The sequence below is a fragment of the Umezawaea sp. genome, assembly GCF_057122925.1.
In genome coordinates, this window is the sequence record NZ_DBNGPQ010000148.1 from 1 (window position 1) to 57,671 (window position 57,671).

General features: G+C 72.4%; 43 protein-coding genes (1 of these 43 running past the window's edge). 12 read left to right on the top strand and 31 right to left on the bottom strand.

Annotation, left to right across the window (positions count from 1 at the left end):
* Positions 1-251 precede the first annotated feature (251 nt).
* Both AC156L_RS33605 and AC156L_RS33610 read right to left on the bottom strand, forming a co-directional pair.
* Positions 252-905, bottom strand: coding sequence for a response regulator transcription factor (locus AC156L_RS33605; protein ID WP_330879264.1), 654 nt, complete (start codon positions 903-905; stop codon positions 252-254).
* Positions 902-2,161 carry a sensor histidine kinase gene (locus AC156L_RS33610; protein WP_330879265.1) on the bottom strand — a complete coding sequence of 420 codons (1,260 nt, stop codon included), beginning with the start codon at positions 2,159-2,161 and terminating at the stop codon, positions 902-904. The genes AC156L_RS33605 and AC156L_RS33610 overlap by 4 nt, the downstream gene beginning before the upstream one ends.
* 145 nt (positions 2,162-2,306) lie before the next feature.
* Between AC156L_RS33610 and AC156L_RS33615 the strand changes: the two genes are divergently transcribed.
* Complete coding sequence (locus AC156L_RS33615; protein WP_330879266.1) at positions 2,307-3,908, top strand: alpha/beta fold hydrolase; 1,602 nt, start codon at positions 2,307-2,309, stop codon at positions 3,906-3,908.
* 211 nt (positions 3,909-4,119) lie between these two features.
* Here the strand turns inward: AC156L_RS33615 and AC156L_RS33620 are convergent, their stop codons facing one another.
* From AC156L_RS33620 to AC156L_RS33635, 4 genes are all read right to left on the bottom strand, one after another.
* A complete protein-coding gene (locus tag AC156L_RS33620; RefSeq protein ID WP_330879267.1) occupies positions 4,120-4,545 on the bottom strand; it encodes a hypothetical protein in 426 nt (141 codons plus the stop codon).
* A gap of 98 nt (positions 4,546-4,643) precedes the next feature.
* Positions 4,644-5,069, bottom strand: a complete 426-nt coding sequence (locus AC156L_RS33625; protein WP_484407601.1) for a hypothetical protein — start codon at positions 5,067-5,069, stop codon at positions 4,644-4,646.
* Positions 5,070-5,158: 89 nt separating this feature from the next.
* Positions 5,159-5,584, bottom strand: a complete 426-nt coding sequence (locus AC156L_RS33630) for a hypothetical protein (RefSeq protein WP_330879269.1) — start codon at positions 5,582-5,584, stop codon at positions 5,159-5,161.
* Between the two features lie 30 nt (positions 5,585-5,614).
* Positions 5,615-6,889, bottom strand: a complete 1,275-nt coding sequence (locus tag AC156L_RS33635; RefSeq protein WP_484407602.1) for a hypothetical protein — start codon at positions 6,887-6,889, stop codon at positions 5,615-5,617.
* A 109-nt stretch (positions 6,890-6,998) separates the two neighbouring features.
* Between AC156L_RS33635 and AC156L_RS33640 the strand changes: the two genes are divergently transcribed.
* Positions 6,999-10,430, top strand: coding sequence for an nSTAND1 domain-containing NTPase (locus AC156L_RS33640; RefSeq protein ID WP_330879271.1), 3,432 nt, complete (start codon positions 6,999-7,001; stop codon positions 10,428-10,430).
* Here the strand turns inward: AC156L_RS33640 and AC156L_RS33645 are convergent.
* Genes AC156L_RS33645 through AC156L_RS33655 form a run of 3 tightly spaced genes read right to left on the bottom strand, consistent with a single transcriptional unit; the run spans position 10,427 to position 13,161 of the window.
* Positions 10,427-11,302, bottom strand: coding sequence for an NAD(P)H-hydrate dehydratase (locus AC156L_RS33645; RefSeq protein ID WP_330879272.1), 876 nt, complete (start codon positions 11,300-11,302; stop codon positions 10,427-10,429). The genes AC156L_RS33640 and AC156L_RS33645 overlap by 4 nt on opposite strands.
* Positions 11,280-12,014, bottom strand: coding sequence for a histidine phosphatase family protein (locus AC156L_RS33650; RefSeq protein WP_330879273.1), 735 nt, complete (start codon positions 12,012-12,014; stop codon positions 11,280-11,282). The genes AC156L_RS33645 and AC156L_RS33650 overlap by 23 nt, the downstream gene beginning before the upstream one ends.
* A gap of 40 nt (positions 12,015-12,054) precedes the next feature.
* Positions 12,055-13,161, bottom strand: a complete 1,107-nt coding sequence (locus tag AC156L_RS33655) for a glycosyltransferase (RefSeq protein WP_330879274.1) — start codon at positions 13,159-13,161, stop codon at positions 12,055-12,057.
* 168 nt (positions 13,162-13,329) lie between these two features.
* Between AC156L_RS33655 and AC156L_RS33660 the strand changes: the two genes are divergently transcribed.
* The 4 genes from AC156L_RS33660 (at position 13,330) to AC156L_RS33675 (ending at position 22,119) form a co-directional block, all read left to right on the top strand.
* Entirely contained in the window at positions 13,330-13,959 is a 630-nt protein-coding gene (locus AC156L_RS33660) for a TetR/AcrR family transcriptional regulator (protein ID WP_330879275.1), read from the top strand.
* 116 nt (positions 13,960-14,075) lie between these two features.
* Positions 14,076-15,182 carry a phospholipase D-like domain-containing protein gene (locus AC156L_RS33665; protein ID WP_330879276.1) on the top strand — a complete coding sequence of 369 codons (1,107 nt, stop codon included), beginning with the start codon at positions 14,076-14,078 and terminating at the stop codon, positions 15,180-15,182.
* Positions 15,183-15,473: 291 nt separating this feature from the next.
* The gene (locus tag AC156L_RS33670) at positions 15,474-21,632 is read left to right on the top strand and encodes an RHS repeat domain-containing protein (RefSeq protein WP_330879277.1); all 6,159 of its coding nucleotides are present in this window, start codon (positions 15,474-15,476) and stop codon (positions 21,630-21,632) included.
* A 10-nt stretch (positions 21,633-21,642) separates the two neighbouring features.
* On the top strand, positions 21,643-22,119 hold the full coding sequence (locus AC156L_RS33675; RefSeq protein WP_330879278.1) for a hypothetical protein: 477 nt from the start codon (positions 21,643-21,645) through the stop codon (positions 22,117-22,119).
* A 55-nt stretch (positions 22,120-22,174) separates the two neighbouring features.
* Here the strand turns inward: AC156L_RS33675 and AC156L_RS33680 are convergent, their stop codons facing one another.
* The 3 genes from AC156L_RS33680 to AC156L_RS33690 form a co-directional block, all read right to left on the bottom strand.
* Complete coding sequence (locus AC156L_RS33680; RefSeq protein ID WP_330879279.1) at positions 22,175-25,702, bottom strand: RICIN domain-containing protein; 3,528 nt, start codon at positions 25,700-25,702, stop codon at positions 22,175-22,177.
* 297 nt (positions 25,703-25,999) lie between these two features.
* Positions 26,000-26,467 (bottom strand): SRPBCC family protein, encoded by a 468-nt coding sequence (locus AC156L_RS33685; protein ID WP_330879280.1) that lies wholly within the window; start codon positions 26,465-26,467, stop codon positions 26,000-26,002.
* Between the two features lie 52 nt (positions 26,468-26,519).
* Positions 26,520-27,383, bottom strand: a complete 864-nt coding sequence (locus AC156L_RS33690) for an alpha/beta fold hydrolase (RefSeq protein WP_330879281.1) — start codon at positions 27,381-27,383, stop codon at positions 26,520-26,522.
* A gap of 288 nt (positions 27,384-27,671) precedes the next feature.
* Between AC156L_RS33690 and AC156L_RS33695 the strand changes: the two genes are divergently transcribed.
* From AC156L_RS33695 to AC156L_RS33705, 3 genes are all read left to right on the top strand, one after another.
* Entirely contained in the window at positions 27,672-28,196 is a 525-nt protein-coding gene (locus tag AC156L_RS33695) for a hypothetical protein (RefSeq protein ID WP_330879282.1), read from the top strand.
* Positions 28,197-28,258: 62 nt separating this feature from the next.
* Positions 28,259-30,013, top strand: coding sequence for a transglycosylase domain-containing protein (locus tag AC156L_RS33700; protein ID WP_484407604.1), 1,755 nt, complete (start codon positions 28,259-28,261; stop codon positions 30,011-30,013).
* A 202-nt stretch (positions 30,014-30,215) separates the two neighbouring features.
* Positions 30,216-31,502 carry an acyltransferase family protein gene (locus AC156L_RS33705; protein WP_330879284.1) on the top strand — a complete coding sequence of 429 codons (1,287 nt, stop codon included), beginning with the start codon at positions 30,216-30,218 and terminating at the stop codon, positions 31,500-31,502.
* 267 nt (positions 31,503-31,769) lie between these two features.
* Here the strand turns inward: AC156L_RS33705 and AC156L_RS33710 are convergent, their stop codons facing one another.
* The 3 genes from AC156L_RS33710 to AC156L_RS33720 form a co-directional block, all read right to left on the bottom strand.
* Positions 31,770-34,769, bottom strand: a complete 3,000-nt coding sequence (locus AC156L_RS33710; RefSeq protein WP_330879285.1) for a 3-keto-alpha-glucoside-1,2-lyase-like domain-containing protein — start codon at positions 34,767-34,769, stop codon at positions 31,770-31,772.
* 644 nt (positions 34,770-35,413) lie between these two features.
* A complete protein-coding gene (locus AC156L_RS33715; protein ID WP_330879286.1) occupies positions 35,414-37,540 on the bottom strand; it encodes a putative bifunctional diguanylate cyclase/phosphodiesterase in 2,127 nt (708 codons plus the stop codon).
* A gap of 123 nt (positions 37,541-37,663) precedes the next feature.
* On the bottom strand, positions 37,664-38,482 hold the full coding sequence (locus tag AC156L_RS33720) for an SAM-dependent methyltransferase (RefSeq protein ID WP_330879287.1): 819 nt from the start codon (positions 38,480-38,482) through the stop codon (positions 37,664-37,666).
* 155 nt (positions 38,483-38,637) lie between these two features.
* Here AC156L_RS33720 and AC156L_RS33725 point away from each other — a divergent pair, with 155 nt between their 5' ends.
* Together AC156L_RS33725 and AC156L_RS33730 are read left to right on the top strand one after the other, a co-directional pair.
* Positions 38,638-39,960, top strand: a complete 1,323-nt coding sequence (locus tag AC156L_RS33725; protein WP_330879288.1) for a cytochrome P450 — start codon at positions 38,638-38,640, stop codon at positions 39,958-39,960.
* Between the two features lie 16 nt (positions 39,961-39,976).
* The gene (locus AC156L_RS33730; RefSeq protein WP_330879289.1) at positions 39,977-40,987 is read left to right on the top strand and encodes an alpha/beta hydrolase; all 1,011 of its coding nucleotides are present in this window, start codon (positions 39,977-39,979) and stop codon (positions 40,985-40,987) included.
* Between the two features lie 168 nt (positions 40,988-41,155).
* On the opposite strand, the gene AC156L_RS33735 is transcribed toward AC156L_RS33730, so the two are convergent.
* From AC156L_RS33735 to AC156L_RS33750, 4 genes are all read right to left on the bottom strand, one after another.
* A complete protein-coding gene (locus AC156L_RS33735; RefSeq protein WP_330879290.1) occupies positions 41,156-41,596 on the bottom strand; it encodes a GreA/GreB family elongation factor in 441 nt (146 codons plus the stop codon).
* A 135-nt stretch (positions 41,597-41,731) separates the two neighbouring features.
* Positions 41,732-41,911: a hypothetical protein gene (locus AC156L_RS33740; RefSeq protein ID WP_330879291.1), complete on the bottom strand. Its 180-nt coding sequence runs from the start codon at positions 41,909-41,911 to the stop codon at positions 41,732-41,734.
* An 8-nt stretch (positions 41,912-41,919) separates the two neighbouring features.
* Positions 41,920-43,179: an NAD(P)/FAD-dependent oxidoreductase gene (locus AC156L_RS33745; RefSeq protein WP_330879292.1), complete on the bottom strand. Its 1,260-nt coding sequence runs from the start codon at positions 43,177-43,179 to the stop codon at positions 41,920-41,922.
* A gap of 255 nt (positions 43,180-43,434) precedes the next feature.
* Entirely contained in the window at positions 43,435-44,982 is a 1,548-nt protein-coding gene (locus AC156L_RS33750; protein ID WP_330879293.1) for a PucR family transcriptional regulator, read from the bottom strand.
* 53 nt (positions 44,983-45,035) lie between these two features.
* On the opposite strand from AC156L_RS33750, the gene AC156L_RS33755 reads away from it, so the two are divergent.
* Positions 45,036-45,800 (top strand): arginase family protein, encoded by a 765-nt coding sequence (locus AC156L_RS33755; protein WP_330879294.1) that lies wholly within the window; start codon positions 45,036-45,038, stop codon positions 45,798-45,800.
* 54 nt (positions 45,801-45,854) lie between these two features.
* Here the strand turns inward: AC156L_RS33755 and AC156L_RS33760 are convergent, their stop codons facing one another.
* The 12 genes from AC156L_RS33760 to AC156L_RS33815 form a co-directional block, all read right to left on the bottom strand.
* Positions 45,855-46,589: a TetR/AcrR family transcriptional regulator gene (locus AC156L_RS33760; protein ID WP_330879295.1), complete on the bottom strand. Its 735-nt coding sequence runs from the start codon at positions 46,587-46,589 to the stop codon at positions 45,855-45,857.
* Positions 46,590-46,671: 82 nt separating this feature from the next.
* Positions 46,672-48,099, bottom strand: coding sequence for an NAD-dependent succinate-semialdehyde dehydrogenase (locus AC156L_RS33765; protein WP_330879296.1), 1,428 nt, complete (start codon positions 48,097-48,099; stop codon positions 46,672-46,674).
* Positions 48,096-49,328, bottom strand: a complete 1,233-nt coding sequence (locus tag AC156L_RS33770; RefSeq protein WP_330879297.1) for an iron-containing alcohol dehydrogenase — start codon at positions 49,326-49,328, stop codon at positions 48,096-48,098. The genes AC156L_RS33765 and AC156L_RS33770 overlap by 4 nt, the downstream gene beginning before the upstream one ends.
* A 12-nt stretch (positions 49,329-49,340) precedes the next feature.
* Positions 49,341-50,318, bottom strand: a complete 978-nt coding sequence (locus tag AC156L_RS33775; RefSeq protein ID WP_330879298.1) for a cyclase family protein — start codon at positions 50,316-50,318, stop codon at positions 49,341-49,343.
* Complete coding sequence (locus AC156L_RS33780) at positions 50,305-51,081, bottom strand: IclR family transcriptional regulator (RefSeq protein ID WP_330879299.1); 777 nt, start codon at positions 51,079-51,081, stop codon at positions 50,305-50,307. The genes AC156L_RS33775 and AC156L_RS33780 overlap by 14 nt, the downstream gene beginning before the upstream one ends.
* Positions 51,082-51,144: 63 nt before the next feature.
* Positions 51,145-52,209 (bottom strand): extracellular solute-binding protein, encoded by a 1,065-nt coding sequence (locus AC156L_RS33785; protein ID WP_330879300.1) that lies wholly within the window; start codon positions 52,207-52,209, stop codon positions 51,145-51,147.
* A 259-nt stretch (positions 52,210-52,468) separates the two neighbouring features.
* Positions 52,469-53,599, bottom strand: a complete 1,131-nt coding sequence (locus AC156L_RS33790) for an ABC transporter ATP-binding protein (RefSeq protein WP_330879301.1) — start codon at positions 53,597-53,599, stop codon at positions 52,469-52,471.
* On the bottom strand, positions 53,596-54,432 hold the full coding sequence (locus tag AC156L_RS33795; RefSeq protein ID WP_330879302.1) for an ABC transporter permease: 837 nt from the start codon (positions 54,430-54,432) through the stop codon (positions 53,596-53,598). Before AC156L_RS33795 ends, AC156L_RS33790 begins: the two co-directional genes overlap by 4 nt.
* Positions 54,432-55,289, bottom strand: coding sequence for an ABC transporter permease (locus tag AC156L_RS33800; RefSeq protein WP_330879303.1), 858 nt, complete (start codon positions 55,287-55,289; stop codon positions 54,432-54,434). Before AC156L_RS33800 ends, AC156L_RS33795 begins: the two co-directional genes overlap by 1 nt.
* 148 nt (positions 55,290-55,437) lie before the next feature.
* Positions 55,438-56,223 (bottom strand): SDR family NAD(P)-dependent oxidoreductase, encoded by a 786-nt coding sequence (locus tag AC156L_RS33805; protein ID WP_330879304.1) that lies wholly within the window; start codon positions 56,221-56,223, stop codon positions 55,438-55,440.
* 70 nt (positions 56,224-56,293) lie between these two features.
* The gene (locus tag AC156L_RS33810) at positions 56,294-57,097 is read right to left on the bottom strand and encodes an HpcH/HpaI aldolase family protein (RefSeq protein WP_330879305.1); all 804 of its coding nucleotides are present in this window, start codon (positions 57,095-57,097) and stop codon (positions 56,294-56,296) included.
* Positions 57,094-57,671, bottom strand: the 3' portion of a protein-coding gene (locus AC156L_RS33815) for a cupin domain-containing protein (protein WP_330879306.1). Its footprint extends 340 nt past the window's final position; only the last 578 of its 918 coding nucleotides appear in the window; its start codon lies off the right edge, out of view — the gene reads right to left on this strand; its stop codon occupies positions 57,094-57,096. The genes AC156L_RS33810 and AC156L_RS33815 overlap by 4 nt, the downstream gene beginning before the upstream one ends.

Sequence of the window (57,671 nt, forward strand, 5' to 3'; positions counted from 1 at the left end):
CTCTCTGGTGACTCGTCCTGTCGTGTGGCCGGGCCTCGCCACGTCCTGGTTCTCCGGAAGCGGCGTTCGACGGCGTTGCGTGGTGGGGAGAGCGCGGGATCGACCGAGACCGGCCGCCTTCGTGCGACCCTCACGGCGGCGCCGGAGGATCGGCACGCTCCCGACCGGCAGACGTGCCCGTGTCCTCCGGACCCTGCGTGGCCCGCGGCTGATCACCCGCAGCGGACCAGGGTCCGAACCTCACCCAGCCACTAGTGCGTCCCGGCGCGGACCAGGCCGCACTCGTAGGCGTGCACGACGGCCTGCACGCGGTCGCGCAGGCCGAGCTTGGCCAGCACCCGGCTCACGTGCGTCTTGACGGTGCCCTCCGCCAGGAACAGGTGGACCGCGATCTCGCTGTTGGACAGGCCGCGGGCGATGAGGCCGAGCACCTCGCGCTCGCGCTCGGTCAGCACGTCCAGGGCCGCGGCGGCGGGCGGGGAGGCCGTGCCGACGTGGCGTTCGAGGAGCCTGCGGGTCACGCTCGGCGCCACGCAGGCGTCGCCGCGGGCGACCACGCGGACGGCCGACAGCAGGTCGGCGGCGAGGGTGTCCTTGAGCAGGAACCCGCTCGCGCCCGCCTGGACGGCGGCGTAGACGTGCTCGTCGAGGTCGAACGTCGTGAGCATCAGCACCCGCGTGCCGGTGTCGCCCGAGCAGATGCGGCGGGTCGCGTCGACACCGTCGACCTCGGGCATCCGCACGTCCATGAGCACGACGTCCGGCCGCAGCGCCGACGCCAGCTCGGCGGCCTCGGCGCCGTCCGCGGCCTCGCCGACGACCCGCACGTCCCCGGCGTTCTCCAGGATCATCCGGAACCCGGTGCGCACCAGGGCCTGGTCGTCGGCGATCAGCACCCGGATCACGACCCGCTCCCCCGGATCGGCAGGGCGGCGCGCACCGCGAACCCGCCGCCGGGGCCGGGTTCGGCGACGAGGTGACCGCCGAGCAGCCGCACGCGCTCGCGCATCCCGCTCAGCCCGTGGCCGCCGCGGGCGCCCTCGCCCGCGCCGCGCCCGTCGTCGCTCACCCTGATCCCGATCTCCGCCCCCGTGTAGGACAGCACGACCTCCGCCTTCGCGCCCCTGCCCGCGTGCTTCATGGTGTTGGTCAACGCCTCCTGCACGATCCGGTACGCCGACAGGTCCACCGTGGACGGCAGCGGCACGGTCGTCCCCTCGACGCGGAGCGCCACCGGCGTGCCCGCCGTCCGCACCTGCTCGACCAGCGCGCCGAGCTGCGCCAGCCCCGGCCTCGGGTGCCGGGTGTCGTCGACCGCGCCCACCGCCGCCAGCGCCCGGCGCATGTCGGCCAGCGACTCTCGGCCCGTGCGGACGATGGCGTCGAGCGCGGAGCGGGTGTCGGCGGGGCGGTTGTCCAGCGCGGCGGCCCCGCCCTGCGCCTGGATCACCATCACCGACAGCCCGTGCGCCACCACGTCGTGCAGCTCGCGGCTGATCCGCCCCCGCTCGGCCGCCACCGCGAACGCCGCCTGGAGGTCGCGGTCCCGTTCGAGTTCCCGCGCCCGCGCCCGGAGTTCGTCGAGGTGCGCCCGCCTGCTGCGGGAGGCCGACCCGACGGCCCACGCCGCGACCAGAGCGGAGACGAACACGGTCAGCTCGTCGCGCGCGGTGTCCCAGGAGCCCTCCCCGGCGGACGGAGGCGGCTCCGGCAGGAGGACGGGCGGGACGGGACGGGGCTCGGCGGGCCCCGGTGCGGGCCCCGGTGCGGGCCGGGCGGACAGCGCGGCGGACCCGAACCACCCGGTGGCCACCAGCACCAGGCAGCCCAGCACCACGAGCGACACGGCGCGCCGGTGCCGCAGCGCGACCGTGCCCAGGAGGACGAGCACGCTCAGGTCGACCGGGGTGATCGGCGCACGCACCAGCAGGTGCGTCGTGACGGCCACCGCCGCGACCGCCGTCATGGCCACCGGCCACCGGCCGCGCACCGCGACCGCCGCCGCCGCCAACCCCGTCGCCGTCCACCACACCACCGGGTCGACGGGACCGTCCGCGACCTCGACGCCGTTCACCAGCAGGCTCGCCGCCAGCAGCACCACCGCGAGCGCCGCGTCCCGCACCGCGGACGACCGCGCCCACTCCCCCAGCCGCTGCGTCATGACCCGCGAGCGTAGGACCCGCTCGGGTCGGCCCGCGTCCGTCGCGAGAGGTATATCGGCCGCCCCGACCACCCCGCGCGGCAGACGCCACCGTGCGAACGCGGACGGACGCGGACCGGCCCACGTCGGTGCCAGCCTTGACCGCATGAGACGACAAGTGTTGACACGCAAGGGTTTCGCGGCGGTGGTGGCCGCCGCCGCGCTGACGTCGCTGGCCGTCGTCCCGGCCCACGCGTCCGGGACGACGCCGCAGGTCGCCTGGCGGACCTGTCCGGCGTACTCCGACGACGTGCTGCGCGGCCTCGGCGTCCCCGACGAGAGGCTGCCGGAGGTCCGGGCCCAGCTGGCCAGGCTGGAGTGCGGCACGGTCGGTGTCCCGCTCGACCACGGCTCGCCCCGCGGCAGGCGGATCGACGTGGCGATCACGCGGCTCAGGGCCACCGACCAGGAGCACAGGCTGGGCAGCCTCGCGCTCAACCCCGGCGGGCCGGGCGGCAGCGGGTACCTGATGGGCGTCCAGGTCGGCCTGGAGAACGACGAGACCAGGCGGCTCGGCGAGCGGTACGACCTGATCGGCTTCGACCCGCGCGGTGTCGGCAACAGCACCAAGGTGGACTGCGCGCCGCCCGGCCCCGGTGGGCAGGAGCCCGCGCCGGGGCCGATCACCAGGGAGGCGGCGAAGGCCGTGTTCGACCTCCAGGCGGCGGCCAACAAGGCCTGCGGTGACAGCGATCCCGCGTTCCTCGGGCAGCTCACCACGGAGAACGTGGCCCGCGACCTCGACGTGGTTCGAGCCGCCCTGCGCGAGCCGAGGCTGAACCTCCTCGGTGTGTCCTGGGGGACGTGGCTGGGCGCGGTCTACCGCAGCGCGTTCCCCGCCGCGGCGGGCCGGGTGTTCCTGGACAGCGTGGCACCGCCGCGCTTCCGGCTGGACACCTTCGAGGACGACCGCGCGATGGCCGCCGAACGCAGCTCCGCCCGGCAGTTCGCCTGGCTGGCCCAGCACGACGACGCCTACGGCCTGGGCTCCACACCCGAGCGGGTGCGCGCCACCGTCCTGGCCCTGATCGCGGACTTCGACGCCCACCCCCGGCGCTACACCGACGTCCCGATGCCGGTCGACGGCTCGATCATCGCCGTGAGCGCCGTGCAGCCCTCGGAGGTCTGGCCGCTGGTGGGCACCGTGCTCAAGGAGCTGCGCGAGTCGACCGGCCCGACCGCGCCGCCGACGTTCAAGGACGTCGTCGTGGGCCCGCCCAGCCAGCCGCCGCCACCGGGCGCGCCCGAGCTGAACAACCGCACGATGGGCCGTGCGACCCTCTGCAACGAGGACCCGAGCAGGCTCGACTTCGAGCGCGCCTGGGCGGCGTTCCAGGAGCGCCTGGCCGACAACCCGGTGACCGGACGCTCCCTCGACTTCTCGGCCGGGTGCGCCGGGTGGCCGCTGCCCGTGCGCGAGCACCGGCTGCGCCACGGCTCCGGTTCGCTGGTGCTGGCCGGGCACCGCCACGAGGTCGTGTCGGTCTTCGAGTGGACCGCGTGGATGCGGGCGGAGGTCGGCGGCAGGACCTACACCGTCGAGGACGACGTCCACGGCTCGGTGCTGCGCGTCCCCGAGTGCGCCGCCGACCTGGTCCGCTACTTCACCACCGGTCGGATCGACGACGGCTGCCCCGGCGCTCCGGGACCCGACGGCCCGACCACCGCGAAGACCTTCGACCCGACCGGAACGGCGCTGGCGGGCTGACCCGACGCGGAGGTCCCGGCCCGCCGCGTGCGAGCGGCGGGCCGGGACCGTCAGCGGAGCTCGCCCGTCGCGGTCGACGACGTCCCGGTCACGTACTCGGCGGCCACCGCCGTACCCGGTGCCGACGGCCCCTGACGGCCGCGACGGGCGTCGACGGGGCCGCCACGACCGTGCGCACGAGAACCTCCCGACGAACGCGCGGGGCATCCGGTCACATGAACGTGAACCAGTCCGTGTACTCCGGCTGGGCGCCGGAGCTGCGGTTCCAGGTGCCCGCGCGGCCGAACAGGGCGCTGTCCTCGTAGTAGTTCTTGTTGCACGACGCCCACACGCCGAGGCCGTGGCTGTTGATGCAGATGCCCTTGCGGTAGAGCGAGGCGTTGCGCACGTTCTCCCACTCCACGACGGCCGACGCGCCGTCGGACTTGTTGTCCAGCACCCACCACCGGTCGCCGCTCACCTCCAGGCAGACCGTGACCGCGAACAGGTCGTCGTCGCACCTCAACCGCTCGCCCGTGGGCGGTGTGCCCACGACGGCGTAGTCGGTCTCGTACTCGGCGGCCATCGCCGTACCCGGTGCCAACAGCCCCAGGACGGCCGCGACGGCCATCGACAGGGCCAACACGATCTTGCGCATGAGAACCTTCCCGTTGTGCAGAACCGCTCCTCAGCGAGGGCGGGACCGGTCCGCCGCGGGTGTGCGGCGGACCGGACGATCGGTGGTGGAGGACCCGCCTACATGAACCAGACCCAGTTGGCGTAGTCCGGGGAAGCGCCGGTGCTGCGGTTCCAGACGCCCGCGCGACCCCGCACGGTGCTGTCCTCGTAGTAGTTCTTGTTGCACGACGCCCACACGCCGAGGCCGTGGCTGTTGACGCAGCGGCCCTCGCGGTAGAGGGAGCCGCCGCGGTAGTTCTCCCAGTCCACGACGGCCGACTTGCCGTCGGAGTCGTTGTCGAGCACCCACCAGCGGTCGCCGCTCAGCTCAAGGCAGACCTGGACCCCCACCCGGAGGTCGTCGCACGCCAGCAGCTCGCCCAGCGGCAGGCTGCCCGCCACCGCGTAGTCGGTCTCGTACTCGGCGGCCATCGCCGTACCCGGTGCCAGAAGCCCCAGGACGGCCGCGACGGCCATCGACAGGGCCAACACGATCTTGCGCATGAGAACCTTCCCGTTGTGCTGACTTCGCCCCTCCGCGAGGGACGGGTCTGGGTGGCTCGCCCGGTGTCGGCGAGCGGGTGGGGCGGCGGTCACATGTACTTGAACCAGCCGTAGTAGTCCGGCCAGGAGCCGACGCTGCGGTTCCAGACGCCCTGGCGGCCGTTCAGGGTGCTGTCCTCGTAGTAGTTCTTGTTGCACGAGGCCCACGTGCCCGAGCCGTGGCTGTTGACGCAGCGGCCGTTGCGGTAGAGGGAACCGCCGCGGAAGTTCTCCCAGTCCACGATGGCCGACTTGCCGTCGGAGTCCGAGTCGAGCACCCACCAGCGGTCGCCGCTGGGCTCGAAGCAGACGTAGACCGCGGGCCTGGGGACGTCGCACTGCAACACCTCGTCCGACGGCGGTGTGCCGAGGACCCCGTCGTCGATCTCGTACTCGATGGCCAAAGCCGTGCCGGGCAACGCGATACCTGTGACGGCCGCGAACGCCAGGGACAGGGCCAGCACGATCTTGCGCATGGCTGCCTTCCGGTTGTGCTTGCCGGGGTTTCAGTCGACGTCGGTGAGCGGGACGGCGAAGATCGCGCGCTTGTCGACGAACGTGCCGCCGTCGGCGGACCACGCGTGCTCGGTGACGGTCCACAGCTTCCCGGCGGTGGTGCCGGGTCCGTGCTCGTGGTAGAGGTCCTCGCCGCCGACGGCCCAGCTGTTGGTGGTGGTCGCCCCGCCGGTCGTGCCGGAGTACATCCAGCTGTGCTGCCGGTTGGAGCTGCGGCCGAGGTGGTAGCGCCCGTTCCAGGTCTGCACGCCCTGCACGTTGCTGCGCGGCGAGGTCACCGCGTCCTGGGCGACGGCCTTGCCGTTGGTCAGCACCGGCAGCCGGGTGGTCGCGTCGACCCGGTAGCGGACCACGCGGCCACCGTCCACCGCGGCGTCCGTGCTGCGCTGGTCGCGGTACTCGCCGACGACGAGCGTGTCCGGCGTGGTGCTGCGGTCCAGCGACAGCGACGAGAAGCAGAGCTGCGTCGCGCTGGGCGTGCACGGGGTCTGGACGGCCTGCTTGTACGCGCCCACCTGGGGCAGCACGTACTTGTAGCCGTGGGCGTAGTAGGCGCTGCCGCTCCTGCCGATCACGTCCTGCGCGTCGGAGACCTCCAGGACGCGGTTGACGTCGAACACCCGCAGCCCGCCCGACGTGTCGGCGACGTACAGGTGGTGGCCGAGCCAGGCCAGTCCGCCCGCGTGGATCGGCACCGCCGTGTAGTTCGGCGTCGTCGTCCTCGTCGGCTCGACGAGCAGCACGTGCCGGTACCTGCGGTTCGCCACGTCGAGGAACGACACCCGCACGCCCTTGTCCGGCCCCGTCAGGTCGTAGTGCCAGCTGACGAGCATGACGCGGTTCTCGCCCCACAGGCCGTCGTCGTCGGCGTCGGACGAGCCGGTGATGCCCTGCGGCTGCCAGTAGGTGACCTCGCTGTCGCCGTCGTCCCAGCAGAACCGGTCGCTGCTGTGCAGGATCTGCCCCGAGGTCAGCGGGTGGTCCGTGCGGGCGTAGTGCTCCGGGAGCGCCTGCTGCTGCGTGCCCGAACAGGTCTCCAGCGGGCGGTTCGCGTCGCCGAGCACCGCCGCGACCGACCTGGTGGTGCCGAGCGCGGTCTCCAGGTTCTCCGCGTAGGCCTCCAGGCTCCAGTCCGGTGTCAGCGAGAAGGCCTCCACCGGCCTGCTGCGGATGAGGTCGTCCACCTCCTCGGCCCGCACCGGCAACGCCGCGGCCACCGCGTACGTGCAGACCAGTAGAACTAGCGTGCTCCAACGTTTGCCCATGATCACTCCCGCTCGTCCTTCGCCCCACAAGGTCTAGGGCGAACGGGATTGATCAGCAGCCCGCGCGGGAGCTGGTCAATCAAAAGAGTTCAAAGCGACGAGGAGTCCTGTGGGCAGACGAGAGCGTTCCATCGACCCCGACAGCGGTCCCGTGCAGCGGTTCGCGTGGGAGCTGCGGCGGTTGCGGGCGGAGGCGGGCTCGCCGAGCTACCGGTCGCTGGCCCAGCGCGCGCACTACTCCGCCACGGCGTTGAGCGAGGCCGCGGGTGGTGAGCACCTGCCGTCGCTTGCCGTGGCGCTCGCCTACGTCCGGGCGTGCGACGGCGACGCGGCCGAGTGGGAGGAGCGCTGGCGGCAGGCCGCCACGGGCGAGGGGGACGACTTCCCTCCCTACCTAGGGTTGACACCGTTCGGGCAGCGCGACGCCGAGCGGTTCTTCGGCCGGGAGGAGCTGGTCGCCGAACTGGTCGACCGGGTCCGGGGGAAGCGCGTGGTCGGGGTGTTCGGGCCGTCCGGGTCGGGCAAGTCCTCGGTGATCCACGCGGGTCTGCTGCCCGCGGTGGACGACTGGGAGGTGCTGACCACCACGCCGACGACGTGGCGGGGCGGCACGGCGGACCTCGTCGTGGTCGACCAGTTCGAGGAGCTGTTCACGCACGTCGACAGCGCCGCCGAGCGGGAGGCGTTCGTGGCCTCGCTGCTCGACGGCGACCACCGGCTCGTGCTGGCCGTGCGCGCGGACTTCCTCGGCCACTGCGCCGCGCTGCCCGCGCTCGTGGAGGCGCTGCGGGACGGGCAGGTTCTGGTCGGGCCGATGACCGACGACGACCTGCGCGCGGCCGTCGAGCAGCCCGCCGTGCGGGCGGGGCTGAAGGTGCAGCCGGACATGCTCGCCGCGGCGCTGGCCGACGTGCGCGGTAGACCGGGCGGGCTGCCGCTGCTCTCGCACGCGCTGCTGGAGACGTGGAGGCGGCGTGAGCGCGGCACGCTCACGCTCGACGGCTACCGGGCCAGCGGCGGGGTCGCGGGGGCCGTGGCCGCCACCGCCGAGAGCACCTACGCCGAGCTGTCCCCCCGTGGTCAGGTGGTCGCCCGCTCGGTGCTGCTGCGGCTGGTGCAGACCTACGACGACGCCAACGACCTGCGCCGCCGCGCGCCGCTGGACGAGGTGCTGGCCGCGGGCAAGCCGACCGACACCGCGCACGTGGTGAACGTGCTGGCGAACGCGCGCCTGGTCGTGGTCGCGGACGGCGTCGTGGAACTGGCGCACGAGGCCGTGGTGCGCGCGTGGCCCCGGCTGCGCGAGTGGATCGACGAGGACCGGGAGTCGTTGCGGCTGCACCGCGACTTCACCACGGCCGCGGCGGCCTGGCGGGCGACGGGACGCGATCCGGGGCTGCTGTACCGGGGTGCCCGGCTCGCCGCGATGCGGGAGCTGGCGGGCCGGATGGAGTGGGCGGTGTCGTCCAACGAGCTGGAGCGGGAGTTCCTGCGGGCCGCCGTCGACGGGGAGAACGCCGAGCGGGAGGCGGGGCACCGCAGCGCCCGCAGGCTGCGCGGGCTGGTGAAGGCGCTGGCCGCGCTGGCCGTGGTGTGCCTGGTGGTGGCGTCGGTGGCCGTGGTGCAGTGGCGCAGCGCCGTGCGCCAGCGGCTGGTCGCCGAGTCGCGCCAGATCGCCGTGCAGGCGCAGGACCTCAGCGCGTCGTGGCCGGACGCCGCCGCGCTGCTGGCGGTGTCCGCGTACCGCACCTCCCCCACCGCGGAGGCGCGCGGCGCGCTGCTGAGCACCGCCGCGTACAAACCCCCGCGAACGGTGCTGAAGGACCACCGGGGGCCGGTGCGCGCGGTCGCGTTCAGCCAGGACGGCACGGTGTTCGCCACCGCGGGCGAGGACCACACCGTGCTGCTGCGCGCCACCGCGTCGGTCGACTCCCCGTTCCTGCTGGCCGAGCACGACGGCGCGGTGCGGGCGCTCGCGTTCCAACCGGGTGGCGCGGTGCTCGCGTCCGCGGGTGACGACCGCCGCGTGGTGCTGTGGGACACCCGCACGCACCTGCCGCTCCGGACCGTCACGATGGACGCGGGGGTGCGGGCCCTGGTGTTCACCGCGGACGGCAGGACCGCCGTGACGGCGCTGGCAGGCGGCGCGGTGGAGGTGTGGCGCACCGAGGACTGGACGCGGACGGGCCAGGTGGTCCACGAGCTCGGCGAGGTCAACGGCCTCGCGGTCAGCGACGACGGCGAGGTGTTCGCGGTCGCGGGCGAGAAGGGTGTCCTGGTGGTGGAGCACGGCGTGCCGCGGACGTTCGACGACCACGACGCCGCGGTGCGCACCGTCGCGCTGAGCCACGACGGCCGCACCCTCGCCTCCGGTGGCGACGACCACCAGGTGGTGCTGCGGGTGCTGGCCACGGGCGCGAAGTCCGGTCTGCGCAGGCACGTCGGGGGCGTGCGGTCGGTGCAGTTCGACGCCGCGGGCACGAAGCTCGTGTCGACCAGCGACGACGGCAGCATCCGCTGGTGGAGGGTCCCGGACGGCGGGTGGCTCACCGGGCTGATCACCCGCACGCACCCGTTCTACGCGGCGGCGCTGAGCCCCGACGGCTCGCACCTCGTCGCGGGCGGCGACGAGAACGTGAGCCTGTGGCGGCTGCCGCTGCCGCCCCTGACCGGGCACACCAGCCCGCCGGACGGCATCGCGATCTCCGCCGACGGCGCGCTCCTGGCGACCGGCGGGCGGGACCGCATGATCCTGCTGTGGGACGGCGGGGGCAGGCAGGTCGGCCGGATCGACGTGCCCGCGCACGTGACCGCGCTGGCGTTCCGCGCCGACGGCCTGCTCGTGGCCGCGGACGCGGAGGGCACGCTGAGCACGTGGCGGGGCGAGCAGCCGGTGCGCACCTGGCACAGCGACCAGGGCGCGATCACGAGCCTGGCGCTGAGCCCGTCGGGCAGGCAGGTGGCCACCGGCGGCAAGGACGCCTCCGTGGTGGTGTGGGACCTCGACTCGCCGGAGCCGGGCCGGACGCTGCCGACGGGCCACTCCGGTCCGGTCAACAGCGTGGCGTTCGTCGGCTCCGCGCTGGCCACCGGCGGCGCGGACGGCCGAGTGCTGCGCTGGGACCCGGAGTCCGGGGACGTCGCGGTCGTGCGCGACGGCGGCCCGGCGGTGAAGTCGGTCGCGGCCGTCCCCCGCTCGTCCACCCTGGTGGTGGGCGACACGAGCGGCGAGGTCGCGCTGTGGGACGACGCCGGGCCGCACACGCTGGTCACCGGCCGCGGCGAGGTCACGTCGGTCGCGGTCAGCCCGGACGGCACGACCGTGGCGTCCGCGGCCAACGACAGCCTGATCACGGTGTGGCGGGTCGCCGACCGGGCGCACGTGGCGACGCTGACCGGCCACACGGGACCGGTCGACGCCGTCGTGTTCGACCCGTCCAACGACCTCACCTCCTCCGGCCCCGACCCGCGGGTGATCCGGTGGGAACTCGACCCGGAGGAGGTGATGGCCAGGCTGTGCGCGGCCGAACCGTGCCGCTAACCCACGCGCAGCTCCACGAGCACGAGCGGCACCTCGTCCAGCAGCTCGCGGGCCAGCATCCCGGTCAGCCCGGTCCTCGGCACCAGCCGCTGGCCCGCCATCGCGTGCGCGTGGCCCGCCCAGCAGGTCGCCTGGACCGGGTCGACCGCGCACGCGAGCAGGCCGCCCACTAGTCCGGCCAGGACGTCGCCGCTGCCCGACGTGGCCAGCCCGACGTGCCCGGTCCCGTCGCGCCACACCCGTCCGCCCGGTTCGGCGACCACGCCCATCAGGCTCACCACGGCCCGGTGCCGCTCCGCGATCTCCACGGCCGCGTCCACGTGGTCCTCGACGGGGGTGTCCGGGCGGCCGAGCAGGTAGGCGGCCTCCACGGTGTTGGGCGTCAGCACCAGCCTGCCGTGCACGGGCGCGGCGAGGTCGGGGTGGTTGCCGACGGCGCCGAGCGCGAACGCGTCGAGCACCACGGGGACGTGGGAGGGGACCAGCGGCAGCAGCCGGTCGAGCAGCGCGCCGGTCTCGTCGGCGTCGGTCAGGCCCGGCCCGACCACCACGGCGTCCGCGTCCGGGACGAGGTCGGCGAGGACGTCCGCGGCGTCGCGGGACACGGCCCCGTTCCCCGTCTCGGGCAGGCCGACGGTCAGCGCCTCCGGCACGGCGAGGCCGAGCCCGGACGCGTGCCGCTCGGCGACCGCGAGCTGGAGGGTGACGGCGCCGGTGCGCAGCGCGGCGATGCCGCTGAGCAGCACCGCGCCCGGAGCCCGCCGGGCACCGCCCACCACGAGCACGGTGCCGCTCCCGTCGCTGGGCAGCGTCCACTCGCGCAGCAGCGCGGAGGTGATCGGGGTGGGTTCAGACCGATTCGGTTTCGGCATCTTCGCTCTCCGTCGGTTGGACGCCCCGGTCCCGCAGGTGCTCGGTGGCGTGTTCGTGCTCCAGCCGGAACCCGCTGCCCTCGCGCACCCACGAGGTCACCGACCCGTTGGCGACCACGGTGTTGCGCGCCAGGGCCAGCAGGTCCTTCTCCGGCACGCCCTCCAGCAGGTAGCGCAGCAGGTAGGCGGTCATCTCGTGGGCGAACAGCAGCACCCGCTCGCCCTGGTGGCGCCGTTCCAGGTCGCCCAGCAGGGAGCGCAGCCGCAGCGCCACGTCGGCCCACGACTCGCCGCCGGGAGGCCGGTAGTAGAACTTGCCGAGCCGTTCCTTGCGGACCAGCTCGTCGGGGTGGCGGTTGGCGACCCCGCGCGCGGTGAGCAGGTCGAGCACCCCCAGCTCGCGGTCGCGCAGCCGCTCGTCCACCAGCCGCACGGGCTGGTAGCCGATCTCGTCCACCGCGAGCCACGCGGTGCTCAGCGCCCTCTGGTAGGGCGAGCACACGACCACGTCCGGCCGCCGCCCGCTCGGCAGGGAGGCCAGCCAGCGCCCGACGGCGGCGGCCTGCTGCTCGCCGAGCGGGGACAGCGGCACGTCCGCGTCCCGCTCGGCGATGTCGATGACGTCGAGCCCGGCCGCCTCCGCTTCCTCCCTCTTCACGTTGCCGGTGCTCTCACCGTGCCTGACCACACCCACCCACCCGAGATCCGTCATGGTCCGGGTACTACCCGTTCCGGCCGGGCGGGAACCACCGTCAGGCCGGGGCGCCGACCAGGGCGAGGAGCCCGCGCAGCGCCTCCTCCGGGGAGTTCGTCGACGCCAGGCCCGCCGCCGCCCGCCCGGCCGCCTCCCGGTACGCCGGGTCGTCCGCGACCCGGCGGGCGGCGGCTCCCGCGTCCGCCGGGTCGTCGACGACGACGCCCGCGCCCAGGTCCGCGACCCTGGCGGCGTTCCACGGCTGGTCGGCGATGAAGGGCCGCACCACCAGGGGGAGGCCGTGGGACAGCGCGGCGAGGAGCGTGCCGGTGCCCCCGGCCGTGACGACGAGGTCGACGGTCGGCAGGAGTTCGGCGAGGGGCACGAACCCGACCGCGTGCACGCGGCGCGGGTCGACGTCGGCGGAGAGCTGCTCCGGCCGTGCCGTCACGACGACCGTGAAGCCCGCGTCGGCGACGGACGCGACGAGCGCGGACAGGGCGGCGTCGTCGTGCACCGTGGTCCCGACCGTGACGAGGACGCGCGGGAGGTCGGACTCGACGCCCCGCCAGGCGTCCTGCTCCCGCCCGTGCCCGTTCGCCACGGGGCGGATGGTGATCCGGTCAGCGGCGGGCGGTTCGGCGGACGACCGCAGGACGTCGGGGTACGGGTCGACCAGCGCGATCCTCGGGACCGGGGTCAGCGACCGGCTCCGGTACTCCCCGGCCAGGCGGTCGCGGAACGCGGCCCACAGCACCTCGGGCACCGGCCCGGAGATCCCGTGCGCGGCCCACGGGACGCCCAGCGCGGCGGCGACCATCGGCCCGACGAAGTCGAACTCCTCGCACACGACGAGGTCCGGCCCGAACTCCTCGGCCTGGCGCAGGGCCTCGTCGAAGGCCAGGTCGACGTGCACCCCGGCGAACATCTCCACCGCCCCCGGTCCCGGCTGGGCGGGGTGGGACCCGGTGAGCCGCACGGTCCTGTCGATCATCTCCTCGGTGGACGGTCCCGCGGGCAGCAGGGGCAGCGGCGCGACCAGCGCGGCCAACTCCCCCGAGGTCAGCACCGCCGTCTCGATCCCGGCGGCGGTCGCGGCGTCCGCGAGCGGCATCAGCGGGAGGACGTGACCGGCAGAGGGCATCGCGGTGAAGAGGATTCGCATGGCAGTCCCGTGTGACGTGCGCCGATCGGCGCGGTGTGTCGTGCTGGTGGCGCGGGCGGTCAGGACGCCCGCGGAGCCCTTCCGCGACCGACTCCGGTTGATTCACCAGACCAGGGTCGGTTCGCCAGAGTCAACTCTGATGACACCGTAGCAGTTAAGATCCACCGCGTGTCACCTCCGCCGAACGACGCCGTCCCCGCGGGCAGGAGGGCCGAGTACGCCAGGGCCACGCAGCGGGCGATCCTGGACGCGGCCCGCGACCTCTTCGTCCGCAAGGGGTACTTCGGCGCGAAGGTGGAGGAGATCGCCCGGACGGCCAGGGTCGCGCCCGCCACGGTCTACGCGGTCGGCGGCGGCAAGAGCGGGCTGCTGCGCACGCTGATCGAGTCCGGCACCACGGCGGAGGACGTCGTGGCGGTCCTCGCCACGATGGAGTCGATCGACGACCCGCGGGAGCTGGTCCTGTTCGTGGTCCGCTCCACCAGGCTCGTGTTCGAGCAGTGGTCGGACCTGATGCGGCAGGTCGCCGCCGCCGCGCCGCAGGAGCCGACCGTCCGGGAGAGCCAGCGGGTGGCCCACGCCGGCATGCGCGGCGGCCTCGCCCGCGCCGCCCAGCGGCTCGCGGACCTGGGCGCGCTGCGCGAGGACGTCGACGTCGCGAGGGCCACCGACCTGTTCTGGCTGCACCTCTGCAACGCGGCCTACTTCATCCGCACGGACGACCTCGGCTGGTCGCTCGACGAGTCCGAGACCTGGCTCGCCGAAGCGCTCCCCGCGGCCCTGCTCGCGCGCCCGTAGGGCGGCACCGCCCTCCCGATCCCGGACGCCCTATTTCGAGCACGGCGAAATGTCGGCCGTCCCTCCCGGTCGCCGGTGTAGTACAGGGGTTCGCGACACGCCCAGGAGGTGCCCGGATGAGGGTTGTCAGGTTGTTGTTCAGCACGCTCGCGGTGATGGCGCTGGTCGTCCCCGCACAACCCGCCGCGGCGGCCGTGGTGGGCGGGGCGATCTTCAACGACCCGACCGTCCCCGCGCGGCAGAGGGCGATCGTCGACCACGACCGGTCGTTGATCAACGGGGCCGCCGCGGGGTCGAGCATCCGGATGGCGATGTTCCACTTCAACGACGCGGGGGTCGCCGCGGACCTGGTCGCCGCGCACGACCGGGGCGTGGACGTGCGGGTGGTGCTCGACCACTCCGACTCCGGCACGGCACCGTCCAAGTCGTTGATCAGCGCGCTGGGCAGCAGGGTCACGGTGTGCACGAAGGACGCCGCGTGCATCGGCAGCAAGGGCACGCCGATCATGCACAACAAGTTCTTCCTGTTCTCCTCCACGCTCGGGTCGTCCAACGTGGTCGTCCAGCAGTCGTCGAACCTCAACTCCGGCAACTACACGGCGCTGTGGAACAACGCCGTCACCACCGTGGGCAACACCGCGCTGTACAACGCCTACCTCGCCTACTTCGACGACCTGGCCGCCAAGGTCAAGAACAGCGACTACTACCGCACGGTCTCCGCGGGCGCCGTCAAGGCCTACTTCTTCCCCAGGGCGGGCAGCGACGAGACCAGCGACACCATCTACAACATGCTGAACGAGAACGTCACCTGCGAGGGCAACACCTCGACGGGGACGGAGACGGGACGCACCGTCATCCGGATCGCCATGTGGTACTTCAGCCGCGACGACATCGCGCGCGAGCTCCGCGACCTCGCCAACGAGAAGTGCTGGATCGAGGTCGTCTACACCACCCTCGACGCCGGCAGCCGGGGCTACCTCACCGGCAACGACCGCATCGTGCTGCACCAGATCGCGGGCGCCCACGAGGTCCACTCGAAGTACCTGCTCGTCGAGGGGACGTACGCGGGCAAGAAGGACTCCAAGTGGGTCATGACCGGGAGCCACAACTACTCCAACGCCGCGCTGCGGGAGAACGACGAGACGCTGCTGCGGATCGAGTCGGCGTCCGTCCACGACCAGTACCGCTCGAACTTCTGGGCCCTGCGCGCCGCCGCGTCGTGATCCCGGCGGGAGGGCGGTCCGCCCTCCCGCCGCCCGGACGCGGTGGTTGCGGGACCACGAACCAACTTCTGGGAGTCGGAGCAAGGCCGCTGCACCGACTGCGGATCCGATCAGGACGATCGCTGAGCCGACCGGACGCATTCGGCGCGATCGGTGATCCGGGCACGAATCCCGTTGGAGCGGAAGAACTTTAGGCCGTGGCGAAAAGTGTGTCTGCGGATCCCTCCCACCCCGAGTATTCCTCCCAGGCAGTCATGCCTGAGTGGTGAAGCATGCGTGGGAGGGCACTGCATGATTCCTAGATCCCGCAGATGGACCGGTGCGGCGATAGCCGCTGTGGTGGCCGCCGGTCTCGTCACAGCGATCCCGCCGAGCGCACTGGCCGAGCCGGAGTGGTCGGCGTCCACCGAGAAGTCCGTCCCGACCACAGCGGTGGCGGTGCGGCCGAACGAACCCGATGCCGCGGAGGACAAGGCGCTCAAGGGATCGCCCGCGATCTCCTGGCCCGCGGCCACCTCCACCGAGGCGCGGTTGGGCGCACGGCAGGCGTCCGCGTCGGCGGGCCCGATCACGGTCACGAGGAAGGCGGACGCGCGGGCGCGCGCCGCGACCGAGAAGGCGGTCCGGGTCGAGGTCCTCGACCGGCGGCTCGACGGGCCGGTGTTCCGGCTCGCCGGGGCGAAGGACGAGCCGGTGGAGGTGAAGGTCGACTACTCCGGCTTCCGCGACGCCTACGGGGGTGACTGGGCGACCCGGCTGCGACTGGCCGTGCTCCCCGAGTGCGCGCTGACGTCGCCGGACGAGGCCGACTGCCAGGCGATTCCGGTGAGGACGAGCAACGACGGCTCCGGCACCCTGGCGGCGGACGTGGCGCCGGGCGAGGACAACCAGCTGTTCGCGATCACCGCGGCGGCCTCCTCGGGGGCGGGCGACTACCAGGCGTCGTCGCTGTCCCCAGGGTCGACGTGGTCGACCGGGGAGTCCTCGGGCGACTTCACCTGGCAGTACGACATGGGCGTCCCGCCCGCGCTGGAGGGGCCCGACCCGGAGCTGACGCTGTCGTACTCCTCGGGCAGCGTCGACGCCCGCACCTCGGCCACGAACAACCAGCCGAGCTGGGCGGGCGAGGGCTTCGACTTCAACCCCGGCGGCTACATCGAGCGCCGCTACACCGGGTGCGCCTCCGACACCAAGGACGGCAACAACGCCAAGAAGACCGGCGACCTGTGCTGGCGCACGGACAACGCCACGCTGTCGCTCAACGGCAGCGGCGGCGAACTGGTGCGCGACGACGCGACCGGCGCGTGGCGGCTGCGCAACGACGACGGCTCGAAGATCGAGCGGGTCACCGGCACGGACAACGGGGACAACGACGGCGAGTCGTGGAAGGTCACGACCAAGGACGGCGTCCAGTACTTCTTCGGCCTGCACAAGCTGCCGGGGTGGGTCTCGGGCGAGCAGGCGACGAACTCGGCGTGGACGGTCCCGGTCTTCGGCAACCACACCGGCGAACCGTGCAGGCAGAGCACGTTCGACGCGTCGTACTGCACGCAGGCGTGGCGCTGGAACCTCGACTACGTGGTCGACGCGCACGGCAGCACGATGAGCTACTTCTACAAGACCGAGACCAACAACTACTCCCGCAACCTGACCGCCACCAAGGTCAGCGGCTACGTGCGGGACGGGTACCTGGAGCGGATCGAGTACGGGCAGCGCGACGGCGAGGTCTACACCAAGCCCGCCGTGGCCCAGGTCGTGATGACGGTGGCCGACCGGTGCGTCCCCGGCACCCAGTGCGTCACGACGCAGCCGCAGAACTGGCCAGACACACCGTTGGACCAGCAGTGCACCAGCACCACGAACTGCGGCGCGAAGTACACGCCGACGTTCTGGACGCAGAAGCGGCTGGCGAAGATCACCACGAAGGTGTGGAACTCCACCGCGCCCAAGGACGTCGACTCGTGGACGCTGACGCACAGCTTCCCCGCGCCCGGTGACGGCACGCGCGCCGGGATGTGGCTCGCGTCGATCCAGCGCACCGGTCACGTCGGCGGCACCGCGACCCTGCCCCCGGTCAACTTCGACGGCCTCCAGCTGGCCAACCGGGTGGACGGCATCGACGGCATCCCGCCGATGAACTGGTGGCGGATGAAGGCGATCAAGTCCGAGACCGGCGGCGAGCTGGCGGTGAACTACCTGCCGAAGGAGTGCGCGGCACCGTCGAACCTGCCCGCGCAGGACACCAACGCCAAGCGGTGCCACCCCCTCAAGTGGACGCCCGACTCGCTCGACGACCTGTCGAAGGAGCGCACGGACTGGTTCCACAAGTACGTGGTGTCCGACGTGACCGAGAAGGACCTGACGACCGGCCTCGCGCCGGAGGTCACGCAGATGGACTACGTCGGCACCCCGGCGTGGCACCACGACGAAGAGGACGGCCTGATCCCGGCCGAGCGCAAGACCTGGTCGCAGTGGCGCGGCTACGACCGCGTCCGCACGCTCAAGGGCGTCGTGGGCGGTGAGCGCGAGCAGACCGAGGTCCTCTACTTCCGCGGCATGGACGAGGACAGGACGGCCGCCGGGGGCGTGAAGGACGTCAAGGTCGTCGACTCCACCGGAGTGGCGGTCGAGGACAGCAACGACCTCGCGGGCGCCGAGCGCGAGCGGATCACCTACGACCGGGCGGGCGGCCAGGTCACCGAGCGGTCCATCACGGACCCGTGGGTCTCGGCGCCGACGGCGACCCGCGTGCGCAGCTGGGGCACGACCAAGGCGCACAAGGTCGGCGAGTCGGCGGTGCGGCAGACGGAGTTCCACCCCGACGGCGGCACGCTGAAGACCGGGACGAACAACGTCTACGACGCGGCCGGGCTGCTCCAGCGGACGGAGGAGCTGCACGACCTGGCCAACCCGAACGACGACACGTGCACCCGCTACAGCTACTCGCACAACCCTACCACGGGTGTCCTGGACGTGGAGTACCAGGAGGAGACCGTCGCGGTCGCGTGCGGCAAGACGCCGAACCTGCCCGCGGACCTGGTCGACGTCGAGCGCACGTTCTTCGACGGCAGCGACACCCTGGGGGCGCAGCCGCTGCGCGGCGACCCGACGCGGCGCGACGAGCTGAGCGGGTTCGCGAACGGGCAGCCGACGTTCAAGACGGTGGCGCGCGCGAAGTACGACGAGTTCGGTCGCGAGACCGAGGTGACCGACGTGTTCGGCGCGAAGAGCACGACGACCTACGTCTCGGCGGTCGGCGGTCCGGTCACGAAGGTGACGATGACCAACGCGCTGGGCCACGCGTCGCACACCGAGTACGAGACGGCGTGGGGCGAGCCGACCGCGAGGGTCGACACCAACGGCAAGCGCTCGGAGGCCGCGTACGACCCGCTGGGCCGCGTCGTGAAGACGTGGGAGCCGGGCCGCGACCGGTCGCAGAGCCCGAGCACGGAGCACGCCTACCTGGTGCGCGCCAACGGGGCGAACACCGTCACCAACCGCACGCTGCAACCCGACGGCGGCTACGCGACCGACGTCGACCTGTTCGACGGCCGGATGCGGGAGCGGCAGAGCCAGGACCCGGCGCCCGGCGGCGGGCGCGTCGTCACGGACACGATCTACGACGCGCGCGGCCTGGAGATCAAGACGAACGGCCCCTACTACAACGACGCCCCTCCGGGGACCGACGTGGTGGTGCCGGACGAGGCGGCGCTGCCCGCGCAGACGGTGTTCGAGTACGACGGCAGGGACCGGCTCACGGCCGAGGTGTTCAAGGTCGAGGGCGTCGAGAGGTGGCGGACCACCCACAGCTACTCGGGCAGCCGCTACGACACGGACCCGCCCGAGGGCGCCACGCCGACGAGCAAGTTCATGGACGCCGAGGGCAGGCTCACCGAGCTGCGCGAGTACAAGGGGTCCTCCCCGACCGGCGAGTACGACAAGACCTCCTACACCTACACGCCCCACGGCCAGCTGGAGACGGTGACCGACCCGGCGGGCAACGTCTGGCGGTACGAGTACGACCTGCTGGGCAGGGAGGTCAAGAGCACCGACCCGGACCGGGGCGTCCTGGAGACGACCTACAACGACGGCGACCAGGTCGCGACGAGGAAGGACTCGCGGGGCACGGCGCTGGCGTTCGCCTACGACGACATCGGCAGGCGGACCGCCGTGCACGAGGGGACGCTGGCCGGCCCGAAGCGCGCGGAGTGGGGGTACGACACGCTGCCCGACGGCACCGCGGTGCCCGGTGTGGCGGTGTCGTCCACCCGGTTCGTCGGTGGCAACGCCTTCAAGCAGGAGGTCACGGGCGTCGACGCGGGCAACCGGCCGACCGGGGTGAAGATCACCGTCCCGGCGTCCGAGGGCAAGCTGGCGGGCACCTACCAGTTCGCCACCACCTACCGCCCGGACGGCGACGTCGCCACGACCACGATGCCCGCCGCGGGCGGTCTGGCGACGGAGACCCTGACCTACGGCTACAACAACCTCGGCCTGCCGACCACGCTGTCCGGCAAGTCGAGCTACGTCACCGGCACCACCTACACGCCGTACTCGGAACCGCAGCAGGTGACGCTGTCCGCGGGCGGCAAGTGGGTCAAGCGGTCCGCCGAGTACGAGATCGGCACCCGGCGGCTGACCCGCACGGTCACCGAGCGGGAGACCGCGGGCCGCCTCGTGGCCAACACGTCGTTCGGCTACGACCAGGCGGGCAACATCACCCGCCTGCACAACCAGCCGGGCGCCGACACCGGCGAACCGGCCGACACGCAGTGCTTCCGGAGCGACCACCTGCGCCGGATGACCGACGCGTGGACACCCGCCGACGGCGACTGCGCCAAGGGACCGGGGACGAGCGCGCTGGGCGGCCCGGCGCCGTACCGGCACAACTGGACCTACGACAAGGTGGGCAACCGGACCGGTGAGACGAAGGTCGCGGCCGACGGCACGGCCACGACCAGCACCTACACCTACCCGGCACCGGGACAGCCCCGGCCGCACGCGGTGCAGAAGATCACCACCACGGGTCCGGCGGGCACGTCGGTCGACGAGTTCGGCTACGACGCGGTCGGCAACACGACCGGTCGCAAGATCGGCTCGGCACCCAACCAGGTCCTGGAGTGGGACCTGGAGGGCCAGCTGACCAAGGTCACCGAGGGGGCCAAGGTCACGTCGTACACCTACGACGCGGACGGCGAGCGGCTGCTGCGCAAGGACAGCCGCGGTACCACGCTGTACCTGGGCACGACCGAGGTGCTGCTCACGCCCGCCGACGTGCTGGAGGGCACGCGGCACTACGTGCACGACGACGAGACGGTCGCCGTGCGCACCGCCGACGACCGGCTGCACTGGATGGACCCCAACCACGTGGGCACGGCCGAGGTGTCGATCGACGCCGAGACGCAGGCGGTGACGCGGCGGCGGACCGACCCGTTCGGCTCGGTCCGGGGCGCGGCACCGGCGTCGTGGCCGAACCAGCGCGGCTTCGTCGGCGGCACCGTCGACGAGACCGGCCTGACCCAGTTGGGAGAGCGGGCCTACGACCCGGTGCGGGGCAGGTTCGTCACGACGGACCCGGAGATCGCGTTCGACGAACCCCAGCAGCTCAACGCCTACGCCTACGCCAACAACAACCCGGTCACCTACTCCGACCCGGACGGCCGGTTCTGGGTGGTCGTGGCGCGGGTCGTGGTGACCAAGGTGCTGGTGCCGGTCGTCAAGCGGTACGTGGTGCCGGTGCTCAAGCGGGTCGGCAGCTGGGTCGGCAAGCAGGTCTGGTCCGGCATCAAGTGGCTCGCCAAGAAGGTCGGCATCAAGTGGACCTGGGTCGTCAAGACCGTGAAGGTCCTGGTGGTCAAGATGGTCAGGGTCTGGATACCCAAGATCATCAAGAAGATCGTCAAGTCGAAGATCTGGAAAGCGGCCAAGAAGAAGATAGCGAAGTGGATAGGCAAGAAGAACGTCGAGCGCATCAAGAAGGTGGTGCACAAGGCCAAGAAGCTCTGGAAGAAGGTCAAGGAGAAGGCCAAGGAGCGGAAGAAGGCCCGCAAGAAGCAGCCGGAGCCCAAGAAGGAGCGGCCGGACCTCTACGCGAGCGGCAAGAACACCACGCAGGGGCCGCAGGTCAACCCGAACAGGGCCGGTAAGGACTTCGAGATGGACGAGGACGGCAACGTCCTGCCGCAGCACAAGAAGAAGGGCACCAGCAAGGACCCGATCATCGGTCAGTCCACGTTCGACTCCGAGGAAGCCCTGAAGCAGCACACGAGCGTCAAGCAGATGTGGAAGCTGCCCAGGGGTGCGAAGCTGGCGGAGGGCCTGGAGTGGGTCAAGGACGACAACCCGCCGGGCCACCACACCATCTACCCCACCCGCAAGATGCCGTTCGCCGAGTACAAGGCGAAGGTGGAGGGCCTAGATTGGAAGTACGAGGGCAAGGTCAAGCGCTAGGGAGCCGGTGGTGGACAAGAGGTGGAAAGCGCTCCAACGCGCTGCCGCGGAGCACGACCGCGCCGCGGACGCCCTGCTGGGCGGTGACGACGCGGTGGAGGTGCTGCGCGCGGTGTTCGCCTCGGGTCTGAGCCAGCACGCCGCCCTGCGGTTGATCCACGACCGCGCCCCGGACCGGCCCGAGCTGGTCCGGGCGCTGCTGCCGGAGCTGTTCGACTCGGCGCTCGGCGAGGGGCCGTTCGCGAACCGAGCCAGATGGGTCCTGGCCGGTCTGCGGCCGGACATGCGGGACCCGCAACTGGAGAAGCTGGCGGCACGGGAGATCGCGAACCCCGACCCCGAGCGGTGGGAGGAGTTGCGCGCCCTCGCCGTGCTGCTGGAGCAGATCGGCAGGTTCGACCTGCTGGAGCGGCTGAAGGACGCGGTCCGCGACTCGCCGGAGGAAGCCCTCCACTGGATCGCGGAGGACTTCCCCGAGTTCAGCTGAGCAGGAACACCCGGTCAGGGGGTGGTCGCGCCGGTGGCGCGGCCACCCCCTTCCGCTACGGCTCGACGCGCAGCACGTACCGCTGGTTCGCGGTGCCCGAACAGGTCAGCTGCACCACGGCCACGTTGTCGCCCGTGCCCGCGCCCGCCACGGTCAGGCACTTGTCGCTGTGCACGATCCGGGGCTGCACCACCACGTCCATCCCGGAGCCGCTGACGTAGTCCAGCCGGAACTGCTGGTTCGCCTGCGGCACACCGGAGGAGTCGCACGTCCACTGCGCCACGGCGACGTTGTCCTCCCGCTTGTAGCCGCCGATGTCCAGGCACTTGCCGGACGAGGCGACCTTGATCCGGTAGTACGGCGTGGCGCCGATGCGGAGCAGCTCGAACTGCTGGCTCGCCACCCCGGCCGCGCACGCCTGCTGCTGCACCGCCCCGCCGTCGGCCACGTTGCCCGCGGGCACGCCCGCGCACTTGTCGGTGTGGCTGGGGTGCAGCCGGTAGCGCCTGCCGGGCTCGACGTACACGGAGTCGGCGACGTCGGCGACCCTGCCGGTCCAGTCGGTGCGCTTGGCCGCGAACGCCGTGCCGGTGGACAGGAACGTGTGCAGCTGCCGGTTGCCGCCGCCGGTGTCGTACAGCGTCGCGACGTCGCCCTTCCCGTCACCGTTGAAGTCGCCCGCGGCCAGCACGGTCTTCGCGGCGTCGAACGTGCCCGCCGCGCCGCTGTCCCAGCCGACCGACGTGGCCCACGTGCCGGTGCCCGCGGTGAACACCACCACCTGCGCGGAGGCGTTGCCCCGGTCGTACTCGGCGACGATCTCGTCCCGACCGGCCGCGTCGCCGTTGACGTCGGTCACCGCGAACGTGGCGCGCGCCCGGTCGAACGCCGTGGTGCCGCTGTCCCACTGCTGCACCGGTGCGGCGAAGGACGTGCGGTGGGAGACGTGCACCCACAGCCTGGTCGTCGTCGCGCCCGCGGCGCCGCGGAACGCCGCGAGGTCGTCGTCACCGTCACCGTCGAAGTCGCCCGCGACGGGCGACACCTGGTTCACGTCCAGCCCGTTCGCCCCGCTGTCCCACTGCTGGACCGGCGCAGCGAACCCGCCGCCGCCGCTCGCGTGGTGCACCCACAGCCTGGTCTGCGCGCCCGTGAGCCCCTGGAACACGGCGAGGTCGTCGTCGCCGTCGCCGTCGAAGTCACCGGCCGCGAGCCGCAGGTGGGACAGCCGGTAGTCGCCGGTCCACGCCGGTTCGCCCTCGGCGTCGAACCGGTTGCCGTCCGAGCGCAGCAGGAACAGCCGCACCCTGCGGTCGGGGTCCTCGCGCAGCACGGCGATGTCGGAGCGGCCGTCGCCGTCGAAGTCGCCGTTCGCGCTCTTGATCCGGTACATCGGGAAACCGCCGCTCACGTCGGTGTCCCAGCCGACGTACCCGGAGGAGAACCCGCCGCCGGTGGACAGGAAGTTCCACGCCGCGGTCCGGCCGTCGCCCTGGTCGAACAGCGTGGCGAAGTCCGCCCGCCGGTCGCCGTTGGTGTCCGCGCGCACCGCCGCGCCCGGCACCGCCCTCAGCGTCGCCGTGAGCGTCCACACCGGACCGGACGGGCTGATGTTGCCCGCCCGGTCGACCGCGCGGACGTAGAGGGGCTTGGTGCCGCCGGACGAGTCGTCCCACAGCGTGACCGGCACGGTGGCCGAGCCCGCCGCGTCGGCCGCGACCCACATGGTCGTCTTGTCCTGCTGGAACCCGTACCGGAACCCGGCGACGTCCACGTCACCGGCCGCGCGGGTGAACGTCACCGTGCCCAGCTCCCCCACCGCGCGCACCGGTCCGCCGTCGGGGAAGTCGGCGGAGGTGATGGTGGGCAGCCCCGGCCGGGAGCGGTCCACCGTGAAGTAGCAGCGCGGGGAATCGGTGCTCGGCAGCCCCGCGTCCCAGATCCGGGAGCGGTAGTTGAACACCTTCGCGGGCTGGTCCTCGGGCAGCACCCCGGTCGGCAGCGGTGTCCAGGTGAACGCCCCGCCGGAGGCGATCGTCGGCCCGTCCACGGTCCTGAGCACCGTGTCGCCGTCCAGGACCTCCAGCTGGCCGCGCACGTTGTCGTTGTCCGGATCGGACGCGATGGCGGAGAACGTGGGAGTGGCGGTGCTCAGCGCCGTCGGCGCGGTCGCGGTGCCGCACGGCGTCGGCGGCACCGTCGTGAAGTTCAGCGGCGGGCGCGGCGCGATGTTGAACTCGACGACCAGGCGCGCGGTCGCGGGGAGGAACTTCTTCCACTGGTCGTTGTCGCTCTCGGCGGGCGCGCGGAAGCCGAACGTCAGCGTGCCCGTCCCGTTGGTGGCCGTGGTCTGCACCAACGTCTTCAGCGCCGTCGAGGAGAACTCCATCGGCAGGTCCGGCTGGGTGGTGCCGCAGCCGCCCGCCTCGTTGGCGTTGCCCGACCGGGTGTCCAGCTTGGTCAACCAGTGCGAGGTGGTGTTGTTCCAGGTGACCGCGCTGGCCGGGTCGATCGCCCTGGTGTGCCAGAAGTCCACCGGGGTCGCGGCGCACCCCCCGGAGTGGTCGAGCGTGACGGCGAACCACGTGTTCAGCACGCGCCCGCCCGCGAACGGCGCCGTGTTGACCTGGAACAGCGACCGGTAGCGGGACGTGGGAGAGCTGTAGCTCTGGTAGCCCACGCGCGCGCTGTCGCGCTGGCTCGTCCAGTACGACGTGGTGGGCTCGTAGGAGTTCACCGACGTCCAGCGGTACTGCGTCGCGCTGTAGGACGGGTCGATGTAGAGCGGGAAGGACGTGGTCGGCGACGTGAGCACCGCCGCGTCCGGCAGCACGGCCAGCTCACCGTCGCGGACCTCCAGCCCGATCGGCAGCTGCTCCACCTCCGGTGCCGCGCTCGCCGCGCGGGCGCTCGCGACGGCGGGCGTCTCCCACATGACCGGGGTGCCGGACACGAACACCGCGGTCCCCGTGTCGTCCACGGCCGTCGTGGACCCGTTCGCGCCGGGCACGATCCGCACGCCCCGCACCGACGTGCCGTAGCGGATCTCGCGCAGCGCCGGGTTGGCCGCCGCCGTCGCGTCGTGCACCACCAGCACCTGGGAGAACCCGTCCAGGTCGGCCCGCAGCAGCAGGTCCACCCCCGGCAGCACCTCGCGGTAGGTCGCGGTGTCACCGTCCAGTTCGGGCTCGGGCAGCGCGTCCGGCCAGGACAGCGCCAACTCCTCGCCGTCGCGCCGCACGCTCGCCATGACACCGTCACCGCCGCCCGAGAGCCGCACCGGCACGGGCGTCGCCCTCGGCCGCACGGTGCCGTCCTCGTCGCGGACCAGCGTCGTGTCGACCGGCTCCCACCCGTCCTCGGTCTTCGCGCGGAACGGTCGGACGAACTCCTCCACCGTCCGCGTCCCCGACGGGTTCTGGAACACGCGCGTGGTCTCGGTTCCCAGCTCCACCAGTTCCACCGGGCCGTCCGGCGCCGGTGGCGCGGACGGCGCGGGCTCCGCGTGCGCCGTCGTGCCGACCAGCGCGCACACCAGGGCCACGACGCAGGCGAACGGGCCTGCCACTCGTCTCGATCTCATGCTTCGGTCCCCTCCAGACATGACGGCGAGGACCTCGACAGCACAACCGGAACCGCTGCGGCCCCCAGGCCGTGTGTCCCCCCGCAGCGGAATACTGGCAGGTTCTCGGGGGAACCGACATGCCTCCGGGGCGGGCCCGACCGGACCGCGGTGGCACCGATCAGTCCTGTGTGGACCGAAAGGTGGTGCGACCGCTGACGGGCGGGCCGGACCGGGTCCGGCCGGGCAGCACAGAACCCGGCACCGCGCCCGGTCAACGCCGGAGATGGCTTCGGGTTACCGACGGGAGGGCGGGGCTCAGGCGTCCGTTCGCAGGTACGCGGCCAGGTTCGCCAGCGAGGAGGCCAGCCCGGCGGCGTGGTCCTCGGCGGAGATGCCGTCAGGCACGTCGTCGGCGCGGACGTCGACCCGCGTCCCGCCCTCGACGGCGGTGACCTCCCAGGTCATGGTCATCGTGCCGGAGAAGGCGGGGTCGTCGGAGACGAAGTCGACCGCCTGCACCACCCGGACGCCGGGGACGAGGTCGACGAACCGCGCCTCGACGACGTCGGAGTCCGCGGTGGCCTTCCCCGGCGACGCCGACGCGTCCGCGTAGGTCAGGACCAGCCGGTACGACCCCCCTGGACGGGCGTCGAACCGCTCGAACCGGCCGCTCATGCCCTCCGGCGGCAGCCAGGCCGCGAGCGCCTCGGGGTCGACGAGGGCGGCGTACACCCGTTCCGGTGCAGCGGCGACCACCCCGTGTCCCGCGTCTGTCCTCGGCATGGCCCCCAGGTTAGCCGGACGGCCCGAGCCCGGTCGTCCCGCGGCTGGCGGGTCACCCGGCCCCGAAGAAGTCGGCGAGCGAGGCGGTGAGCGGCTCCGGGGCCTGCTCGGCGACGTGGTGCCCCGAGTCGATCCCGTGCCCGCGCACGTCGGGCGCCCAGTCCCGCCAGATCTCCAGCGGGTCGCCGTAGAGCTCCTCCAGGTCGTCGCGCAGCGACCACAGGACCAGCGTGGGGCAGGTGATCCGCCTCCCGGCCTTCCGGTCGGCCTCCTCGTGGTCCCGGTCGACGGTCAGCCCGGCCCGGTAGTCCTCCAGCATCGCCCGCACCACGTCGGGGTTGCGCACGGCCTCGCGCCACTCGTCGTGGTTCTCCCGGCCCATGCTCTCCGGGTCGCCGCGGTACCAGCTGTCCGGGTCGGCGTTGATGACCCGCTCGGGGATGTCGGGCTGGGCGAAGAAGAACCAGTGCCACCACCGGGTCGCGAACGTCGCGGTGGTGCGGGACAGGTGCTCGCTGATGGGCAGGCAGTCGAGGGCCGCGAACCGCGACACCGCCTCGGGGTGGTCCAGGACGAGGCGCAGCGCCACGGCTCCGCCCCGGTCGTGGCCCGCCAGCAGGAACCGCTCGTGGCCGAGCGACCTCATCACCGCCACCAGGTCACCGGCGACCGCGCGCTTCGAGTAGCCCTCGTGGTCGGGGGTGGGGGCCGGGCCCCGAGATCGGCCGTAGCCGCGGAGGTCGGGGCACACGACCGTGAAGCCGCGCTCCACCAGCGCGGGGGCGACGCGGTGCCAGGTGGCGGACGTCCTGGGGTGGCCGTGCAGCAGCAGCACGGCGGGCCCTCCTCCCCCGAACCGGGTGAAGATGGACGCCTCGCCCACGTCGATCCGCCGTGATTCGAATCCCTCGAACATCACCCGGCATCTCCTCCCGCACACGATCCCGCTAGTGCAAGGGGTCGATTCCCGCCGCGGTGGACGACCAAACGCAAGTGCACCGGAATCACGTGTCGAATTACCCGAACGCAACTCCGGGCACGCCCTCCACCTGCGACTCCATCGCCGTACCGCGACCGCGGTACGCGCGGGACCTGCGCCTGGAGGACGCCTTCGCGCTCCACTCCGACCATTCTCGGGGAACACGGCGAACCCACCGGGAAAACCGGAAGCCGCCCCCGTTCCCCGCACCGGACAAGGACGACCATGCCCCCTCTCGCCCCGCCCACCGCCGAGCCCGCACCGGTGAACCGGGTCCGCCTGCCCGTGCCCACCCGGCTGCGCAAGACCGTGCTCGTCACGCACGTCGTGTCGGCGGGCACCTGGATCGGCGTCGACGTCGTGTCCGCCGTGCTCGTGGCGATCGGCTGGGCGCGGTCGGGCGACGACCGCACCTCCCCGCACCAGGCGCTCGCGGACCACTTCGTCGTCCCGCTGCTGCTCTGCGGGCTCGTCGCGGGCCTCGTGTGCCTGGTCACCGGCGTGCTGCTGGGGCTCGCGACCAAGTGGGGCCTGGTCCGCTACCGGTGGGTCGCGGTGAAGCTGGTGCTCAACGTCGTCGCCTGCGCGCTCATGACGGCGTTCCTGGGACCGATCGGCGAACTCTCCACCGGCGAGCAACCGCTGCGGGACATCTGGTTCGTCTCGTTCCTCGCCACCACCGCCCTGGCGCTGCTGACGTTCGCGACGGTGCTCTCCGTCTTCAAGCCGTGGGGCCGCGTCCGCCGCTAGCGCGGTGGCAGGTCTTCGCCACCGTGCAACCCCCGGAGTGCCCCGACGAGTGTCATCCGGTGATGAGCGACGACAGCACGAGCCCCGCGGCAGGAAGTGACGACGGCGGTCCGGGGGCGGACGACGTCCCGACGACCACCCGGACCAGCGGACCGCGGCGCAGAGCCGTCCTGCGGGCGGTCCGCCGGTTCCTGCCGTCGCCGAAGCTGGTGGCGGGTGTCGTGCTGCTGGTCGTGGTGCTCGCCGGGGCCGCGTTCGCCATCGCGCTGTCGGTCGTGGAGATCCCGGCGCCCAACGACTTCGCCACCCGCGAGGCGACGATCTTCACCTGGTCCGACGGCTCGCGCGTCACGCACGTCGGCGTCAACCGCCAGCCCGTCGAGTTCGACCAGATCCCGCGGGTGGTGCGCGAGGCCGTCCTCGCGGCCGAGGACCGCTCGTTCTACCGGGACCCCGGCGTGTCCGTCACGGGTCTGCTGCGGGCGGTGAAGAACAACCTCACCGGCGACGGCGGGAACCTCCAGGGCGGCTCGACGATCACCCAGCAGTACGTGAAGAACTACTACCTCACGCAGGAGCAGACCTTCAGCCGCAAGGCGGAGGAGATCCTCGTGTCGATCAAGATCGCCGACCGGACCCCGAAGGACACCATCCTGCGGGACTACCTCAACACCGCGTTCTTCGCCCGCGGCACCTACGGCATCGAGGCGGCGGCGCGCGCCTACTTCGGCGTGCCCGTCGCCTCGCTGGCCGACGACCCGGCACGGGCCGCCTACCTGGCCGCGGTCATCGCGGCCCCGTACTACTACGCGACCGCGCCGAGCGACCCCGAGGCCGCGACGGCGTTGCGGGAGCGGTGGGACTACGTGCTGGACGGCATGGTCCAGGAGGGCTGGCTCGACGCCCGGCAGCGCGCCGGGACGGCCTTCCCCGAACCGGTCCGCTACGAACCGAACGAGCTGTCGGGGGTCAACGGGTACGCGGTCGACGCGGCCACCCAGTACCTCAACGGCCTGCACGAGCGGAACCCGGAGGTGCCGGACGCCGCGATGCTCGCCAGGGGCGGCTACACCGTCGTGACGACCTACCGGCCGGACCGGATGGCCGCGGTGGACCGGGCCGTGGCGGAGGGGCTGGCGAACCTCGACCCGGCCAGGCCCGAGGACCGGGACGTGCACCTGGCCGTCGCGTCGGTCGACGTCGCCACCGGCGCGATCGTCGGTTTCCGCGGCGGACCCGGTTACCTGGAGCAGAGCTTCAACGACGCCTTCCAGGCGAACGGTCCGATCGGGTCGCTGGGCGACACGCTGCTGAAGTTCCAGCTGGCCGCACTCCGACGGGACGACACGTCGTCCCTCGCGGAATCCCTGGAGGACAAGCGGATCTTCGACGCCCGTGACGACGGGAGGCCGCCGGGCCCCGGTGACCTGGCGACGACCCCGATGCGCGCGGCGGCCGCGTTCGCCTCGCTCGGCACCGCCTACCGCGAACCGCACCACGTGGCCGAGGTCCGCAAGGACGGGCGGGTCGTGTGGCGGGCACCCGTGCCCGAGGACGACCCCGCACCCCACGAGGTCACCGTGGCGCGCGGTTTCCTGGACAGCGCGGTGGACGACGGAGGGCGGTGGGCGTGGACCGTGGGCAACGACGGCACCACCGCGACCGCCGTGGCGATGTTCGCCACGGAAGCCGACGGCAAGCAGAACCGCAGGCTCGACGGCATGTCACCGCTGGGAGCGTCCGACCGCCCCGCCGCGGTGGGCCCCGCCAGGATCCGCACGGGCCTCGTGGTGAAGCTGTTGATGGCGGCCGGGTGAGCGCCACGAGCCCGTCTGGGGGACACGTGTGCCCGCAACCGTTGCGCGACAACGCTCTTTCCACCACGACGGCGACGAGAACCCGGTGTCCGGACAACCTCGCGGAGCGGTGCTCCGTGGAAGGGGTATGGAGCCCGCACCCCTCGCCCCGTCGCAGCGGCCGTCACCGACGTCTCCCGCGCCGCGGCCAGGTCCGTCCAGAGTGGACTGGTTGGACGCGCTGCGCGGCATCGCGGCGCTCGTCGTGGTGTTCGAGCACTCGTCGTACTCCTACCTCGCGGAGTTGCGCCGCGAACTGGTGCCGGAGTTCAACACCGGCAGGTACGGCGTCCTGGTGTTCTTCTTGGTCAGCGGCTACATCATCCCCGCCTCGCTCGAACGGCGGGGAGACGTGCGGGCGTTCTGGATCGGCCGGGTGTTCCGCATCTACCCGCTGTGGGCGGTCGTCGTCGCGGCCGCGCTGGCCGCCGACCTGGCGGGTCTGGCGCAGGCCCGCGGGCAGGGCGGCGCCGCGGGGTTCGTCGCCCACCTCACCCTGCTCCAGGAACTCCTGGGGACGCCCAGCCTCCTGATCGTCCTGTGGACGCTGTCCTACGAGATGGCGTTCTACCTGGTGGTCGTCGCCCTCTTCGCGGTGCGGCAGCACCGGCGGTCGGGGGCGGTCGCCGTCACCTTCGCCTGCCTCGCCGCCGTGAGCGCGGCGGTGGGGCTCGCGCTGCCGGTCTCCGCGCTCTCCGGCGCGGTCGGCACCGTCCCGCTGATCGCGCTGGCCTCGGTCGCCCTGGTGGTGGCGATCGGCTGCGGGTGCGCGGGATCACCGGTGCCGCGCGTGTTCGGCGGTGTGCTGGGCGGGGTGCTGGCGCTCGTCCTGGTGGCCTCCAACGGCACGGTGCCCGTGTGGGAGGGGTTGGTGGTGCTGGCCGTGATGTTCCTCGGCACGGCCGTCCACCGGGCCGAGAACGGGCAGAGCACCTGGCGGTACGCCGCCTGCACGGCCGTCGTCGTGGTCGCCTGCGCCGTCGGGAGCGCCTACTGGCACGGCGACGGCGCCCACTCCACCCGGCGCGGCTGGATCCTGGCGTTCCTGCTGGCCGTGCTCACCTTCGGCATCGGCCTGGCGGCACGGCGCCTGCGGACACCGCGCTGGCTGGTCGGCCTGGGCACGATCAGCTACTCGGTCTACCTGCTGCACCCCGTGCTCCTGGCCGTGAGCGACGGCACGATCGGCCGCGGGCACCCGCACGGACCGCTGCTGGTGCCCGCCTTCTACGCCGTGCTGCTGCCGCTGTGCGTGCTGACCCACCGCTGGGTCGAGGCACCCGCCCGCGGGTGGGGCCGGGAGCTGGTGCGGCGCGGCGGTGCGACCGGCTCAGGTCCCGCACGCGCAGCTCCCGCCGCGGCGCCGGTGGCGCGCCCTCGGTGTGAACGTGCGCCAGTTGCGGAACTGGATGGCGCCGAACCACAGCGCGGACACGGCGAGACCCGGTAGACCGGTGATCATCCCGAGGATGATCCACAGGCCTTGCGTGGCGAGCCCGATGGCCCAGCCGACCCGGTAGTCCCTGGCGAGGTAGGTTCCGATCCCGCCGATGACGGGGATGGCCCAGCTGAGGATTTCGGTCGTCGTCACGCACCTGACGCTGCCACCGGCCAACGGCCCCGACAGCGTCACCTGACGCAGAGCGCGCGGACGTCCCGCGATCGGACGAACGGCGGGTGCCGCGGGGGCGGAGAGCCCCCGCGGCACCGCGATCCCCTAGGAGATGGGCTCGATCCAGATGTTGCGGAACCGGGGGTTCTCGCCCGGATCGCCGTGGTCCTGCAACCGGATGGGACCGGGCGAGGCGTCCTCGGGTGAGCTGTCGCCCGTGGTGCCGTTGATCTCGACGTCGTTGTGGACCACCGTGCCGTTCCACACGACGGTCACGCGGGCGTTGTCGGTCTTGACCCCCGCGCTGTCGAACCGGGCGGCCCGGAAGGTGATGTCGAAGGCCTGCCAGGTCTGCGGAGCGGTGGCCGCGTTGCGGTCGGGAGCCCTCTTGGAGTAGATCGCCCCTGCCTCGTCGTTGGCGAGGGTGGTGTCGCCGAACGACTCCAGGATCTGCAGCTCGTAGCGCTCCTGGAGGAAGACGCCGCTGTTGCCGCGGGCCTGGCCCGTGACCGACGCCGGGTAGTTCGGCTCGTTCCACTCGACGTGCATGCGGAAGTCGCCGAACTTCTGCTTGGTCCGGATGTCACCGCCGAGGGACTCCACCGACCCCCCGGACACCGGCCAGGTCGCCGCCCCGCCCGCGCGCTTCTCCCACGCGTTCAGGTCGGTCCCGCCGAACAGCTGGACGCGCTGCACCGCCGAGACGGTGATGTTGTCCAGGTTGACGTTGCCCGCGTCGGCGTCGTCGTACCGGTACGCGATGGTGTTGGTGCCCGCGTTCAGGTTCAGCGTCTCCGGCTGGGTCGACCACGCGTCCCAGGTCGTCGTGCTGGCCAGGCGCACCTGCCTGACCTTCGCGCCGTTGACGTACACGCTCACCGACTTGGTCCCCGCGGACGGGTTGGGCCCGTTGGAGTAGCGCAGCGCCACGTTGTGCGCGCCCGCGGTGGCCGCGTTCACCGAGAACGTCGTCGTCGCGCCCTTGTTCCAGTAGCCGTAGACGAACCCGGTGCCGGAGTAGTCGGGGCGGCTGGTGGTGATCTCGGCCCCGCCGCTGAGCGCGGCGCGCTCAGCCTCGTAGGTCACGGGGGCGGCCACGCCGCCGACCGTCGAGTTCAGCGTGTACCAGGCCTCCGTGCTCCACAGCGGCGTCCCGGCCTCGGAGGAGAACGGGCGCGGCGAGCGGATGTGCACGACCCGGCCCGGCTGGAGGCCGGGGATCTGGAGCGTGACGGTCTTGCGGTCGGCGGACACCGTCGCCGAACCGACCGACAGGGACTGCTCGTCGATCTTCGGGCCGCCGTAGGCGACGGTCGGCTGGTACCGCCACTGCTTGACCTGGTACCTGTTCGCCAGGTCCGCGACGGTCGCGGCCGACAGCGGCTGGGTGTACTCGATCTGGAACCCGCCCTGCACGGCCCGCATCGCGAGCATGTCGAACGTGGTCGTGCCGTTCGGGGTCAGCTTCTGCAAGCCGTAGGCGAGCTTGCCGGGCTGGCCCCAGTTGCCGCCGCCGTCGATGCCGCCGGTGTAGATCGCACCGTCGGGACCGATGCTGATGCGGCTGACACCGGACTCCAGGCCCTGCGTCATGCGGAAGACCGCGCCCTGGTACTCGCCGTTCACCTTCTCCAGGAACACCCGCTGAAGGCCGCCGTAGGTCACGTCGCCGTAGACCATCTGGCCCGCGAACTGGCCCTGGGTCAGCTGGACCGGGTTGCTCGGCGAGTTGGCGATCTCGTTGTGCGGCAGCCACACCACCGGTGCGGTGACCGGCTGCGCGTCGAACGGGCCCGCCGGGTTCATGTAGTGGTTGAAGAACCGGTTCTGCTTGACCCGCACCAGCTTCGACGCGGGCAGCCAGCCGCCCTGGTTGTCGGTCACGAAGGCGTCGCCCTCGGGGCCCCAGCCGATGCCGTGCGGCGTGCGCAGGCCACCGGCGACGTAGGACACCGCACCCGTGTTCTTGTCGATCTTGAGGGTGGTGCCCCGGTTCGGCGCGGGCTGCGGGTCGGTCGTCGCGCCGCCCAGGTTGATCGACACCGACAGGTTCAGGTAGAAGAAGCCGTCCTTGTAGAGCAGCCCGAACGCGAACTCGTGGAAGTTCCCGCCGAACGGCCAGGTCGCGACCGTGCGGTAGTTGTCGGTCACGCCGTCGCCGTTGGTGTCGTTCAGCTCCACGAGCCGGTTCTTCTCCGACACGTACAGCTTGCCGTCGACGAACTTGATGCCCATCGGCTCCTTCAGGCCGCTGGCGATGCGCTGGGTCCGCACCCGCGAGGGGTCCGTGTTCCCCGTCGCGCCGCTGATCAGGTACACCTCACCGACGGTCTTGTCCGAACCGCCCCAGGTCGCGATGGCCAGCCTGCCGTCGGGCAGCCAGTCCATCCCGGTCACCTGCGGCTGGAAACCGCTGGGTCGCAGGTTGGTCAGCGTGAAGCCGGGGTAGACGGAGTTCAGGGGCAGGCCGTCACCGGGCGAGTCGGTGCCGCCGATGCACTCCTTGCGGCCCGGCGCGGTGACCCGGACGACGCCCGCGTCCGTGCTGAGCACCGAGTTCGGCACCAGGACGAAGCTCGACGTCCCCGGCGGCTGCCAGTCCAGGGTGATCTGCTGTTCACCGACGTTCTCGAACTGCTCGATCCGCAGCGCGTGGTAGCCGGCCGACAGGGTGACCGACCCCGTGACGGCCGTGGGGCCGTGCAGACCGTCGTTGTCGATCACGAGGTTGTTGTCGATGCTCAGGCGTGACCCGTCATCGCTGGTCAGCCGGAACTGGTAGGTGCCCGAGGTGGTGATGTTGATGTTGGCGGTCACCTCGGACACGAAGTAGTCGTTGAGCCCGAAGTCGGCCGTGGAGGTCCAGTTGATCGTCGGCATCAGCTTGTCGACGTTCGGGGTCTGGCCCGTCTTCAGGGTGCACAGCCTGCTGATGCCCGCCTGGAGGTCGAAGACCCGCAGCGTCACACCGGGCTCCTGAGGGGGAATGGCGGCGGCACTGGTGGGTGTGACGACCACCAGACCGAACAACGCCGTGAGCAGAACGATGAGCAGGGATAGCGGCCGTCCGGAAGAACGGCCGCGTGTGGCGACATACGGAAGCATCGTCGCTCCTCGATGGATAGCAGGGAGATCGCCGCAGCCAGGCTGAAGTTACGAACACTTTCGTCTGACGTCAACGAAAGTTCGCTGATTCTGACAAAAAGTTGGGAACAACGTCGCAGCGAAGTCCAAGTACTTCGGGAACCTACTGAACTAAAAGGGCAGGCAAAGCGGCGATCTGCGAGAACACTGCGCCGAAAGGACCAGCCACCACTGCTCCGAGAACGACCGGGGGGACGTCACCGGCGACAATCGCGGTGATCGCGTGGGAAAAAGGACGTGGTACATCTTCCGCGGCGGCGTCGCGGAAGAACGCGGTGTGCGCCGCGGCCGAAAGCGACTGCCAGGAGGATCACCGCGGAATCGGCGCCGCGACGACCACCCGATCCGTGAAAGGCCGACGTGACCGCCCCATTCGCAGGCCGTGGCCCCGTTCACCCGGCAGGCGTTCCCCGGTGGACTGATCGCGAACGGGGCCGGGAAATGGCTCGCACCCGAGGGCGGTGGGGCGCGCGAGGCGCGAAACGGGGCCGGTGCACCCGGTGGCCGGGATTCCCCGATTCGCCGAGGCCGACGGCGGCGCGTGCGGTTCGGCCGCATCCCGACGCCGAGTCGGAATCAGCCGGAGCAGACCGGGTGCGGTCGATTCAGGGGGCGATCCGGAAATCCCGGTGGAACGCGGCGGCGGGCTGGTCGGGGCCGAAGTGGGGCCCCGTCGCCAGGTGCGCGCCCGCGTCGCGCCACCAGGTCGCCTGCTCCTCCGCCGTGACGCCGTCGACGACCACGACGACGCCCGCCTCGCGCAGCACGGAGATCGCGGCGCGGGCGCACCCGGCGCCCACCCCGGTCCTCAGGTCCACCAGGCGCCTGGCCACGCGGACCGAGCGGACGCCGAAGTCCAGCACGGCGGCGAGGTCGTCCGGCCCCAGGGCGAAGTCGTCCAGCGCCGTCCGCACGCCCATCTCGGCCAGCACGCCGAGCGTGTCCGCCGCCTCGGGCACCGACACCACGCCCACCGGGACGCCGACCGACAGCCGGTCCGCGGGCAGGCCGGTGTTGTCGAGCACCCGCACCACGCGGGCCACGAGGTCTGCGTCGGACGCCTGGTGCGCGGTCAGGGCGATGGTCAACGGCGGCGCGACACCGCCGCCCTGGCCCCACCAGCGGACCTGACCGGCGGCCGTGGCGAGCAGCCACTCGCCCAGCGGCAGGACCAGCCCCGTCCTCTCGGCCAGTTCCACGCACCGCTCGTGCCCGACGGGGTGGCCGGGCCGGTCCCAGAGCAGCACCGCTTCCGCGCCCTCGACGCCGCGGTCGGCCAACCGCACCACGGGCCGGTAGTGGACGGAGAACTCGCCCTGCTCCCACGCGCCCGGCATGCCGACGGCCAGTTCGCTCGTCGCCCGCTCCTCCGCGTCCTGGTGCGGGTCGAACATCGTCCACTGCCCGCGCCGCGCCACCTTGGCGCGGCGCAGCGCCTGGTCGGCGGCCCGCAGCAGCTCGGTGTGGTCCTGGTCGCGCGACGTGCCGCGCGCGACGCCGATGGAGGCCGAGAGAGCCAGGCCGTGCCCGTCGACGTACACGGGTTCGGCCAGCTCCCGGTTGACGGCGGCGGCGATGGTGGCGACGTCCGGCGTGCTCGCCGTGTTCTCCACGAGGATGCCGAACTCGTCGCCGTCGAACCGGGCGACCATCGCCTTCTCCAGCGCCAGCAACGACTTCAGCCGCTGCGCCACGTGCACCAGCAGGCGCTCGCCCGCGCGCCACCCGAGGCTGTCGCACACCAGGCCGAACGCGTCGAGGTCGAGGTGCAGCAGCGTCACGCCGTGCGCCGGGTCGGCGCGGCGCACCGCGCCCTCCAGGTGGCTGCTGAAGTACTGGCGGTTCGGCAGGCCGGTGAGCACGTCGTTCAGCGCCTGCCGGTTGAGCTCGCTCTGGAGCAGCACCAGTTCCGTGCCGTCCTCGACGACCACGACGAAGTGGCCGGGCTCCCCGTCGGCGTCGCGCAGCAGCGAGGCCGTCAGCGAGATCCGGGCCACGTCTCCGTTGCGGCGCAGCAGGCGCTGCGACTGCCGCACGCGCTCCCGGTCGCCCTCGGCCACGGTCCGCATCGCCCCGCGCAGCTTCCCGACCGTGTCGGGGTGGACGAGGTCGAACAGGGACGTGCCGGTCAGCTCGGCGGCGGTGAGGTCGAGGATGTCGCAGATCGCGCTGTTGACCCGGATCAGCCGCCCGTCGAGGCCGACGATCACGATGCCGCTCGCCGAGGACGTGACCACCTCGTCGAACCGCGCCTGGCTCTCCTTGAGGTTCCACTTGGCGTCGCGCACGGCCTTGAGCAGCGACAGCTGCATCCGTTCCTGCTGCTCCAGCACCGACCGCCGGACGGCGACCAGGAACCCGGTGGACAGCGCGCCGATCGCGCGGGCGATCGTGGCCGCGTGCGCGTCCGCGGGCTGGAACTCCGGTAGCGCGGGCAGCCCCGCGCCGAGCACCTCGGTGGTGCGGCGCAGGCCCTCCTCGCCGATGTAGCCCAACGAGACGACGTCCTCGCCGAGCCGCTCGACCGCCGCGACGTCGAGCGGGTCGCGGGCCAGGACCGCGCACAGGGCGTCGAGCCTGCCGCGCAGTTCCCGCTCCAGTTCCACCGCCGTCAGCGGGATCGCCTCGGAGCCGCTCAGCAGGTAGGCCCACTTGCGGGAGAGCAGTTCCCTCGCGCGTGCGGCGTCCGGCGGGACCGGGCGGGGATCGGGTGCGGAACCGGGCTGGGACATCGGATCAGACCTGCTTCGTCCTGGTGCTGCCGCGACCCGGCCGCCGGGGTCGGCGCGGGCTCGCTGGGAGGTGCGGGGCCCTGCCGTCCGCGGTCCTCGACCGCGGACGGCGGACGGCGGACGTCAGGGCTTCCGGCCGACCCCGGCGTAGATCACCGTGTTCATCGCCGAGCTGTCGGACACGTCGCCCCTGCCCGTCGGCCGCCACGCCGCGCACCCGACCAGACCGGGCTCGACCAGGTCGAAGTCGCCGAACAGGGCGCTCACCCGGTCGTGCGGGCGCTCGGTGAGCTGGTCAGCGCTGCGGCTCTGCTGGATGAGGCCGGTCACCTCGGACAGGCGCTCGTCCTGGCCGTCGGCGGTGACGTGCGTGATGGCCAGGTGGCTGCCGGGGGCCAGCGCGTCGCGGTACCGCGCCACCAGCTCCCACGGGTCGTCGGAGTCCGGCACCCAGTGCAGCATCATCAGCATCAGCACACCGACCGGCTGGTCGAAGTCGAGCAGGGCGCGGGTCTCCGGGTGGTCGAGGATCGACCGGGGGTCGCGCATGTCGGCGTGCACCATCGTCGCGCGGTCGTTGTCCGCCAGCATGAGTTCGCTGTGCGCCACCGCGATCGGGTCCTTGTCCACGTACACGACGCGGCACTCCGGGTCGACGGCCTGGGCGACCTCGTGCACGTTGGCCACGGTCGGGATACCGGAACCGATGTCGAGGAACTGCTTGATCCCCCGATCGGTCATGAATCGGACCGCCCGACCGAGGAAAGCCCTGTTGACGCGCGCCGCCGAACGCGCGTCCGGCATGACGCGCTCGACGTGCGCGGCGAGGTCGCGGTCCACCGCGAAGTTGTGGGCGCCACCGAGCAGGAAATCGTAAGTACGAGCCATGCTCGGAGCCGACACGTCGATGCTCTGCGGAATCCACTCGCGTTGGACCACCACTGATCCTCCTTCGTATGAGTGGCAGCATCGTAGCCGCCGACAGACGGACCCGATTGCACCATCAGGGTGGTGGAGACCACCTGATCGGACGCTCCCGCTTTCACCTGAATGGCTTTTATCGTGTCACATCCCCTAGGATTGGGCGAGGAGCGGATATGTCCGTCCCGGTGGCTCCTGGCCGCCTTCCCCTGTTCGGCCACACCATGCGGATGGCGCGGCAGCGCCATGCCTTCACCGCATCTTTGCGGAATTGCGGCGACATCGTCCGGATCGATCTGGGAACGATGCGCACCTATTTCGTGACGAATCCACGGCTTGTTGACGAACTGCTGGTCAAGAAGGGTTCTTCATTCAGAAAAGGAGCATTGTTCGACAAGTTCCAACCGGTCTTCGGCAACGGTCTGGCCACGTCGAACGGCTCGTTCCACCGCCGCCAGCGCCGGATGGTGCGCCCCGCCTTCCACACCGAGCGCATCGCCCTGTACGCCCAGGCGATGGCGCGCGCCGCGGCCGACCTGACCGCCACGTGGCGGCCCGGTCAGGTGCGCGTGGTCGAGGAGGACACCCAGGCGCTCGCCGTCACCATCGTGGGCGAGGCGCTGTTCTCCACCCGCATGGGCGACGACGCGATCGAGGAGGTGCGCCGGTCGATCTTCACCGTGCTCAAGCAGGGCATGGTCCGCGCCCTGTCGCCCTCGTTCGTCGAGAAGCTGCCCCTGCGCGGCAACCGGGAGTTCGACGGGGCGGTCGACCGGCTGCGCTCGATCGTGCTCGACGTCGTGCGCGGGTGGCGGGAGGAGGGCGTCGACCGGGGCGACCTGCTGTCGATGCTGCTGATGGCCCAGGACGAGGACACCGGCGAGCCCATGTCCGACGAGCAGGTCCACGACGAGGTCATGACGCTGCTCATCGGTGGCATCGAGACGACCGCGCTGGCGCTGGCCTGGACGTTCCACGAGATCGCGCGGCACCCGGAGGTCGAGCGCCGGGTCCACGCCGAGGTGGACGAGGTGCTGGGCGGGCGGGCTCCGACCCTCGCCGACATCGGGAAACTGGTCTACCTCGACCAGGTGGTCGACGAGGTGCTGCGGATGTACCCGGTCTGGTTCCTGATGCGGCGCACCCTGCGACCGGTGGAGCTGGGCGACGTGGTGCTGCCCGAGGGCGCCGAGGTGATCTTCAGCCCGCACGCGCTGCACCACGACCCGACCTCGTTCGAGGAGCCGCACCGCTTCGACCCCGACCGCTGGTCGCCCGAACGCGCCGGGACGATCCCCAAGGGGGCGTTCGTCCCGTTCGGCGCGGGTTCGCGCCAGTGCGTCGGGAACCTGTTCGCCCGCGCCGAGATCATCCTCACCGCCGCGACCGTCGCGGCGCGGTGGCGGCTGGTCCCGGTGCCGGGGCGACCCGTCCGCGTCAAGTTCACCACCGCCGCCTACCCCAGCCGGATGCTGATGACGGCGGTTCCCCGTGAGTAGTTGGAGGTCGTTTCCCGTGGGTTGGTCGCGTTTCCGCCGGTTCGGTGCCGTCGTGCTGCTCGCCGCCGGTGTCGGTCTCTCCCCCGGCACGTCCGCCTCGGCGGCCCGGACCACGTGCGAGGACGTGGAGGTGCCGGTGACCGTCGGCCTGTCGGTGCAGTCGGTGTACGGCAGGCTGTGCGTGCCGGACGGCGCGACGACGCTCCAGGTGCTGGTGCCGGGCGGCACGTACACCAGCGCGTACTGGGACATCGGCTACTCCCCAGGGACCAGGTCGTACCGGCAGGCGCTGAACAGGGCCGGGATCGCCACCGTCGCGGTCGACCGGCTCGGCAGCGGTCGCAGCTCCGAGCCGCTGAGCGCGCTGATCACCGTGTCCAGCCAGGCGAAGGCCGTGCACGAGGTGGTCCGGTCGCTGCGGCCCCGGTTCGACCGGGTGGTGCTCGTGGGCCACTCGATCGGCTCGGCCGTGGCCACGGTCGAGGCGGTCACGTACCGCGACGTGGACGGCGTGGTGATCACCGGCCTGTCCCACCAGATCAACCTGCCGGGCGCCGTGCCCGTGTTCACCACCCTGATCCCGACCCTGCTGGACCCGAGGTTCCAGGAGCGCGCCCTCAACCTCGGCTACCTGACGACCGTGGACGGCACCCGCTACTCGTCGTTCCACACCCCCGGCCCGGTGGAGCAGGGCGCCATCGCGTTCGACGAGGCGACCAAGGACGTCGTCACGCCGACGGAAACCGTCGGCACCGTCCTGGTCGGCAGCCTCGTCCCGCTGTCGCGTCGGATCACCGTGCCGGTCATGCTCGTCATGGGTGGCGGCGACGCGAACTTCTGCGGCCCGCCGCTCGGCGCCGACTGCTCCTCGGCCGAGGCGCTGCGGGTGTCGGAGGGCCCGTTCTACGCACCGGAGGCCCGGCTGCGGACCCACGTCGTCCCCGGCTACGGGCACTCCCTCAACTTCTCCGCGAACGCACCGGACTACCACCGCGCCGTCGTCGACTGGACCAACGAGATCGGCTGACCGCACGCGGCCGCCAGCCGCCCTCCGCCAGGGCCTCCCCCACCGACCGGAACTCCGCGGCAGGCCCGCGGCGGATCCGGCAGCTCGAACGGTTCCCGGCGCGGACGTCCTCCTCGGTGGCCGTGCGGGAGGGGCACGAGGCCGTGCGGGGCGAGCGCTGGAACCCCGTCACCGCTGGGCGCGGCCGTAGGGGACGGCGTCGAGCAGCGTGACGCCGATGGTGCGGCCACCGGGGGCGCGGTAGGTGCGCCGGTCGCCGGGACGGGCGCCCGCGATGGCCGCGCCCAGCGGTGACTCCGGGGAGTAGACCTCGATCCCGCCGTGCTCGGCGGCGCGCATGCCCAGCAGGAACGTCTCGGTGTCGTCGACGTCGTCGTAGCGGACGGTGAGCACCATGCCGGGCTCGGCCACGCCGTCGTCCGGCGGGTCCTGGCCGACGACGGCCGTGGCGAGCAGCTCCCGGATCTCGCGCACGCGCTCCTCGCGCCGCCCGCGCGCCGCCGGGTCGTCGCGCGTCCGGGTGGTGCCCGCCGCGACCAGGTCGGCGAGTTCGGTCCGCAGCCGCTGGGCGGCTTCGGGGGTCAGCCAGACGGATCGGGTGCTGGTCATCGTGGTCCTCGTGGGTCGTGGTCGAACGGGGGATGCCGTCAGGACGGCCGTGGAGGGGGTTGGGGGCCGCCCTGACGGCGGGGGTGTCCGTGGTGCCGGGACGGTTCGCGCCGGCCCCGCGGACGGGGTGGTGGCTCAGGGGTGGAGCGCGTCGGTGGAGCGCCTGCCGAGGAAGACCTCGACGTCGTGGGCGTACCCGGTGGCGATGCGGGTGAGGACGTCGCGCTGGACGCGCAGGAACGCGTTCTCCGCGCGCAGCCACACCAGCTCCCGGCGCTCCTCGTCGGTGAGCGGGGGGCTCGACGGGGTGTCCACGGCGTCCCTCAGCGCAGGGGGTCGAAGGGCCGCAGCGCCTCGGGCTGCTTGCCGGTGGTGATCTGCTCGGCCAGCAGGCGCCCGGTGACCGGGCCGTGGGCCATCCCCCACATGCCGTGCCCGCCCGCGACGTAGACGTTCGGGGCGCGCACCGCGCCGATCAGCGCCCGCCCGTCCGGCGTGACCGGGCGCGGGCCGACCCACACGTCGCCGCGCTCGTCCCAGCGCACGCCGTCGAGCAGGGGGCGGGCGGACGCGGTGACGGCGTCGAGCCGGGCGTGGACGCCGGGCGCGTCCGGGTCGCGGAACTCCATCGTGCCCGCCACGCGCAGGCCGTCCCGGTAGGGCGTGCACGCCACGCGCACGTCGGGCAGGTAGACCGGGCCGGGGACCGGGCGCTCCACGGGCACGGTGAACGAGTACCCGCGACCCGCGCGGACCGGCACGCGCACGCCCCAGCGCCGCGCGAGCCGGGACAGCCACGCCCCGGTGGCCACCACCGCGACGTCGGCGGACACGGCGCCGCCGCCGCGCGGGTGGACCGTGACGCCCCCTGGGCGGGTGCGGACGTCGACCGCCTCGACCAGTCGGATGGTGGCGCCGCGCGCGACCACCGACCGGGCCAGCGCCTGGACGAACGAGCCGGGGTCGAGGTAGCGCTGCCCGTCGATCCGGATGCCGGTGGTGAGGGCGGGCGAGGCCAGGGGGACGTGCTCGCGGAGCTGGTCGCGGTCGAGTTCGGTGTGGTCGACCGCCTGCCCGGCGTCGGCCATCCGGCGCAGCTCCCGCAGCAGCCCCTCGGCCTGCCGGGCCGTCCGGAAGGCGGCGGTGATCGGCGCGTCGACGGTCGTGGCGTCGACGCCGTTGGCGGTGAGCACGTCGAACGCCTCGACGCACTCCTCGTTGAACGGCAGGTTGGCGCGCACGGCGCGGGTCCACGACGACCAGCGGCAGTTCCCGGCGAACCTCGCCAGGAACGCCCACAGCGCGGGGTCGGCCGTGAGCGGGACGTGCAGGGGCGCCGTCCGGCTCAGCAGCGACGCGAGGCCGTAGCGCAGCACGGAGGGTTCGTTGAGCGGGATGGCCAGACCGGGTGCGACCCACCCGGCGTTGCCCCACGACGCGCCCGCCGCCACCGAGGTCCGGTCGACCACGGTCACGGCGACGCCGCGTTCCTGGAGGAACCACGCGGTCGACAGACCCACGATGCCCGCGCCGACCACGACCGCCGACCGCGGTCCGCCGTCGATGCGCCCGACGTCGGCCATGACCACCTCCACCTGGACGAGTGCTGCTGACGAGCCCAGCTTCACCCGAGACGGCGCCCACCCCGTTGTCGGCCGCCGACAATCTCGACCCGTGGTGTTGTCGGGACTCGACAGCCCGTGGGGTCAGCGATCCCCGGCCGCCGCCAAATCGATGATCATCGCGAGCCGCTTCCGGGCATCGTCGAGGTCGAGCGCGGCCACCTCGACCAACTTCCGCAACCCGCGGCCTCACCGGGATTCAACAACCCCACCGGGTCAGCGATCCCCGGCCGCCGCCAGGTCGATGATCATCGCGAGCCGCTTCCGGGCATCGTCGAGGTCGAGCGCGGTCACCTCGGCCATCTTCCGCAGCCGGTAGCGGACGGTGTTCTGGTGCACGCCGAGGCGTGCACCGGCCTCGACCGGGTCGCCCTGGGACTCCAGCCACGCTCGCAGCGTCGCGACGTACTGGGTGGCGTGCTCGCCGTCGTGGCGGCGCAGCTCGGCGACCGGTCCGCGCGCCGGGGTCCGGCCCGTCCTGGCCGCCGCCCGCAACCGCTGGAGCAGGATGTCGTCCCACGACTCGTCGTAGGCCGGCGGTGCCGCGTCCGGCGGTCTCGCCTCGTGCAGCGCCAGGCACTCGTCGGCCTCCTGCCTGCTGGCGGGCAGGTCGGTGGCCGTGGCCGCGCCGCCGATGCCCGCCGTCACCACGACCTGCGCGGGCAGGGCGGCGTGCAGCTGGGACACCCACTCGCGCGCCGCGTCCACCCGGTCACCGGGCAGGATCGTGTAGAGGGTGTTGCCCGACAGCGTGCTGCGGCCCGGCCGCGACCAGCCGAACCCGGTCGTGGCGCGTTCGAAGGCCAGCAGCAGCGCGGCGTGCCGCTCGGCGCCGGTGCGCGCCCGGACCGCGACGACCCGCAGGTCGCTCTGCGGCAGGCCGAGCCTGCTGACCACGGTCGCGGCGTCCGCCGTCCCCTCCAGCAGCCGCATCGCCAGGTCCGACTCGACCTGGCGCTCCAGGTCGGCGCTGGCCCGCGAGCGCAGCAGGTGCAGCGCCACCGTGCGCGCTCCGTCGGCCAGCGCCGCGGACCGCACGCCGGTCAGCGGGCCGCCGCACGTCACCCACACCGACCCCAGCGGCTCCCTGCCCGCCCGCACCGCCACCACCGTGCGCCCGGTCAGCCCGTGCTCGTCGTCGCCCGCGACGAACAGCGGCTCGTCGGCGGCGGCCAGGTGCGCGAACACGCCTCGGGCCTCGAACAGCTCCCGCAGCCGGTCCGGCGCCCGCCGTCCCAGGATCGTCTCCAGCCGGGCCCGGTCGGCGCCCTGCTGCGAGTCGGAGTACGCCAGCACTCGCGAGGACCGGTCCTCGATGGTCACCGCGCCGCCGACCGCGTCCGCCAGGCTGTCGGCCAGGGCGAAGAGGTCGGTCGGACCGCGACCGGCCTCGGTCTCCCTGCCCTCCAGCACCAGCCCGTAGACCACCCCGGCCAGCTGGCTCCACGACACGGCGGGCTGGACCAGCAGCACCGCGACGCCCGCCGCCTCGCCCGCGGCGACCCCCTCGGCCTCCTCGGCCGTCGGGTCACCGCCCTCGCCGTGCACCAGGACCGCGCCCGCCCGTGCCGCCACCGCCCACTCCACGGCGGTGGCCACCGAGCCCGCGCCCACGGCCAGGAACACGTCGCCGTCGACCGCGCGGGCGTCGGTGGACTCGCGCAGCACCACCGTGCGCAGCTCGGTCGAGCGGGGCACCGGGCAGCACGCCAACCGCACCCCGTAGCCGCCGAGCACGTTCACCAGACGGTCCAACCTGATCATCAGCACCCCTCACGCCGACCGCCCACCGGCCCTCGCGCCCCTATCCTGGGCCCATGACCATCGTCGTGCCCTACCACCAGGACGAGCGGCTGCCGAAGGACGTGCTCCCCCTGCCCGGCCCGACGGACGTCGTCGAGGTCGACTTCCCCGAGGGTGACGTCTGGACCCGCCTGGTGGCCCTGTTCGACGTCGTCGCGGACCGGGTGGCAACCCGGCTCGACGCGCCAGGGGCAGGCACGCCGGTGGTGGTGTCCGGGGACTGCCTGACCGCGAGCGCGACGATCACCGGCGCGCAGCGCGCGGGCCTGGACCCGTCGGTGGTCTGGTTCGACGCGCACGGCGACGTGCACACCCGGCTCACCTCGACCTCGGGCTACCTCGGCGGCATGGCGCTGCGGCTGGTGCTGGGCGCCCACGAGGACCAGCTGGCCGCGCCGCTGGGGCTCAGGCCGCTGCCCGAGCACAGGGCGGTGCTGGTGGACGCGCGCGACCTCGACCCCGCCGAGGCCGACTACCTCGCGGCGGGCGAGGTCCGGCACTGCGGCGTCGAGGAGCTCCGGGCCCCGCTGCTCCCCGACGGGCCGCTCGTGCTGCACGTCGACCTGGACGTGATCACCGCCGACGAACTGCCCGGCATGCTCTTCCCGGTTCCGGGCGGCCCCACCCGACGAGCCGTGCTCGACGCCGTGCGCCGCGTGCTGGCGACCGGCCGCGTGGTCGCGGTGGACATCGCCTGCCCCTGGCACCCGGCCCGTGACGAGCGGGAGACCGCCACGAGGACAGGTCTGCTCGCCGAACTCCTGGCCGCGGCGGGCTGAGGCGCTCCGCGCACTGTCCACAGTGGCCGATCGGCGCGGCCGGGCCAGGTCCGCTCAGGACACGGCTGGCGGGTGTTCGCCGGAGGGGACGACCTGGCGCGGGGGCTGGCGGGAGCCGAGGAGGCCGTCGATGAGGACGTCGAACGCCCAGTCGGTCCTGGACTCGCCGTCGCCGGACAGGAGGTCGGCGCCGATGCGGGCGACGTGGGGGAAGCGGGTGGCGTCCGCGTCCGCGATGCGCGTCGCCAGTTGGGCCATGTCGTCGCCCCGGCGCGGGGACGACGTCCGGCCGCTCTGCTCCACCGCGACCGCGGTCGGGTGCAGCATCAGCAGGTCGACGCCCCACGCGGCGACCCGGTCCGACACCCCGCCCTCGACGAGCAGGCCGAGGACGGCGTTCGCGAGCGCCAGGTAGTTCGGTCCGCTGGGCTGGGTGGACAGGGCCATCCTGGCGATCTCGGGGTGCGACGTCAGCACGCGGCCGTACGCGGTCAGCAGGGCCTTCAACCGGTCCCGCCACGGCCCGTCGGCGGGGAGGTCCTCCGTGACGGGCGCCAGCAGCGAGTCGAGGATCTGCGTGTGCAGGTCCTCGGTGTTGCGGACGTAGACGTACAGCGAGGCCGCCCCGGTGTCGAGCGCGGCGGCGATGCGCCGCATCGTCACCTTGCCCAGGCCCTCGTCCCGCATGATCACCAACGCGGCGTCGATGATCCCCTGCCTGCTCAGCGCGGGTTTCGCCGGGCGGTCCCGCCTGCTGACGGGAGCCTTGGCACGGCCGTGGGGGGTCACGCGCCGAACGTATCACGAACACGTTCGTCACGAACTGCCGCGCACGGGGGTCCGGCGGCCGCGCGGCCGCCGGACCTCCGGGTCACGCGCTCAGCGCGATGTACTTCTCCTCCAGGAACTCCAGGATGCCGTCCGAACTCCCCTCCCGGCCGAGCCCGCTCTGCTTCACCCCGCCGAACGGCGCGGCCGGGTCGCTCACGACCCCGCGGTTCACCGCGACCATGCCCGCCTCCAGCCGCCGGGCGACGGCGACGGCCTCCGCCTCCTCGCCGAACACGTAGGCCATCAGGCCGTAGATGGTGTCGTTCGCCATCCGCACCACCTCGTCGACGTCGTCGTACGGCACGACCGCCACGACGGGCCCGAAGATCTCCACCGCGTTGATCGACGACCCGTGCCGCACGCCGGTGAGGAGGGTGACGTCGTAGAACGCGCCCTTCTCCGACGAGGTGCCGCCGTGCACGAGCGTCGCGCCCTCCGCGACGGCGGTGTCGACGATCGCCGCGACCTTGTCGCGCTCGGAGGTCGAGACGAGCGCGCCGACCTGCCGCGAGCGGTCGAGGCCGGGACCGACCGACAGCGCCGCCAGTTCGGCGGTCATCCGCTCGACGAACTCGTCGTGCCGCGAGCTGTGGACGTAGACGCGGTTGGCCGCGGTGCACGCCGCGCCGCCGTTGCGCATCTTCGCCGTCAGCGCCCCCTCGATCGTGACGTCCATGTCGGCGCCGGGGAGCACGATCAGCGGCGCGTTCCCGCCGAGTTCCATGGAGGCGCTCACCACGCTGTCGGCGCACGCGTGCAGCAGGTCCCGCCCGACCTCGGTCGACCCGGTGAACGAGAGCTTGCGCACCTCCGGCCGGTTGATCATCTTGGCCACGAGCGGCCCGGTCGGCACCGGCGTCACCAGGTTCACGACGCCGTTCGGGACGCCGACGCGCCGCAGCACCTCGACCACGTACGCCGCCGTCAGCGGGGTTTCCCGCGCGGGCTTGAGGATCGTCGTGCACCCGGCGGCCAGCGCGGGGGCGAGCTTGCGCGTCGCCATCGCGGCCGGGAAGTTCCACGGGGTGATCAGCAGCGCGACGCCGATGGGCTGCCGGTCGACGATGATGCGCTTGTCCCCCGCCGGTGAGAGGCGGTACTCACCGGGGATCCGCACGGCCTCCTCGGCGAACCAGCGGAAGAACTCCTTGGCGTAGCCCGCCTCCCCGATGGCGTCGGCCCAGGACTTCCCGTTCTCGCGCACGATGATCTCGGCGAACTGCTCGACCTCGGCGGTGAGCACCTCGTAGGCGGCGCGGAGCAGTTCGCCCCGCTCGCGCGGCGCGGTGGCGGCCCAGCCCTCCTGCGCGGCGGCGGCGGCGTCGACCGCGGCCATGCAGTCGGCCTCGGTGGCGGCGGCGAAGCTCGTGATCACGGTCAGGTCGGACGGGTCGACCACGTCGAAGCGCTCACCACCGCCGCCGGGCCGCCACGCGCCGTCGATGAAGAGGTCGGCGAGGTAGGTCATGGGTCGCTCCGTTCCGTGAGGCTGCCGGCGTAGGCGTGGTCGAGGATGTCGAGCAGCTGCTCGGGAGGTGCCGGGATCGGGGCGATGGCGATCAGCCGCGCCGACCGCGACGCCAGCTCGGCGAGCTGCGGCAGCTGCTGCCGGGTGACGCCGATGTCCCGGAGCGAGGCGGGCACGCCGATCGCGCGGTTGAGCGCGACGATCGAGGAGATGGCGTCCCGAGCCCGGCCGTCCGCGGTGGAGGCGGTGGACCCGAGCGCCCCGCCGACCGCGGCGATCCGCTCGGCGGCCCCGGCGTCGGCGAGGCACGCCCGCAGCACGTACGGCAGCAGCAGGCCGGTCCCGAGCCCGTGCGGCGTCTTGGTGGCGGCGCCGACCGGGTACTGGAGGGCGTGCGAGAGGTGCGTTCCGGTGGCCCCGAACGACACCCCCGCCAGGAGGCTGCCGAAGGCGACCTCCTCGCGGGCGCCGCGGTCGCCCGGCTCGTCGACCACCACCGGCAGGGACGTCCCGAGCAGTTCCACCGCGCGCAGCGCCAGGACGTCGGAGAACGCGTTGCGGCCGGTGAAGACGGGGAGCGTGCCGTCCCACGACGGCGCGAACCGCACGGCGGTGAACGACTCGACGGCGTGCACGAGGGCGTCGATGCCCGCGAACGCCGTCACGCTCCTCGGGGCGCCCAGGGTGAACTCGGGGTCGACGATCGCGGTGGTGGGGATCAGGTGCGGGCTGGAGATCCCCACCTTCATCTCCCGCTCGGGGTCGGACACCACGGCCACCGGGGTGACCTCCGACCCCGTCCCCGCGGTCGTCGGGACGGCGACCAGGGGCAGGGACGGCCCCGGCACCAGGTTCTCCCCGTAGTAGCGGCTCAACGGGCCGCCGTGCACGGCCAGCAGCGCGACCAGCTTCGCGGCGTCCAGGGCGCTGCCGCCGCCGACGGCGAGGACGACGTCGGGCCGGTGCTCCCGCGCGAACGCCGCCGCGGCCTCCAGCGACGCGGTGGGCAGCTCCGGCTGGACGTCGCTGTGCACGGCGACGTCGAACCCGTCGCCCCGGAGCCGGGTGAGCACCTCCTCGAAGAGGGTCGACCCGATCAGGAACGGGTCGACGACCGCGAGCACCCGGCGACCGCTCAGGCCGAGCACCTCGCTCAGCTGCTCGCGCGTCCCGTAGCCGAAGTGGACGCGGGTCGGGAGCCGGAGCGTCCCGGTCATGACGTCGTTCATCGTTCTCCTGCCCTACTTGAACGCGAGTGCGTTCGGCGGTGAACCCACCCCGCCGACGAGGTTCAGCGGCTTGCACGTCAGGAAGAACTCGAACACGCCGTCGGCGGCGCAGTCGGCCGCGAGGTCGTCGAGCTTCCAGAGTTCGCCCACCGCCATGCCGAGCAGCGCGATGAGCGGGCGGTGCAGCATCCCGCTGTGGTCGACGCCCCGCTCCGGCGGCCGGTCGCGGTCGGACCGGAAGTCCGACTCCAGCACGGGATCCGCCTCGACCGCCGGGTTGTCGCCCGCGACGAGCGCGATCTCGTGGTCCCAGAGCCAGCGCAGGACCGACTCGCGCTGCGCCAGCCCCGGCGACCTGTTGCGCCGGTTGAACTCCACGCGCTCCTCGGGGGACTTCGCGGTGTAGTTCCCGGCCCACCCGGTGCGCAGCAGCAGGATGTCGCCGCCCCGCCACTCGACGCCCTGCGACCGGGCCATCGCGTCGATCACCACGTCGTCGATCGCGATCGTCCGCTCGCAGTCGTAGGGCAGGCCCTCGGCGGCGAAGAAGCGGGGGACGTCGAGCAGGACGCCGCGGCCCGCGATGCCGGACTCCGCCCAGTGGTGGATGCCCAGCCGCGTCGAGGTCGCGTCGTTCTCGGCGGCGGGGAGGCCACCGTAGAAGCCGTGCTCCGGGTGGCCGATGTGGCGCAGCGAGTCGAGCTGCGAGGTGGACTGGAGGTAGAACGAGTCGAGCCAGTCGTCGCGGTGGTACTCGTTGTTGGCGAAGACGTGGTGCTCGGTGCGGGGCCTGGTCCCGGTCGGGTAGGGCTCGAACGCGTTGACCGGGTGGTCGAGGTTGAACCGGCGGCCGGTGCGCACCAGGCGGGCGGCGGCGGCGACCCGTTCGGGGGTCAGGAAGTTCACCGTGCCGAGCTGGTCGTCACGCCCGAAGACGTCCCAGCTCGACCCGGCGGGCTCGGCGTTCGCCAGCTCGTCATAGGTCGGCAACGCGTGTCCTCCCTTGGCCTCCGCCGAGTTCGTCGCTGAGCGCGGCGGCGGTGGTCACCAGCTTGGCGAGGGTGGGCGACCCGGACGAGAGGTCGGCCATCTGGTCGGCACCGAGCAGCGCGATGGTGGCGCAGATGCCGTACTCGTCGAACACCGGTGCCGCCGCGGCGAACAGGCCGTCGGAGTGGCTCACGATGCTGTACCCGTTGCGGCGGGCCATGAAGACCGCGGCCTCCACCTCAGCCCGCTTGGCGTCGGAGATGCCCTCGGTGGCCCGGTCGAACGCCTGCTCGTCCTGGCAGGACAGGAACACCCTCATCTGCGCCGAACTCACGTCGAGCTGCGTGCCCGCGTGGACGGTGACGACGACGGTGCGGCTGAGGTCCTCGTTGACGAGCGCCACGACCGGGCCGTGCGCGCCCCAGACGGCGAGCACGGTGGTCGTGCGGACGGCCGCGCTCAGCTCCGCCAGGAACGACGGGGCGATCTTGATGACGCGCCGCTGGAGGGCGTGCATCCCGAGCTGGAGCATCATGCCGCCCAGGACGAACGTGCCGCGCCGGTGCCCGCGTTCGAGGATGCCCGCCGTGACGAGCGAGGTGCAGTACCGGTAGGCCGTCGTCCGGTTCAGCCCGAGGCGCTCGGCCACGTCGGCGGCCGTCAGCTCGGTCGTGTGCGGGCCGAAGAGCGAGCAGATCTGGCCGACCCGCTGGACCGCCTGGATGTCGGAGCCGGACGCATCGCCCGAGTCAACGTTCGTCATGGCAGAACTGTAGTTCACATCGAGAACAGAATCGTCGCGAGATGCGGGGGTCGCCGTCACACCTCAGCCCACCAGCCAGTTGCCGAGCCTGGTGGTGACCGCGTCGAAGTTCTGCGAGTACCAGTCGATGTCCTGGACCACGGTCTTCCCCGTGTTCACCGGGCCGCCGACCTCCAGGAGCTTGCCGTTCTCGGAGAGGTTCGGCTTCGCGTTGAGGTTGACCGGCACGACCGCGAGGGCTTCGGCGATCCTCGCCGCGGGTTCGGGCTGCACCAGCGACTGGAGGAAGTCCTCCGCCGCCGCCTTGTGCTTCGAGCCGAGCGGCACGGCGAGCGCGTTGAGGGTCACCACGGTCGTGTCCCAGACCATCTTGACGTTCTTCTTGTCGTTGAGCAGCGCGATCATCCGCGAGTCGGGGAGCAGGAACATGTCGACCTGGTCGGCGCTGGCCGCCTGCTGGAGCGCGCCCACGTTGGCGGCGAACAGCGTGTCCCCGCGGATGGTGTCCCACTTCTTCAGCGCGCGGTCGACGTCGAGCGGGTAGATCTTGTCCGGCGCCACGCCGTCGGCGAGCAGCGGGAACTCCAGGATGCCGTTCTGGAGGTTGGTGATGACACCGCGCTTGCCGGGGAACTTGCCCGTGTCGAAGAAGTCCTTGAGGGTCTTGGGCCCCTCCGGGTACTTGGCCGCGTTGTAGCCGAAGATCGTGGCGTTGGACCAGTTGCCCACGTAGCACTCCCCGATCGCCTGCGGCGAGAACTCCTTCGGGTCGAGCTTGGGCAGGTTCAGCTTCTCGAAGAGGGTGCCGCAGTTCTGCTTGGCCGCGGCGGGGGCCACGGACATGACGTCCCACTGCACGACGCCCGCCTGCACCTGGGCCTTGACCTGCGCCACGTCGGCGGGCGAGGAGTTGGCGAAGGTCACGTTGGGGTGCGCGGCGGTGTAGGGCTCCTGGAAGGCCTTGATCTGCGCGTCCTGCCCGGACCCGCCGTAGGACACGAAGGTGAGCTTCTCCGGGCCGCCGGTGCCGCTCGCGCTCCCGTCGTCCGCGCCGCCGCAACCGGCGAGCAGCGCCGCCGCGGCGGCGAGGGCGGTGCCCGCGAGGGCCGTTCTTGATCGAGACGCCATTGTCCACACCTCTCGTCGGGAGTCTGTCGGGCAGTGGATCGAATTTGTTCACGATGCGATCTGCCAACTCCGTAATGCGAACACGATACCTAATATTGCCTGGTAGGTACAGCGTTGAGGCCCGAATCTCCGCCGTTCGTGGCGCGACGCGCGACCCGGCTCCCACGATGCGGTGACGCGGCGCGCGGCGCCGTGCGAGGGCACGCCGAAGAGGCGCGCTGCCGGTCGGGCAGCGCGCCTCCTGGCGGGCGTTCGGGGGTCAGGCCGCGACGATCCGCTGCGACCGGGGCCGCCACCACATCACGACGTCGTCGCCGATGGCGTAGTCGCCGCGCAGCGCGCTGATGCGGGCGCGGCCGAACAGGCCGCGCTCGCCGATGGTGAGCAGCAGCGTGCGGTAGGCGCCCATGTACTCGACGTCGCGCACGGTCGCCCGCACGGCGTTGGCGCCCGCGGGCACGGCGTCGCGACCGCCCGCCACCTCGACGTCCTCGGGCCGCACGACGATCGCGCAACCCGAGGGCACGCCGGGGTGCGCGGAGACCGTGGCCGGGTCGACGGCCCAGGACTCCCCCTCCCACACGACGCTCCCGAGGGCGGTCCGCCCGAGCTCGAACACGTTCGAGTCGCCGAGGAACCTCGCCGTGAAGAGGGTCTCGGGCTCGGCGTAGAGCTGCTGAGGCGTGCCGACCTGTTCGATGCGCCCGCTGTTGAACAGCGCGATCCGGTCGGCGAGGTTCATCGCCTCCTCCTGGTCGTGCGTCACGAAGACGAACGTGGACCCGACCTCGCGGTGGATCCGCCGGATCTCCGTCTGGAGGGCCGCGCGCAGGTTGCGGTCGAGCGCGCCCAGCGGTTCGTCCAGCAGGAGCGCCTTGGGCTCGAAGACGATCGCGCGGGCCAGCGCGACCCTCTGCTGCTGCCCACCGGACAGCTTCGAGGGGTGGGTGTCGTCGCGCCCGGTCAGCTGCACGAGCTCCAGCACCTCGGCGACCTTCCTGGCGATCTCCTGCTTGCCGACCTTGCGCTGCCGCAACGGGTACGCCACGTTCTGCGCGATCGTCATGTGCGGGAACAGCGCGTAGTTCTGGAACAGCATCCCGAGGTTGCGGCGGTGCGGCGGGACGTCGCTCACGTCGGCCCCGTCGAGCGAGATCGTGCCCGCGGTGAGGGTCTCGAACCCGGCGATCAGGTTGAGCGTGGTCGTCTTGCCCGACCCGCTCGGCCCGAGCAGCGTCATGAACTCGCCGGGCTCGATCGTCAGCGAGATGTCGTCGACCGCGGGCGTGGTGAGCCCGTAGTCCTTGGTGACGGACTCCAGGCGGATCTCGGTGCCGCGCCCGGTCTCCCGCGGCGTTGCGGTGAGCTCCGCAGTGGTCTGGCGTGTCATGGTCGCGGCTCCCGTCGACTGCCCGCCCGGCCGCGCAGCAGCTGGGGCAGGATGAAGATGATGGTCACGGCGACGACCATCAGGCTCGATGCCGCCGAGATCGTCGGATCGATCTCGACGGTGACGCTGTTGTACATCTGCACGGGCATGGTCTGGAACAGCGGGGACCTCAGGAACAGCGCGATGACCACCTCGTCGAACGAGACGATGAAAGCGAAGATCCCGCCGGTGAGGATGCCCCTGCTGATCAGCGGCATCGTCACCTGGACGAACGACTTCAGCGGGCTGGCTCCGAGCGACGCCGCGGCCTTGAGCAGCCGCTGGTCGAAGCCGCCGAGGGCACCCGTGACGGAGACCAGCACGTACGGGACGGCTATCGCGGTGTGGGCGAGCACGTACCCGGTCACCGTGCCGGTGAGCCGCCACCCGAGGAAGGAGATGTACACCGCGACCGCGACGACGATCGCGGGCGAGACGATCGGCACCATCAGCACCGTGCGGACGAGCCTGGCGAGCCGTCCGTCCAACCCGGACAGCGCCACGGCCGCCGCGGTCCCCACCGTCGTGGCCAGCAGCGCCGTGAGCGAGGCGACCAGGAACGAGTTCCCGAGGGAGTCGAGCCAGATCGGGTTCGTGAAGAAGTTCTCGTAGAGCCGCAGCGAGAAGCCCGGCGGTGGGAACTGGAAGGTCGTGGCTGAGCTGAAGCTCATCGGGATGACGAACAGCGTCGGCAGGATGAAGAAGGCGATGACGAGGCCGCCGACGACCTTGAGCCACCACGGGATCGGGTCGATCGTGTCGGGTCGCCGACGGGTGCGCACGGGGGTGCTCATCAACGGTCCTTCGGTTGACTGGTCGCGACCACACCGATCGCGGACACGGTGCCGCCCACCCGGTTCGCCCACACGACGAGCCCGAGCGTGATCACCAGCACGACCATGCCGAGTGCTCCCGCGGCGGCGAAGTCGAGCAGGAGGGTGGTCCGCTGGGCGAGCAGCTGGGCGACGAGCGACTGCTGGGGCGACCCGAGCAGCGCGGGCGTCACGTAGAACCCGAGGCTCAGCGTGAACACGAGCATCACGCCCGCCATCACCCCGCCGCGCGACAGCGGCCAGAAGACCTTCCAGAACGCCGCCGTCGGGGACGAGCCGAGGCCCCTCGCGGCGAGCAGGAGCTTCCGGTCGATGGAGCCGAGGGTGCTGAACAGCGGCAGCACCATGAACGGGAGCATCACCTGGGTCATCGCGATCGTGACGCCCGCGTTCGTCCCGTAGAGGACGACGTCGTCGACCCCGATCAGCTCGAACGCGCTCTGCACCGGACCGCCGTCCTGGAGGATGATGATCCAGGCGAAGTTGCGCGCCATCACGGACGTCCAGAACGGGATGAGGACGACCACCAGCAGGATGCCGCGCGCACGGGGGCTCACCCTCGTCATCAGGTACGCGTAGGGGTAGCCGAGCAGCAGGGCGGCGAGCGTCACCACCGCGGCGGTCAGCGCCGTGCGCCCGAGCACCGTCATGGTCACGCCGTCGGTGAAGAGGTGCTCGTAGTTCGCCAGCGTGAGGTCGGGGCTGGAGACGCTGCGGACGAACGTCCCGCCCAGCGGTACCAGCAGGATCCCGGTCAGCAGGGCGAGCGCGGGCACCAGCGGGAGCCAACTCGACCATCTGATCTTGCGCGAGGACATCCTCGTCCCCTTCCGGCTCGAAGCTGACGGCTCAGTAAAGCAAGCCGTTGTTCAGGTCGCAATCGCTAGGTTCGTATCGCGAACACTTGGTGGGCCGTACGTGAGTGGCCAGTGACAACGAGCGACAAGTTCGTTCCACATCCCGAACTCAGGCGCTGTACCCGCCGTCGACGGGCAGGACCACCCCGCTGACGTGGCTCGCCCGGTCGCTCAGCAGCCACGCGGCGGCGTTGGCGGTCTCGGTGGTCGAGCCCGCCTTCCGCAGCGGGACGGCCGCGAGCCTGCGCTCCACCGCCTCCGGGTCCTCCGCCCGCCACTTCGTGAACATCGGGGTCTCGGTGGGACCGGGGGCGATGACGTTGACGCGGATGCCCAGCGGCCCGTTGTCGTGGGCCGCCGTGCGGGTGAGGCCGATGACCGCGTGCTTCGTCGCCTGGTAGGCGCCGAGGCCGGTGTTGCCGCGGAACCCGCCGACGCTGCTCGTGTTGACGATCGCGCCACCGGACTCGCGCATCGCCCGGATCTCCTCGCGCAGGCAGAGCCACGTGCCCTTGACGTTCACCGCCATCACCCGGTCGAAGTCCTCCTCCGACACGTCGTCGAGCCTGCCGTACTGGTTGACGCCCGCGTTGTTGAACGCCCCGTCGAGCCTGCCGAACCGGCTGAGCGTCGCGTCGACGAAGCGGGCGACGTCGGCCCCGACGCTGACGTCACCGGCGGTGTGGGCGACGTCGTGCCCGGCCGCGGTCAGCTCCCCGGCGAGCGCCGCGAGGGTGGCCTCCGAGCGCGCCGCGATCATGACCGACGCGCCCTCCTCGGCGAACACCCGCGCGGCGTCGGCCCCGATGCCGGTGCTCCCGCCGACGACGAGGACGACCTTGCCCGCGAGCAGCCCGGTTCCTGGTGGCCTCTGGGCCTGTGCGTTGTCGGACAAGGTGTCCGCCTCCTGGTTGTTCGGTGTGGTCTCGGTGCCGACCCTGGCACGGTGTGCCGGTCAGCGCTGGTCAGAGCTGGTCGGCGGTCGGACGCGCGCCCGCCGACCGTCCCGCCCGGACGGCGGCGGCCGCCGCCGCCCCGAGCAGGCTGGCGTCGTTGCTGAGCATCGTGAACGCGTAGCCCGCCGCGACGGCGGCCCGCACGGACCGCTCGGTCGCGCCGCCCGCGTTGCCGATCGGCTTGCCCGCCGCCGTGCAGCCCGCGATGGCCGCGGCGATCAGCTCCACGACCCTCGGGTCGTCCTCGGTGGTCGCCTCCGACGTGCTCAGGTCCGCGGCGCCCACGAGCAGCGCGTCGACCCCCTCGACCGACGCGATCCCTCCCGCCGACCTGGCCGCGAGGGCGCTCTCGACCTGCGCGATGAGCACCACCTCCTCCTGGCCGAAGCGGAGGTACTCGGCGCGGTCCAGCGCGCCCCACGCGCCCGCCCGGCTCGTCGCGCCGACGCCCCTGGTGCCCCACGGCGGGAAGCGGACGGCCCGCACGGCCGCCTCGGCCTCGGCGACCGTGTCCACGTGCGGCAGCATGATCCCCTCGGCGCCCGCGTCGAGCAGGCGCTGCACGACACCGCCGTCCAGCGCGGGGACCCGCACGACCGGCGCCACCCCGAGGTGGGTCGCGGTGCCGATCAGCCGGTAGGCCGTTTCGAGGTCGATCGGCGAGTGTTCGAGGTCGACGACCACGAAGTCGAAGCCCGCCAGCGCGATCAGCTCGACGCTCTCCACCACCGGGAGCTTCACCCACGTGCCGAGCGCGGGCCCGTCGGACCTGGCCAGGGCGGCGCGGAACAGGCTGCGGCGCGGCGCGGTCATCGGGCGGGGTAGTCGGTCGCGTTGAGCACCCAGCCGGGTCGGGCGGAGAAGTCCTCGCGCGGCGGGGAGAAGATGTCGACCAGCTGCTGGTGCGACCCCACGCCCTGGGTCGTGTGGACGCTCGGCGGCGGGATGACGGTGATCGACGGCGATCCGACCCTGCCGTGCTCCTCGGGGCGCCACCGCGTCGAGTCCGGGCCCCAGGGGTACTGCACGTGGTGGATGAACTCGCCCTTGAGCGCCAGCGACAGCTGTTCGAAGTCGTCGTGGTGGTGCGGGGAGAGCTTGAGCGGGTCGCGCGGCGTGGGCTCCTCGGCGAGGAAGTTCACCATCAGGTTCGTCGTCCGGAAGATCCGGCCGAACCGGCCCGGCGCGATCGGCGTCTCCGCGAGCGGGTGGACGCGCAGCCGGAAGCCGCCCACCGGGTCGGGCCACGGCACGAGCGGGGCGCAGCGGGGGTCCGGCTCGGCGTAGGCGTCGGCGTTGAGCGCCGCCCCGCGCAGGTCCTCGGCGACCGAGGAGAACACCCGGATGACGGGGCCCGCGGTCAGCGCCTCGACGACGCTGTCCCCCG

Bases quoted from the DNA above. Each gene is read 5' to 3' on its own strand.
- AC156L_RS33620 (WP_330879267.1), bottom strand. From the start codon at position 4,545: ATGCGCAAGATCGTGTTGGCCCTGTCGATGGCCGTCGCGGCCGTCCTG.
- AC156L_RS33735 (WP_330879290.1), bottom strand. From the start codon at position 41,596: ATGACCAGCACCCGATCCGTCTGGCTGACCCCCGAAGCCGCCCAGCGG.
- AC156L_RS33790 (WP_330879301.1), bottom strand. From the start codon at position 53,599: ATGACACGCCAGACCACTGCGGAGCTCACCGCAACGCCGCGGGAGACC.
- AC156L_RS33630 (WP_330879269.1), bottom strand. From the start codon at position 5,584: ATGCGCAAGATCGTGCTGGCCCTGTCCCTGGCGTTCGCGGCCGTCACA.
- AC156L_RS33765 (WP_330879296.1), bottom strand. From the start codon at position 48,099: ATGACCTACCTCGCCGACCTCTTCATCGACGGCGCGTGGCGGCCCGGC.
- AC156L_RS33795 (WP_330879302.1), bottom strand. From the start codon at position 54,432: ATGAGCACCCCCGTGCGCACCCGTCGGCGACCCGACACGATCGACCCG.
- AC156L_RS33770 (WP_330879297.1), bottom strand. From the start codon at position 49,328: ATGAACGACGTCATGACCGGGACGCTCCGGCTCCCGACCCGCGTCCAC.
- AC156L_RS33635 (WP_484407602.1), bottom strand. From the start codon at position 6,889: ATGGGCAAACGTTGGAGCACGCTAGTTCTACTGGTCTGCACGTACGCG.
- AC156L_RS33780 (WP_330879299.1), bottom strand. From the start codon at position 51,081: ATGACGAACGTTGACTCGGGCGATGCGTCCGGCTCCGACATCCAGGCG.
- AC156L_RS33725 (WP_330879288.1), top strand. From the start codon at position 38,638: ATGTCCGTCCCGGTGGCTCCTGGCCGCCTTCCCCTGTTCGGCCACACC.
- AC156L_RS33750 (WP_330879293.1), bottom strand. From the start codon at position 44,982: ATGATCAGGTTGGACCGTCTGGTGAACGTGCTCGGCGGCTACGGGGTG.
- AC156L_RS33710 (WP_330879285.1), bottom strand. From the start codon at position 34,769: ATGCTTCCGTATGTCGCCACACGCGGCCGTTCTTCCGGACGGCCGCTA.
- AC156L_RS33665 (WP_330879276.1), top strand. From the start codon at position 14,076: ATGAGGGTTGTCAGGTTGTTGTTCAGCACGCTCGCGGTGATGGCGCTG.
- AC156L_RS33785 (WP_330879300.1), bottom strand. From the start codon at position 52,209: ATGGCGTCTCGATCAAGAACGGCCCTCGCGGGCACCGCCCTCGCCGCC.
- AC156L_RS33700 (WP_484407604.1), top strand. From the start codon at position 28,259: ATGAGCGACGACAGCACGAGCCCCGCGGCAGGAAGTGACGACGGCGGT.
- AC156L_RS33715 (WP_330879286.1), bottom strand. From the start codon at position 37,540: ATGTCCCAGCCCGGTTCCGCACCCGATCCCCGCCCGGTCCCGCCGGAC.
- AC156L_RS33680 (WP_330879279.1), bottom strand. From the start codon at position 25,702: ATGAGATCGAGACGAGTGGCAGGCCCGTTCGCCTGCGTCGTGGCCCTG.
- AC156L_RS33615 (WP_330879266.1), top strand. From the start codon at position 2,307: ATGAGACGACAAGTGTTGACACGCAAGGGTTTCGCGGCGGTGGTGGCC.
- AC156L_RS33690 (WP_330879281.1), bottom strand. From the start codon at position 27,383: ATGTTCGAGGGATTCGAATCACGGCGGATCGACGTGGGCGAGGCGTCC.
- AC156L_RS33800 (WP_330879303.1), bottom strand. From the start codon at position 55,289: ATGTCCTCGCGCAAGATCAGATGGTCGAGTTGGCTCCCGCTGGTGCCC.
- AC156L_RS33755 (WP_330879294.1), top strand. From the start codon at position 45,036: ATGACCATCGTCGTGCCCTACCACCAGGACGAGCGGCTGCCGAAGGAC.
- AC156L_RS33650 (WP_330879273.1), bottom strand. From the start codon at position 12,014: ATGACGGATCTCGGGTGGGTGGGTGTGGTCAGGCACGGTGAGAGCACC.
- AC156L_RS33810 (WP_330879305.1), bottom strand. From the start codon at position 57,097: ATGACCGCGCCGCGCCGCAGCCTGTTCCGCGCCGCCCTGGCCAGGTCC.
- AC156L_RS33655 (WP_330879274.1), bottom strand. From the start codon at position 13,161: ATGCGAATCCTCTTCACCGCGATGCCCTCTGCCGGTCACGTCCTCCCG.
- AC156L_RS33695 (WP_330879282.1), top strand. From the start codon at position 27,672: ATGCCCCCTCTCGCCCCGCCCACCGCCGAGCCCGCACCGGTGAACCGG.
- AC156L_RS33645 (WP_330879272.1), bottom strand. From the start codon at position 11,302: ATGCCGAAACCGAATCGGTCTGAACCCACCCCGATCACCTCCGCGCTG.
- AC156L_RS33610 (WP_330879265.1), bottom strand. From the start codon at position 2,161: ATGACGCAGCGGCTGGGGGAGTGGGCGCGGTCGTCCGCGGTGCGGGAC.
- AC156L_RS33670 (WP_330879277.1), top strand. From the start codon at position 15,474: ATGATTCCTAGATCCCGCAGATGGACCGGTGCGGCGATAGCCGCTGTG.
- AC156L_RS33685 (WP_330879280.1), bottom strand. From the start codon at position 26,467: ATGCCGAGGACAGACGCGGGACACGGGGTGGTCGCCGCTGCACCGGAA.
- AC156L_RS33745 (WP_330879292.1), bottom strand. From the start codon at position 43,179: ATGGCCGACGTCGGGCGCATCGACGGCGGACCGCGGTCGGCGGTCGTG.
- AC156L_RS33625 (WP_484407601.1), bottom strand. From the start codon at position 5,069: ATGCGCAAGATCGTGTTGGCCCTGTCGATGGCCGTCGCGGCCGTCCTG.